51 protein-coding genes and 2 tRNA genes (2 of these 53 only partly in view) are annotated in these 56,871 nt (G+C 66.6%); 16 read left to right on the top strand and 37 right to left on the bottom strand.

All coding sequences use genetic code 11. From position 1 onward, the window contains the following. Positions 1 to 1,820, bottom strand: partial view of an ATP-dependent DNA helicase RecG gene (recG, locus tag EG799_RS13755; protein WP_123882444.1) — the 5' portion only. The gene continues 250 nt to the left of window position 1, outside the view; the window shows 1,820 of its 2,070 coding nt (coding positions 1-1,820); its start codon is at positions 1,818 to 1,820; the stop codon falls past the left edge of the window. 56 nt (positions 1,821 to 1,876) lie between these two features. Between recG and EG799_RS13750 the strand changes: the two genes are divergently transcribed. The 3 genes from EG799_RS13750 to EG799_RS13740 are packed head-to-tail and all read left to right on the top strand — an operon-like array spanning position 1,877 to position 6,688. Then, positions 1,877 to 2,146 (top strand): FAD assembly factor SdhE, encoded by a 270-nt coding sequence (locus tag EG799_RS13750; protein ID WP_123882441.1) that lies wholly within the window; start codon positions 1,877 to 1,879, stop codon positions 2,144 to 2,146. A gap of 40 nt (positions 2,147 to 2,186) precedes the next feature. After that, positions 2,187 to 5,684, top strand: coding sequence for a transcription-repair coupling factor (mfd, locus tag EG799_RS13745; protein ID WP_123882437.1), 3,498 nt, complete (start codon positions 2,187 to 2,189; stop codon positions 5,682 to 5,684). After that, positions 5,681 to 6,688, top strand: coding sequence for an NADP-dependent oxidoreductase (locus EG799_RS13740; RefSeq protein ID WP_123882420.1), 1,008 nt, complete (start codon positions 5,681 to 5,683; stop codon positions 6,686 to 6,688). Before mfd ends, EG799_RS13740 begins: the two co-directional genes overlap by 4 nt. Before the next feature lie 170 nt (positions 6,689 to 6,858). Here the strand turns inward: EG799_RS13740 and EG799_RS14055 are convergent, their stop codons facing one another. Together EG799_RS14055 and EG799_RS13735 are read right to left on the bottom strand one after the other, a co-directional pair. After that, positions 6,859 to 7,005, bottom strand: a complete 147-nt coding sequence (locus EG799_RS14055) for a hypothetical protein (protein ID WP_158611082.1) — start codon at positions 7,003 to 7,005, stop codon at positions 6,859 to 6,861. Positions 7,006 to 7,073: 68 nt separating this feature from the next. After that, a complete protein-coding gene (locus tag EG799_RS13735; RefSeq protein WP_158611081.1) occupies positions 7,074 to 7,886 on the bottom strand; it encodes an EAL domain-containing protein in 813 nt (270 codons plus the stop codon). 115 nt (positions 7,887 to 8,001) lie between these two features. Here EG799_RS13735 and EG799_RS13730 point away from each other — a divergent pair, with 115 nt between their 5' ends. Together EG799_RS13730 and EG799_RS13725 are read left to right on the top strand one after the other, a co-directional pair. Next, positions 8,002 to 8,796 (top strand): NAD kinase, encoded by a 795-nt coding sequence (locus EG799_RS13730; RefSeq protein ID WP_234029167.1) that lies wholly within the window; start codon positions 8,002 to 8,004, stop codon positions 8,794 to 8,796. 72 nt (positions 8,797 to 8,868) lie between these two features. Next, positions 8,869 to 8,943 (top strand) — tRNA-Asn (locus EG799_RS13725). A gap of 25 nt (positions 8,944 to 8,968) precedes the next feature. Here EG799_RS13725 and EG799_RS13720 read toward each other — a convergent pair. The 4 genes from EG799_RS13720 to EG799_RS13705 form a co-directional block, all read right to left on the bottom strand. After that, complete coding sequence (locus tag EG799_RS13720; protein ID WP_123882411.1) at positions 8,969 to 9,733, bottom strand: class I SAM-dependent methyltransferase; 765 nt, start codon at positions 9,731 to 9,733, stop codon at positions 8,969 to 8,971. Between the two features lie 66 nt (positions 9,734 to 9,799). Next, entirely contained in the window at positions 9,800 to 12,553 is a 2,754-nt protein-coding gene (gene secA / locus EG799_RS13715) for a preprotein translocase subunit SecA (protein ID WP_123882408.1), read from the bottom strand. A 92-nt stretch (positions 12,554 to 12,645) separates the two neighbouring features. Further along, complete coding sequence (locus EG799_RS13710) at positions 12,646 to 12,906, bottom strand: hypothetical protein (RefSeq protein WP_123882405.1); 261 nt, start codon at positions 12,904 to 12,906, stop codon at positions 12,646 to 12,648. A gap of 78 nt (positions 12,907 to 12,984) precedes the next feature. Then, complete coding sequence (locus tag EG799_RS13705; RefSeq protein ID WP_123882402.1) at positions 12,985 to 13,614, bottom strand: TonB family protein; 630 nt, start codon at positions 13,612 to 13,614, stop codon at positions 12,985 to 12,987. Between the two features lie 83 nt (positions 13,615 to 13,697). Here EG799_RS13705 and argJ point away from each other — a divergent pair, with 83 nt between their 5' ends. Both argJ and EG799_RS13695 read left to right on the top strand, forming a co-directional pair. Next, positions 13,698 to 14,924, top strand: a complete 1,227-nt coding sequence (gene argJ, locus EG799_RS13700) for a bifunctional glutamate N-acetyltransferase/amino-acid acetyltransferase ArgJ (RefSeq protein WP_123882399.1) — start codon at positions 13,698 to 13,700, stop codon at positions 14,922 to 14,924. A gap of 1 nt (position 14,925) precedes the next feature. Continuing rightward, on the top strand, positions 14,926 to 15,771 hold the full coding sequence (locus tag EG799_RS13695) for an inositol monophosphatase family protein (RefSeq protein ID WP_123882396.1): 846 nt from the start codon (positions 14,926 to 14,928) through the stop codon (positions 15,769 to 15,771). Here the strand turns inward: EG799_RS13695 and trxA are convergent. The 8 genes from trxA to ahcY all read right to left on the bottom strand — a co-directional run bounded on the left by trxA (position 15,743) and on the right by ahcY (position 28,568). Beyond that, positions 15,743 to 16,063, bottom strand: coding sequence for a thioredoxin (gene trxA / locus EG799_RS13690; protein ID WP_123882393.1), 321 nt, complete (start codon positions 16,061 to 16,063; stop codon positions 15,743 to 15,745). The two genes, EG799_RS13695 and trxA, sit on opposite strands and share 29 nt — an antisense overlap. 60 nt (positions 16,064 to 16,123) lie before the next feature. Continuing rightward, positions 16,124 to 19,588 carry a double-strand break repair helicase AddA gene (gene addA, locus EG799_RS13685; RefSeq protein ID WP_123882390.1) on the bottom strand — a complete coding sequence of 1,155 codons (3,465 nt, stop codon included), beginning with the start codon at positions 19,586 to 19,588 and terminating at the stop codon, positions 16,124 to 16,126. Further along, positions 19,585 to 22,554: a double-strand break repair protein AddB gene (gene addB / locus EG799_RS13680; RefSeq protein WP_123882387.1), complete on the bottom strand. Its 2,970-nt coding sequence runs from the start codon at positions 22,552 to 22,554 to the stop codon at positions 19,585 to 19,587. The genes addA and addB overlap by 4 nt, the downstream gene beginning before the upstream one ends. Further along, a complete protein-coding gene (locus tag EG799_RS13675) occupies positions 22,554 to 23,270 on the bottom strand; it encodes a nucleotidyltransferase family protein (RefSeq protein ID WP_123882384.1) in 717 nt (238 codons plus the stop codon). The genes addB and EG799_RS13675 overlap by 1 nt, the downstream gene beginning before the upstream one ends. Continuing rightward, positions 23,267 to 24,259 carry an aminoglycoside phosphotransferase family protein gene (locus tag EG799_RS13670; RefSeq protein ID WP_123882381.1) on the bottom strand — a complete coding sequence of 331 codons (993 nt, stop codon included), beginning with the start codon at positions 24,257 to 24,259 and terminating at the stop codon, positions 23,267 to 23,269. Before EG799_RS13670 ends, EG799_RS13675 begins: the two co-directional genes overlap by 4 nt. Next, on the bottom strand, positions 24,256 to 24,693 hold the full coding sequence (gene tsaE, locus EG799_RS13665) for a tRNA (adenosine(37)-N6)-threonylcarbamoyltransferase complex ATPase subunit type 1 TsaE (RefSeq protein ID WP_123883165.1): 438 nt from the start codon (positions 24,691 to 24,693) through the stop codon (positions 24,256 to 24,258). Before tsaE ends, EG799_RS13670 begins: the two co-directional genes overlap by 4 nt. 19 nt (positions 24,694 to 24,712) lie before the next feature. Beyond that, entirely contained in the window at positions 24,713 to 27,055 is a 2,343-nt protein-coding gene (locus tag EG799_RS13660; RefSeq protein WP_123882378.1) for a PAS domain-containing sensor histidine kinase, read from the bottom strand. Between the two features lie 97 nt (positions 27,056 to 27,152). Next, positions 27,153 to 28,568, bottom strand: coding sequence for an adenosylhomocysteinase (gene ahcY, locus EG799_RS13655; protein ID WP_123882375.1), 1,416 nt, complete (start codon positions 28,566 to 28,568; stop codon positions 27,153 to 27,155). A 187-nt stretch (positions 28,569 to 28,755) separates the two neighbouring features. On the opposite strand from ahcY, the gene EG799_RS13650 reads away from it, so the two are divergent. After that, complete coding sequence (locus EG799_RS13650; RefSeq protein ID WP_123882372.1) at positions 28,756 to 29,235, top strand: peroxiredoxin; 480 nt, start codon at positions 28,756 to 28,758, stop codon at positions 29,233 to 29,235. Positions 29,236 to 29,346: 111 nt separating this feature from the next. Here the strand turns inward: EG799_RS13650 and EG799_RS13645 are convergent, their stop codons facing one another. From EG799_RS13645 to EG799_RS13620, 6 genes are all read right to left on the bottom strand, one after another. Next, positions 29,347 to 30,639, bottom strand: a complete 1,293-nt coding sequence (locus EG799_RS13645; RefSeq protein WP_123882369.1) for a UDP-N-acetylglucosamine 1-carboxyvinyltransferase — start codon at positions 30,637 to 30,639, stop codon at positions 29,347 to 29,349. 52 nt (positions 30,640 to 30,691) lie between these two features. Next, complete coding sequence (gene folE, locus EG799_RS13640) at positions 30,692 to 31,300, bottom strand: GTP cyclohydrolase I FolE (RefSeq protein ID WP_123882366.1); 609 nt, start codon at positions 31,298 to 31,300, stop codon at positions 30,692 to 30,694. Then, on the bottom strand, positions 31,293 to 32,849 hold the full coding sequence (locus tag EG799_RS13635; RefSeq protein ID WP_181950904.1) for a phospholipase D-like domain-containing protein: 1,557 nt from the start codon (positions 32,847 to 32,849) through the stop codon (positions 31,293 to 31,295). Before EG799_RS13635 ends, folE begins: the two co-directional genes overlap by 8 nt. Positions 32,850 to 32,871: 22 nt before the next feature. Further along, entirely contained in the window at positions 32,872 to 33,357 is a 486-nt protein-coding gene (locus EG799_RS13630; protein WP_123882363.1) for a hemerythrin domain-containing protein, read from the bottom strand. 142 nt (positions 33,358 to 33,499) lie between these two features. Beyond that, positions 33,500 to 33,576 (bottom strand) — tRNA-Arg (locus EG799_RS13625). 56 nt (positions 33,577 to 33,632) lie between these two features. Continuing rightward, positions 33,633 to 34,034: an NUDIX domain-containing protein gene (locus EG799_RS13620; protein WP_123882360.1), complete on the bottom strand. Its 402-nt coding sequence runs from the start codon at positions 34,032 to 34,034 to the stop codon at positions 33,633 to 33,635. A 77-nt stretch (positions 34,035 to 34,111) separates the two neighbouring features. On the opposite strand from EG799_RS13620, the gene EG799_RS13615 reads away from it, so the two are divergent. Both EG799_RS13615 and EG799_RS13610 read left to right on the top strand, forming a co-directional pair. Then, positions 34,112 to 34,294, top strand: coding sequence for a Flp family type IVb pilin (locus tag EG799_RS13615; RefSeq protein ID WP_181950903.1), 183 nt, complete (start codon positions 34,112 to 34,114; stop codon positions 34,292 to 34,294). Between the two features lie 96 nt (positions 34,295 to 34,390). Beyond that, complete coding sequence (locus EG799_RS13610) at positions 34,391 to 34,576, top strand: Flp family type IVb pilin (protein WP_123882357.1); 186 nt, start codon at positions 34,391 to 34,393, stop codon at positions 34,574 to 34,576. 130 nt (positions 34,577 to 34,706) lie between these two features. Here the strand turns inward: EG799_RS13610 and EG799_RS13605 are convergent, their stop codons facing one another. The 5 genes from EG799_RS13605 to EG799_RS14050 all read right to left on the bottom strand — a co-directional run bounded on the left by EG799_RS13605 (position 34,707) and on the right by EG799_RS14050 (position 40,178). Continuing rightward, positions 34,707 to 36,200 (bottom strand): M48 family metalloprotease, encoded by a 1,494-nt coding sequence (locus EG799_RS13605; protein ID WP_123882354.1) that lies wholly within the window; start codon positions 36,198 to 36,200, stop codon positions 34,707 to 34,709. Positions 36,201 to 36,324: 124 nt separating this feature from the next. Further along, positions 36,325 to 37,284, bottom strand: a complete 960-nt coding sequence (locus EG799_RS13600) for an acetyl-CoA carboxylase carboxyltransferase subunit alpha (protein ID WP_123882351.1) — start codon at positions 37,282 to 37,284, stop codon at positions 36,325 to 36,327. An 11-nt stretch (positions 37,285 to 37,295) separates the two neighbouring features. Further along, a complete protein-coding gene (locus EG799_RS13595) occupies positions 37,296 to 38,174 on the bottom strand; it encodes a tyrosine recombinase (RefSeq protein ID WP_123882347.1) in 879 nt (292 codons plus the stop codon). Between the two features lie 10 nt (positions 38,175 to 38,184). After that, on the bottom strand, positions 38,185 to 40,038 hold the full coding sequence (locus tag EG799_RS13590; RefSeq protein ID WP_123882345.1) for a hypothetical protein: 1,854 nt from the start codon (positions 40,036 to 40,038) through the stop codon (positions 38,185 to 38,187). Then, positions 40,035 to 40,178, bottom strand: coding sequence for a hypothetical protein (locus tag EG799_RS14050; RefSeq protein ID WP_158611080.1), 144 nt, complete (start codon positions 40,176 to 40,178; stop codon positions 40,035 to 40,037). The genes EG799_RS13590 and EG799_RS14050 overlap by 4 nt, the downstream gene beginning before the upstream one ends. Before the next feature lie 104 nt (positions 40,179 to 40,282). Between EG799_RS14050 and EG799_RS13585 the strand changes: the two genes are divergently transcribed. Continuing rightward, entirely contained in the window at positions 40,283 to 40,855 is a 573-nt protein-coding gene (locus EG799_RS13585) for a shikimate kinase (RefSeq protein WP_123882342.1), read from the top strand. Next, positions 40,846 to 41,955: a 3-dehydroquinate synthase gene (aroB, locus tag EG799_RS13580; RefSeq protein WP_123882339.1), complete on the top strand. Its 1,110-nt coding sequence runs from the start codon at positions 40,846 to 40,848 to the stop codon at positions 41,953 to 41,955. The genes EG799_RS13585 and aroB overlap by 10 nt, the downstream gene beginning before the upstream one ends. Here the strand turns inward: aroB and EG799_RS13575 are convergent. From EG799_RS13575 to EG799_RS13545, 7 genes are all read right to left on the bottom strand, one after another. Continuing rightward, positions 41,952 to 42,503, bottom strand: a complete 552-nt coding sequence (locus tag EG799_RS13575; RefSeq protein WP_234029166.1) for a DUF421 domain-containing protein — start codon at positions 42,501 to 42,503, stop codon at positions 41,952 to 41,954. The genes aroB and EG799_RS13575 overlap by 4 nt on opposite strands. A gap of 18 nt (positions 42,504 to 42,521) precedes the next feature. Further along, on the bottom strand, positions 42,522 to 43,067 hold the full coding sequence (locus EG799_RS13570) for a DUF421 domain-containing protein (RefSeq protein ID WP_123882336.1): 546 nt from the start codon (positions 43,065 to 43,067) through the stop codon (positions 42,522 to 42,524). Positions 43,068 to 43,115: 48 nt separating this feature from the next. Next, the gene (locus EG799_RS13565; RefSeq protein ID WP_123882334.1) at positions 43,116 to 43,556 is read right to left on the bottom strand and encodes a DUF488 domain-containing protein; all 441 of its coding nucleotides are present in this window, start codon (positions 43,554 to 43,556) and stop codon (positions 43,116 to 43,118) included. A gap of 33 nt (positions 43,557 to 43,589) precedes the next feature. Further along, complete coding sequence (locus tag EG799_RS13560; protein ID WP_123882331.1) at positions 43,590 to 45,122, bottom strand: acyl-CoA carboxylase subunit beta; 1,533 nt, start codon at positions 45,120 to 45,122, stop codon at positions 43,590 to 43,592. A 78-nt stretch (positions 45,123 to 45,200) separates the two neighbouring features. Next, complete coding sequence (gorA, locus tag EG799_RS13555) at positions 45,201 to 46,556, bottom strand: glutathione-disulfide reductase (protein WP_123882328.1); 1,356 nt, start codon at positions 46,554 to 46,556, stop codon at positions 45,201 to 45,203. 64 nt (positions 46,557 to 46,620) lie between these two features. After that, the gene (locus EG799_RS13550; RefSeq protein ID WP_123882325.1) at positions 46,621 to 47,649 is read right to left on the bottom strand and encodes a hypothetical protein; all 1,029 of its coding nucleotides are present in this window, start codon (positions 47,647 to 47,649) and stop codon (positions 46,621 to 46,623) included. Positions 47,650 to 47,720: 71 nt separating this feature from the next. After that, on the bottom strand, positions 47,721 to 49,151 hold the full coding sequence (locus EG799_RS13545) for a DEAD/DEAH box helicase (RefSeq protein WP_123882322.1): 1,431 nt from the start codon (positions 49,149 to 49,151) through the stop codon (positions 47,721 to 47,723). A 304-nt stretch (positions 49,152 to 49,455) separates the two neighbouring features. On the opposite strand from EG799_RS13545, the gene EG799_RS13540 reads away from it, so the two are divergent. Next, positions 49,456 to 50,520 (top strand): mechanosensitive ion channel family protein, encoded by a 1,065-nt coding sequence (locus EG799_RS13540; protein WP_234029165.1) that lies wholly within the window; start codon positions 49,456 to 49,458, stop codon positions 50,518 to 50,520. Positions 50,521 to 50,581: 61 nt separating this feature from the next. Here the strand turns inward: EG799_RS13540 and EG799_RS13535 are convergent, their stop codons facing one another. From EG799_RS13535 to pgi, 3 genes are all read right to left on the bottom strand, one after another. After that, positions 50,582 to 51,304: a hypothetical protein gene (locus EG799_RS13535; protein ID WP_123882319.1), complete on the bottom strand. Its 723-nt coding sequence runs from the start codon at positions 51,302 to 51,304 to the stop codon at positions 50,582 to 50,584. A gap of 159 nt (positions 51,305 to 51,463) precedes the next feature. Beyond that, positions 51,464 to 52,276, bottom strand: a complete 813-nt coding sequence (locus EG799_RS13530; RefSeq protein ID WP_123882316.1) for a Crp/Fnr family transcriptional regulator — start codon at positions 52,274 to 52,276, stop codon at positions 51,464 to 51,466. Between the two features lie 112 nt (positions 52,277 to 52,388). Continuing rightward, a complete protein-coding gene (gene pgi, locus EG799_RS13525; protein ID WP_123882313.1) occupies positions 52,389 to 53,915 on the bottom strand; it encodes a glucose-6-phosphate isomerase in 1,527 nt (508 codons plus the stop codon). Positions 53,916 to 54,127: 212 nt separating this feature from the next. On the opposite strand from pgi, the gene lepB reads away from it, so the two are divergent. Genes lepB through era form a run of 3 tightly spaced genes read left to right on the top strand, consistent with a single transcriptional unit; the run spans position 54,128 to position 56,552 of the window. After that, complete coding sequence (gene lepB, locus EG799_RS13520; protein WP_123882310.1) at positions 54,128 to 54,982, top strand: signal peptidase I; 855 nt, start codon at positions 54,128 to 54,130, stop codon at positions 54,980 to 54,982. Continuing rightward, positions 54,979 to 55,650 (top strand): ribonuclease III, encoded by a 672-nt coding sequence (rnc, locus tag EG799_RS13515; protein WP_181950902.1) that lies wholly within the window; start codon positions 54,979 to 54,981, stop codon positions 55,648 to 55,650. The genes lepB and rnc overlap by 4 nt, the downstream gene beginning before the upstream one ends. Beyond that, entirely contained in the window at positions 55,647 to 56,552 is a 906-nt protein-coding gene (gene era / locus EG799_RS13510) for a GTPase Era (protein WP_123882304.1), read from the top strand. The genes rnc and era overlap by 4 nt, the downstream gene beginning before the upstream one ends. Positions 56,553 to 56,556: 4 nt before the next feature. Here era and EG799_RS13505 read toward each other — a convergent pair whose 3' ends face one another. After that, positions 56,557 to 56,871: the 3' portion of an MFS transporter gene (locus EG799_RS13505; protein WP_123882301.1), read on the bottom strand. The gene runs 1,104 nt beyond the window's last position; only the last 315 of its 1,419 coding nucleotides appear in the window; its start codon lies off the right edge, out of view; its stop codon occupies positions 56,557 to 56,559.

Below are 56,871 nucleotides of genomic sequence, written 5' to 3'. Positions count from 1 at the left end.
CTGAACCCATCCTGCGTCTCGCGCATCAGGGCGAGGCGCTGCTTGCCGGTTTCGGACAGTTCGTTGCCGCGCACAAGCAGGCAGGTGGACTTCTGCGCCCCGCGCCCCACCCGCCCACGCAGCTGGTGCAGCTGGGCGAGGCCGAAGCGTTCGGCCTGCTCGATCACCATCAGCGTGGCGGCGGGCACGTCGACGCCCACCTCGATCACCGTCGTTGCGATCAGCAGCTTCGCCAGCCCGCCCGCGAACTGCGCCATCGCGGCGTCCTTCGCCTCCGGAGCGAGCTGACCGTGGACGAGCACGACTTCATCGCCGAACCGCTCCTTCAGCGAAGCGAAGCGCGATTCGGCGGCGGCGAGATCGTCACCCTCGTTCTCCGACCCGCGAACCATCGGGCAGACCCAGTAGGCCTGCTGCCCCCCCTGCACATGCCGTTCCACCGCGCCGATCACGTCGGCCAGCCGGTCTATGCCGACGACGCGGGTGTCGATCGCCTGCCGCCCCGGCGGCAGTTCGTCGAGACGGCTGACCTCCATCTCGCCATACTGCGCCAGCGTCAGCGTGCGCGGGATCGGCGTCGCCGTCATCGCCAGGGTGTGCGGCGTCACCCTGCCCTTGCGCGTCAGCAACAGGCGCTGCGACACGCCGAAGCGATGCTGTTCGTCGATCACCACGAGCCCGAGATTGCGATAGGCGACGCTGTTCTGGAAGATCGCATGGGTGCCGACCACGATATCTATTCCGCCATCGAGCAGGCCCATGAGGATGCTCTCGCGCGCCCTCCCCTTGTCGCGGCCCGTCAGCAGGGCGACCTCCACCCCGGCGGGCCGCGCCATGCGTTGCAGGGTCTCGAAATGCTGGCGCGCGAGCAGTTCGGTCGGCGCCAGCATGGCCGCCTGGGCGCCTGCCTCCACCGCGATCAGCATGGCTTCGAGCGCGACCACCGTCTTGCCCGCACCGACATCGCCCTGAAGCAGGCGCAGCATCGGCGACGCCTGCGCCATGTCGCCGGCGATCTCCTCGATCGACCGCGTCTGCGCGCCGGTGAGGGGAAAGGGCAGGTCGAGCTTCTCGCGTAGCCGCCCGTCGCCGCTGAGCGCCTGCCCGCGCCGCTGGCGATTGGACTGTCGCACCAGCATCAGGGCAAGCGCGTTGGCGAACAGTTCGTCGTAGGCGAGCCGGTCGCGCGCCTGTCCCGCTTCCCCCTTGTGGGCCAGAACCAGCGCGTCCCGCCAGGCGGGCCAGCCTTCCCGGTCGAGCACGCCGCGCTCTATCCATTCGGGAAGGTCCGGCGCGCGCTCCAGCGCCTGCGTCACCAGCCCGGCGACCCTGGGCTGCGTCAGCCCCTCCGCCAGGCGATAGACCGGCTCCACCATCCGCCCCATCGCCCCCGCGCTCTCGGTCGCGACGTGATCGGGATGCACGATCTGGAGCATCTGATCGTACTGATCGAGGCGTCCGGCGATCCACCGCGTTTCGCCCACGGGCAACTGCTTCTTCGCGGTGTAGCTGGCCCGGCCGAAATAGGTGAGCGCGCAGACATTGCCCTTCGCATCGCTCGCCAGCACCCGGTACGGCCCGCGCGCGGAACGGCTGGCCCGGTGTTCGATGATAGTGAGCGGAATGATCACCTGCTCCCCCACCTGCGCCTCGTCCAGATCGCCGATCGAGCGGCGCACCACGAAGCGATCGGGCAGGTGGTAGAGCACGTCGCGGATGCGCTCGAGGCCGAGCCGGGCGAGCGGCTTTTTCAGTTTCGGGCCGACACCGTCGAGGCTTTCGGTTTCGGCGAACAGGGGGTTGAGGATGTCGGGACGCATTCCGATCCGCCTTAGCCTCTCGCGTCGGCGGCGTCAGCCTGTTACAGGCATCCGCCATGCTAGATACCGACCTCGACGCCCGCCGCAGCCGTGCCCGCTTCCGCGCCTGGCATCGCGGCACGCGCGAAGCGGATTACATGATCGGCGGCTTTTTCGACCGCTATCACGCACGCTGGGACGAAAGCGGCCTCGCCTGGTTCGAGGCGTTGCTGGAGCATGACGACGTGGACGTCATGGCGTGGGCTCTTGGCACGGCCAGCCCGCCCGCCCATATCGCCGGCGACCACCTGACCGCCATGCAGAAGCTCGATTACGTCGAGATCTAGGGCGGAACCGGCGGCGCTCCCCGCCTTTTAGTTCAGACCGATGCCAGATCTCCAGAAAATCCTGAAAGCGGCCGCGCCGCTTACGCTCGCTTCCGTCGCCCGCGGCGCCCAGCCGCTCGTCATGGCGGACCTCGCCCGCGCGGCGAAGGGGCGAGCCGTTTTCGTCGCGCCCGACGATGCCGCCATGCGCGCGATAACCGACGCCGCCCGCTGGTTCGCGCCGGAATTGCAGGTCATCGAGTTTCCGGCATGGGACTGCCTGCCCTACGACCGCGCCAGTCCGGCCATGTCGGTCAGTGCGAGACGGCTGTCCGCGCTGCATCAGTTGCAGGCCGGCAAGGCCGGCAAGCAACTGGTCGTCACCACGGTCAACGCCCTGCTGCAACGTGTGCTTACCCCGTTCCGCATTCGCGAGGCCGTGCGCGAACTGAAGGTGGGAACACAGATCGGCCACGACAGCCTGATCGCCCTGCTGCAACGGCAGGGCTATGCGCGCGCGGACACCGTGGTCGATACCGGCGAATTCGCCGTGCGCGGCTCGATCTTCGATATCTATCCGAGCGGCCTCGATGCCGGGCTTCGGCTCGATTTCTTCGGCGACGAGCTTGAATCGCTGCGGCTGTTCGATCCCTCCACCCAGCGCACCACGAAAACCATCGACGGCCACCTGCTGCTGCCGGCCAGCGAGGCGCTGCTCGACGACGACACGATCAAGCGCTTTCGCACCCGCTACCGGGAGACGTTCGGTGCCGACGCGACGCAGGATCCGCTCTACGAGGCCGTCAGCGAGGGTCGGCGCCTCGCCGGCATGGAACACTGGCTGCCAATGTTCGAGGACAAGATGGCGACGCTGTTCGATCATCTTGGCAAGGACGATGCCATCGTCATCGATTCGAGCGCCTTGCAGGCGGCAGAAGAACGACTGTCCGACATCGCCGACTACCACCGCCAGCGCCGCGAGATCGCCGGGCAGGCCAAGGGCAGCTATCGCCCGATCGACCCCGGCCTGCTGTATCTGACAGAGGGCGAACTGGGCGAGACAATCGATGGCTGGCCCGTTCACCGCACGACGATCTTCGCCGAGCCGGAAGGCGATGGCGTGGTGGACTTCGGCTTCCGCTCGGCGCGCGATTTCACCCCCGAACGCTCAGCCGGGCAGAACGTCTACGAGGCGGCCGCCGAACATTTGAAGACCGTCAGCAAGGACGGTCGCCGACCGCTGCTGGCTGCCTATTCGACCGGTTCGCGAAGCCGCATCGTTTCCATTATCGAAGAAGCCGGCACGCCGGTGAAGCTGGCCGACACCTGGCAGGAGGCGCTCGGCACTTCGGCAAGGGGCAAGGCGACGGCCATGGTGCTGCCGCTCGATACCGGCTTCGCCAACGACGAACTGGAACTCGTCACCGAGCAGGATCTGCTGGGCGACCGGCTGGTGCGCCGCCGCAAGAAGAAGAAGGATGCGGACGCCTTCCTCGCGGAACTGCAGGCGCTGGGCCGCGGCGACCTGGTGGTTCACGTCGATCACGGCATCGGCAAGTATCTCGGTCTCGAACCCATAGAAGTGGGCAAGAGCCAGCACGACTGCGTGATGCTGGAATATGCAGGGGGCGACAAGCTCTACATTCCGGTCGAGAATATCGACGTCCTTTCACGCTACGGTTCCTCGGAAGAAGGCGCCTCGCTGGACAAGCTGGGCGGCGAGGCATGGCAGCGACGCCGTGCCCGCCTGAAGGAGCGCATCCGCGAGATCGCCGGCGAACTGATGCGCACCGCCGCCGCGCGATCCCTGCGCAAGGCGCCGGTGCTGGAGCCGGAGGAATCGAGCTGGCTGCAATTCCTCGACCGCTTCCCGTGGGAAGAAACGGACGATCAGGAACAGGCTATCGCCGATGTCTTACGCGATCTCGAAAGCGGCAGGCCGATGGACCGCCTCGTGTGCGGCGATGTCGGTTTCGGCAAGACCGAGGTGGCCCTGCGCGCGGCCTTCGTCGCCGCGATGAACGGTCAGCAGGTGGCCATGGTCGCGCCCACGACCTTGCTCGCCCGCCAGCACTACCAGAATTTCTGCGATCGCTTCGCCGGTTTTCCGCTCAAGATCGGCCGTCTCAGCCGCCTCGTTCCGTCGGGCGAGATGAAGACCACGCGCGAGGGGCTGGCGGACGGCAAGGTCGATATCGTCATCGGCACGCATGCGATCCTGTCGAAGAACACGCAGTTCAAGGATCTCGGCCTGGTGATCGTGGACGAGGAACAGCGCTTCGGCGTGACTCACAAGGAGAAGCTGAAACAGCTTCGCGCCGACGTCCACGTTCTCACCCTTACCGCAACCCCCATTCCGCGGACGCTGCAGATGGCGATGACGGGCCTGCGAGAGCTGTCCACCATCAAGACCCCGCCGGTCGACCGCCTCGCGGTGCGAACATACGTCATGGAGTGGGACGACATGGTGGTGCGCGAGGCGCTGCTGCGCGAACACCATCGCGGCGGGCAGAGCTTCATCGTCGTGCCGCGCATTTCCGACATGGAGCCGCTCGAGGCGTGGCTGCGCGAAACCGTGCCAGAAGTGAAATTCGTCACCGCTCACGGACAGATGAGCGCGGGCGAGATCGAGGAACGGATGAGCGCCTTCTACGAGAAGAAGTACGAGGTGCTGCTGTCCACGACCATCGTGGAGAGCGGGCTGGACCTGCCTTCTGCCAACACCATCATCATCCACCGCGCCGACCGCTTCGGCCTGGCCCAGCTCTACCAGCTGCGCGGGCGCGTGGGCCGGGCCAAGATCCGCGCATACGCCTATCTGACGACGGAGGCGAACACGGCGCTGTCGGAAGTGGCGGAAAAGCGGCTGAAGGTGCTTGGCGATCTCGACAGCCTGGGCGCCGGCTTCCAGCTCGCCAGCCACGATCTCGACATTCGCGGCGCCGGCAACCTTCTGGGCGACGAGCAGTCGGGCCATATCAAGGAGGTCGGGTTCGAACTCTACCAGTCCATGCTGGAGGACGCGATCCTGGCGGTGAAGGCCGGCGATGCCGGTCTCGAGCGCGACAGCCGGGAAGGGTTGTCGCCGCAGATCACGGTCGATGCGCCGATCATGATTCCCGAAGACTACGTGCCCGATCTTGCCGTGCGCATGGCGCTCTATCGCCGCCTGAACGATGCCCAGAGCAAGCAGGAGATCGAGTCGATGGCGGCGGAGATGATCGACCGCTTCGGCGAACTGCCGCAACCGACGCAAAATCTCGTCAGGCTGATCGAGATCAAGCACCAGGCCATTGCCGCCCACATCGCCAAGATCGACGTGGGCGCGCGCGGCACCCTGGTCACGTTCCACAATGACAGCTTCCCCGATCCCGAGGGGTTGCTCGCCTATGTCGAGAAGCGTCAGCAGGTGGCCAAGCTGCGACCCGACATGAAGCTGGTCATCAACCGCGCCTGGGGCGATCCCGAAAGCCGCCTGAACGGGCTGCTCAGCCTGACGCGCGGCTTGTCGGGTATCCTCAGGAAGACCGCGAAGGCGAAGGAGAAGCAACCGGCATGAAGGCATGGACCCTGACCCGCTACGGCGGACCCGACGCCAGCGCGATGCGCGAGGTGAAGCGCCCCGCCCCCGGCCCCAGCGAGGTTCTGGTCAGAGTGAAGGCCGCCGGGCTGAACCCCGTCGACTTCAAGATCCGCAACGGCGACCTCAAGCCCGTGCTGCGTTTCGATCTGCCGGTCACGATGGGCAACGAACTGGCGGGCATCGTCGAGGAATGTGGCACCGCCGTATCCCGCTTCGCCCGCGGCGACCGCGTATTCGCGCGCACCGGCAAGATGGCGATGGGCGCCTTCGCCGAATATGCGGCGGTCCATCAGGATTATCTCGCGAAGATACCCGGCACGCTCGATTTTCGCCAGGCCGCGGCCATTCCGCTCGCCGGCCTGACCGCGTTGCAGGCCCTGCGCGACGAGTTGAAGATCGGACCGGGATCGCGCGTCTTCATCTCGGCGGGCGCCGGCGGCGTAGGCACCTTCGCCGTCCGCATCGCCAAGTGGCTGGGGGCGCAGGTCGCCACCACCGCCTCGCCCCGCGGACACGACCTGGTGAAGGATCTGGGAGCGGACACCGTCATCGACTACACCTCCGACGATTTCGAGGATGTGCTGTCGGACATGGACGGGGCCTTCGACCTGATCGGCGGCGAGACCCTGTCGCGCACCTTCGGCATTGTGAAGAAGGGCGGCCGCGTCGTATCGATCGCAGGCACTCCTGAACCGCGCACCGCGCGCCAGGATATCGGCGCTGGCAAGGGGATGGCCGCCCTGTTCTGGGTGGCGAGCGCGAAGCTGCGATGGCAGGCGTGGCGCCACGGCGTCGATTACCGCTTCCTGTTGATGCACCCGAGCGGGGCGGAACTGCACGAACTCGCGCTGCTCGCGGCCGATGGAACGCTCGAACCGGTCATCGACCGGACCTTCCCGTTCGACGAGATCGCCGATGCCATGGCCTATCTCGAAAAAGGACATGCGAAGGGCAAGGTCGTCGTCGAGATGACCGACTGAACCTGCCGGCGATTGCGCCGCGTCGTGGTTCGCGGGATACCCCGCCCGGTGAGCGTGACGTCCGTCACCCGCCTCCGCCTTCGCCGCGGGAGACATTTGCCGGCCTTTCTCCGGATCACCGGTTCCGCCGCCGTCCGGGCCCGCCAGACAGAGGGGTTCGAGGCCGGCTATCACGTCCCTGGATTGGCCGTTGGCTTCTGGACGGTCACGCAGCTGGGGTCGTCGCGCTCGAACATTCCGCGAATGATCGCCTTGCCGGTGAATGTGTCGCCCGGTCCCTCAACTTCGTCCTGTTGCTCGCGGCGGATGATGGACATCGCGGGCGCTCCGGTCCTCTTTTCGAAGGTCTCCGATTCGAACGGTCGCCCCGACCCGCAGGTTCCGCTCAGCAAGCGGAGATGTGATCGGCAAAGGCGGCTGACGTCATGGGCCGGCCCCCGAGGAAACCCTGCCACAGATCGCAACCCTCGCGCGCGGCGACGTCGCGCTGCGCCGGCGTTTCGATACCCTCCGCGATGATCCGGAGCTCCAGCGTTCGCGCCATGGCCACTATCGCACGCAGGATGGCGAGATCGCGCCGGTCGTGCGCCACCCCCTGCACCATCGACCGGTCGAGCTTGAGCGCATCGAGCGGCAACACCTTGAGATAGTGGAAATTGCAGAAACCCGCGCCGAAATCGTCAAGCGCAATGCGGATCCCCGCCTCTGCCAGAAGCGCCAGGCGTTCAGCCGACCTGTCGAGATCGGCGACCAGCGCATGCTCGGTGATTTCAAGCGTCAGGCGTTCGGCGGCAACACCGCTGTCCGCCACGAGTGCCAGCAGGTCGTCGACATAGGTGCGATCCAGCAGGTCGGCGGCGGTGACGTTGAGCGACAGGCGAAGATGCGCGGGCCAGTCCGCCGCCACCCCCAGCGCGCCCCGCACGATATGCCGGGTGAGCCGGCGCGCCAGCCCGCTCGATTGCGCGATGGCGACAAGGGCGTCGCCTGCCAGCGATCCGTGCACCGGATGGTGCCAGCGCGCCAGCGCCTCGGCCCCGGACAAGGCATTGCCGGCGGCCGCGTATTGCGGCTGAAAGAGCAGGTCGATGGCGTCCGCCGTGATCGCCTGGCCGAGATCGCTGGCAACGGGGTGCGGTTCGGACTGGCGGCGATCGCCACGCAGGCGGCGGTCGATCTGATGGACGGGAAGCGACATGACAGCCCTTTGCCAGCAAACCTGCCGGCGGTCTGCCCGATGCACAGCCGCGTTGCAAATCGGGACGCCGCTCCATAGGGTCGCGCATCGTTCGGCGAGGGGAGACGCGCACACCGTGAATGAGGCCATCCACCAACCGCGCCGCAAGCTCGCCCTGCTGCATTCACAGGGCGACGCGGCCGAAGGGGCGGCACGCGATCTGCGCGGCTGCGTCGATTTCGTGGAGCCGGACAGGGCCGATGCGCTGGTGGTGATCGGCGGCGACGGCTTCATGCTCGATACGCTGCACGGTATGCTCGCCGGGGAGCGCATGGTGCCCGTGTTCGGGCTCAACCTGGGCACGGTCGGCTTCCTGATGAACCGCTATCGCGGAGCCAGCGGCCTCGCCTACCGGATCGACAAGGCGAAGCCGGTTTCGGTGTCCCCGCTGCGCATGGAGGCGGTGACGCAGGGCGGCGAAAGGGAGGTATCCTGCGCCATCAACGAGGTCAGCCTGCTGCGCGAAACCCGCCAGACCGCGAAGATCGAGATTTCGGTGAACGACCGCGTCCGCATTCCGGAACTGGCGGGCGACGGGGTGCTGCTGGCGACGCCCGTCGGTTCCACCGCCTACAACCTCTCCGCCCACGGACCGATCCTGCCGCTGGGCTCGCAGATGCTGGCACTCACCCCCATCAGTCCGTTTCGCCCCCGCCGCTGGCGCGGCGCGATCCTGCCCGATACGAGCCGTATCTCGTTTCGCGTGCGCGAACCGCACAAGCGGCCCGTCGCCGTCGTCGCCGACCAGAAGGAGGTGCGCGACGTGGCCGAGGTGCATGTCGAGATCGCCCGGGACATCCGCATGGAGCTGCTGTTCGATCCGGGTCACGCACTGGACGAGCGCATCGTCGCCGAACAGTTCATTACCTGACCCGGCATGCCGAAGGCTTCGGGGCTTGCCAAAGCGAATCCGCCCCCATATAGGCGCTCACCTGTTGGCTGTTCCCCGATAGCTCAGCGGTAGAGTAGGTGACTGTTAATCACTTGGTCGTTGGTTCGAATCCAACTCGGGGAGCCACTTTTTCACTCTCTGGCGCTGACGATCAGCCCGGCTTGCGGAACCGCAGGGCGAACTTGTCGGTCGTGCCTTCGTAGTCGAACACGCGCGCCGTATGCGGATCGGCGGGATTGGCGAGAAGGTCGCTCTCGGCCTCCAGCGCGAACCCGGCGGCCGACACCTGGTTGCGTACGGCTTCAGGGTCGATCCGGTGGAGCGTGGCGGTCGCGTCCGTTCCGGTTCCGGGTGCGGCGTGGTCCTCCACGAAATAGAGGCCGCCCGGCTTCAACGCCGCAAACACCGCGCGGTTGGCGCCGGCGATGTCGCCATTGGCGAGGTCGTGGTAGTTTTCCGTCGTCCAGACAAGGTCGACAGGCCGCGGCAGGGACATGCCCGCATAGCTGTCCACCACGACCACCTCGACATTGCCGTATTGCTCGGCAATCGCGTCGATCGCGTCGCGTCCGCCCGGACGGTTGGCGCGGTCTGCAGTGAGGATCGCATAGACGCGGCCTTCGGGTCCGACGACCTGTGACAGGATGCGCGTGTAATAGCCCCCGCCCGGCGCGATCTCGGCGACGGTATCGCCGCGTCGGAGACCCGAGAAGGCAACGATCTCGGCCGGTTTCCTCGCCGCGTCGCGCGCCGTATCCTCGGCCGGACGGGCCGGGCTGACGACGGCGGCGAGAATGTAGTCCTGCCGTTGCAGATCGACGTCGGCGAAGGGATCTCCCGCCTCGACCGATACGCATCCCGGCAGGAGAGCGAGCGAAAGGGCGGCGGCGGCGGTGGTCAGGGCTTTGCGGGGCATCGGCTTCTCCAGTTACGAGGGCCACGCTACCTCGTTCGCGCGACCTTGCAAGCGCGGTGCGCCCCGTCAGGCGTGGGCACCGTGGCAGTGCTTGTACTTGTTGCCGGACCCGCACGGGCACGGCGCATTGCGGCTGATGATCTTGTCGGCGAACGGATCGTCCGTCTGCGAACCGCCCGAGCCGGTGGAGGCGACGGGCGATCCCGCCAGCGTGCCGAACAGGCCGGCCTGCCGCGAAGACCCGTCGCCGTCATTCGAATCGTCCTCGCCGGTGAACGGGTCGATATGGCCGGTCAGGAATTCGGGCAGGTCGGGCAGCGCGCGCGGCGGCGGGGGCGGAGCGGCGGCGCGGAACTGCGAGGTCAGCAGCACCCGCGTGACATCCTCGCGCAGCGTATCGAGCATCGCCTGGAACAGCCCGAACGCCTCCTGCTTGTACTCGTTGATCGGCTGCTTCTGCGCGTAGGCGCGCAGGAACACCACCTGGCGCAGCGCGTCGAGCGTCGCGAGGTGCTCCTTCCAGTGATGATCGAGCCGTTCGAGCAGGATGCTCTTTTCCACGCGGCGCCAGATCGGCTCGTCGATATTGGCGGACTTTTCGGCGAGCACTCGCTCCGCCTGCTCCTGCAGGCGCTCCTCGATGATTTCCGGCTCGACCTGGTCTTCTTCCATCCACGCATCGAGATCGGGTGCGAGGCCGAGCACTTCCTCGACCCGCTCCTTCAGGCCCGCGACGTTCCACTGTTCGGGATAGGATCCGGGCGGACAGGCCTCGGCGACGATGGCGTTGATGGCGTCGCGGCGCATTTCCTCCACCACGTCGTCGACACGCTCGGAATCCATGATCTCGGCGCGCTGCTCGTAGATCACCTTGCGCTGGTCGTTCATCACGTCATCATATTCGACGACCTGCTTGCGGGCCTCGTAATTGCGTGCCTCGACCTTCTTCTGCGCGGTTTCGATGGCCTTGGAGAGCCACTTCGAACCAATCGCCTCGCCGTCTTCCAGATTGGCGTTCATCATCTTGGCGAACAACGTGTCGGGGCCGAAGATGCGCAGCAAATCGTCCTCCAGGCACAGATAGAATCGCGACAGCCCCGGGTCGCCCTGGCGGCCGGAGCGACCGCGCAGCTGGTTGTCGATACGGCGGCTTTCGTGGCGTTCGGTGCCGAGCACGAACAGGCCGCCGGCATCCTTCACCCGCTGGCGTTCGGCGGCGGCCTCGGCCTTTATGCGCTCGATCTCCCTGTCCTTTGCGGGACCGTCCTCCATGTCGCCCAGCTCGTCGTCGATGCGGAAGTCGACATTGCCGCCCAGCTGGATGTCGGTCCCGCGGCCGGCCATGTTGGTGGCGATGGTGACGGCCCCGATCCGGCCCGCCTGCGCCACGATATGCGCCTCCTGCTCGTGCATCCGGGCGTTGAGCACGGCGTGCTTCACGCCCTCCTTGTCGAGGAAGTTGCTGAGCAGTTCGGATTTCTCGATCGACACCGTGCCCACCAGCACCGGCTGGCCGGTCTGGTTCTTTTCCTTGATGGCCCGGGCGATGGCGGCGAACTTGTCCATCGTGTTCTTGTAGAACTCGTCATCCTCGTCCACGCGCTGCACGGGGACGTTGGTCGGAATTTCCACGACGTTCAGCTTGTAGATGTCCCAGAATTCCGCCGCCTCGGTCGCCGCGGTTCCGGTCATTCCGGAAAGCTTGGGATACATGCGGAAATAGTTCTGGAAGGTGATCGAGGCCATGGTCTGGTTCTCGGGCTGGATTTCCACGCCCTCCTTCGCCTCGGCCGCCTGGTGCAGACCGTTCGACCAGCGACGCCCGTCCATCATGCGTCCGGTGAACTCGTCGATGATGACGACCTTGTCATCCTTGACGATGTAATCGGTGTCCTTCTTGAACATGACGACCGCGCGCAGCGCCTGGTCGAGATGGTGGACGACCTGCGTGTTCTCGATGTCGTAGAGGTTGTCCGTTTCCAGCAGACCGGCGGCGATGAGGCGCTTTTCCACCTCCTCCACCCCGTCCTCGGTCAGCTGGACGCTCTTCGCCTTTTCGTCCGTCTCGTAATATTCCGGCTCCAGCTTCTTCACGATCTCGTCGAGCGCGATGTAGAGCTCGGACTTGTCCTCGGTCGGGCCCGAGATGATCAGCGGTGTGCGCGCCTCGTCGATCAGGATCGAATCGACCTCGTCGACGATGGCGAAGTTGAAGGGCCGCTGCACCATCTGGCGGCGTTCCTGCTTCATGTTGTCGCGCAGGTAGTCGAAACCGAACTCGTTGTTGGTGCCGTAGGTGATGTCGGCGGCGTAGGCCTCGCGCCGTTGCTGCTCGCCCAGATTGGGCACGATCACGCCGATGGTCAGGCCGAGGAACTTGTGCAGCTGCCCCATCCATTCCGCGTCGCGGGCGGCGAGGTAGTCGTTCACGGTCACGACGTGCACGCCCTTGCCCTCGATGGCGTTGAGATAGGTGGCAAGGGTCGCCACCAGCGTCTTGCCCTCGCCCGTCCGCATCTCCGCGATCTCGCCGCGGTGGAGGACGATGCCGCCGACCATCTGGACATCGAAATGGCGCATCCCGAGCACGCGCTTCGACGCCTCACGCACCGTGGCGAAGGCTTCGGGCAGAATATCGTCGAGCGTCTCGCCCGCTTCCAGTTTCTGCCGGAACTTGGCGGTCTGCGCCTTCAGTTCATCGTCCGAGAAGTCCTCGAGCTGTTCCTCCAGCCCGTTGATGCGGGCGACCAGCTTGTCGAGCGAGCGGACGTAGCGATCATTGGCGGAGCCGAAGAGCGATTTGGCGAGGTTCTGCCACATGGGGAAATCCAGTCTGCGATATATGGAAAAAGCGGCCCCGCACGCGGTTGCGGGGGCCGGCAGGTATCAGCGGTGCAAAAGGGGGCGGCGCGCTATTCGTGCGCGCGGTCGGCCCGCAGCATCACCGTGGGCACGCGCCCGTTGGGCACGCGCTGGCGACAGCGCCGACCATCGTCACGCCGGGTCGCCGGTTCGCGGCTGACCTGCAAGGTCGGTACGGTGACCGGCTTGCAAGCGTCGGTTTCTGCCGAAGTGGCGATGCTGATGACGCTGGCCTGTGCTGGTCCAACCGGTTCCGCAGCAAGCGTGAGGCCCGATATCACGGCCAGCAGGGTGAGCAATTGGCGAAGCATCGCCGACCTACATACGCCTATTCGCGCCAAAGTCTATCCGTCATGCCTTTTCAGCCGAACCAAATCCGTCAACGGCCGTCATGGCTGAAAATCCTCGTAGGTCGTTTCGAACCGAAAGCGCACGCGCTTGGCGACCCGATTGCCCTGGGCGTCTTCGAACGGAAAGTATTGCTGCGGCGCTGCGCACGGGCTTTCGGCAGGGGCACCCCGCGGCAGTTCCATGGACACGATCTCGCAATCGGCGATGTTGCCGTCGGCGTCGATATCCATCACGAATTCCACCCGGGCGCGGCCGGGAAACGGCATCCGCTTGTCCTCTGGCATCTGCCATACCACGCGGGTCGACCAGCTTCCGCCGATCCGCTCTCCCGCCGCGTTTCGTGCCGGCTCGAAAACGCCGCGCTGTCGCAGACGCAGGCACGCCGTCTCGTCGAGTACTGCGAATCCGCTGCTCGAGGTGACGGTGCACTTGCGCACCAGTCCGTCGGCGTCGATCTCGAGCCTCGCCTCGGTCACGCCTTCGGCGCTCTCCAGAATGGCCTGCTGCGGATAATCTTCCGGATCGAGCCATTCGGCGGGCGAGCCGATCGGGCGGGCGGAGTTCGCCCGTGCCGGTTGCTGCGCCGCCGCCGGGGCGGGCAGGCTCGCGGCGAGCGAAGCCATGACGAGGATGGCCGCCCTAAGGCGACTCGATAGAAGCGCGGTCATGACCTTGGTGATGATCCACCCGTCTCCGCCGTGCAATGGCTAGCGATTGTCCACAAGTCGCAGGCGGACTATGCGCGGCGGTCATGGACCTTGCCCGCTCTCCGCTTGCCCGCCCCTTCCCCGACATGCCCGCCATCGCCGGCGTGACGCTGCGCGTGGCGCGGGCGGGGTACAAGGCGTGGGACCGGGCCGACCTGACCTTCGCCGAACTGGCGCAGGGAACGGCGCTGGCGGGCGTGTTCACGAAGAACCGGTGCTGCTCCACCGAAGTCGAGGTGGGACGCGAGGCGGTGAAAACCGGCCGCGCGCGGGCGCTGATCGTGAATGCGGGCAACTCGAACGCGTTCACCGGTCATCGCGGGCGCGAGGCGGTGGACCAGATCATGCGCCACGTATCCGGGCGGCTCGGGTGCCCGCCTGCACAGGTGCTGGTTTCCTCAACAGGGGTGATCGGCGTGCCGCTGCCGCTGGACAAAGCGAAAACCGGAATCGCCGCGGTGCTCGATTCCCCGCCCTGCGGCTGGCGGGAGGCGACGGACGCGATCGGCACCACCGATACCTTCGCCAAGGGAGCCACTGCCAGCGCCATGATCGGCGGGACGAAGGTGCATCTCAACGGCATCATCAAGGGCAGCGGAATGATCGCGCCCGACATGGCGACGATGCTGGGCTACGTCTTCACCGATGCGGCGGTCGAACCGGCCTTTCTCCAGCAGTGCCTCGTCGCCGCCAATGCGCGGACCTTCAGCTGCATCACCGTGGACAGCGACACTTCCACCAGCGACACCGTACTGGCCTTCGCTACCGGACGGGCCGGCAACGCCCCGCTGGCCGGAATCGAGGATGCGGGAGCCGATGCGTTCATGGCGGCGCTCGGCGACCTGTGCCGCCAGCTCGCGCACCTGGTCGTTCGCGACGGCGAAGGCGCTTCGAAGTTCATCGCCGTCCACGTCACAGGCGCGGTGGCGGACGACAGCGCGCGGCGCATCGGCCTCGCCATTGCCAACTCGCCACTGGTCAAGACCGCCATCGCGGGCGGCGATGCGAATTGGGGCCGGGTCGTGATGGCGGTGGGCAAGGCTGGCGAGCCGGCCGACCGCGACCGCCTCTCCATCGCGTTCGGCGGCATCTGGACGGCGCGCGAGGGGCTGCCGGTGGAAGGGTACGACGAAGCGCCGGTGGCCGAGCATCTGCGGGGGGAGGAAATCGACATCGCCGTCGACCTGGGCCTTGGCGACGGACGGGCGACGGTGTGGACCTGCGACCTGACGCATGGATACATTTCGATCAACGCGGATTACCGCTCCTGACATGAGCATCATCGACCGCGAAATCCTCAGCCTGCTGCGCGACGTTACCGAGCGCATCATCCTGCCGCGCTACCAGAACCTCGATGCCGGCGAGATAGAGGACAAGGGCGGCAACGACCCCGTCACCATCGCCGATCGGGAAAGCGAAGCTGCGCTGCGCGAGGGGCTGGAAAAGCTCGCCCCGGGCCTTGCGGTGGTCGGCGAGGAAGCGGCCCATGCGGATCCTGCCGTGCTGGAGCGGTTGCAGGGCGCATGCTGGATAGTCGATCCAATCGACGGCACGCGCAACTTTGCGGCAGGCAAGCCGCCCTTCGGCATCCTTATCGCGCAGGCGGACGAGGGGCTGGCGCAGAGCGGGTGGATCTACGACTGCCTGACCGGTCGTTTCTGTGCCGCCCACCGCGGCAAGGGGGCGTTCGTCGGCGGAGAACGCATCGAAGCGCGCGAAACCGGCGAAACGCCGCCCGTGGCCGCCATATCGCTCTTGTTCATGGACGATGCGAAGCGCGAGGCCATGAAGGCCCACATCTGTCCGCATTACCGGCTGGTCGACATTCCCTATTGCGCCGCCGAGCAGTATCCGCGCCTTGCCCTGGGTGAGAACGACGTCTCGATCTTCGAGCGCACGCTGGCCTGGGACCATGCCGCCGCCGCCCTCTGGCTGGAGGAAGCGGGCGGCAAGGTCGCGCGGCCCGACGACGGATCGCCCTACCGCGTGGACGAAGTCGGGCGTACCGGCCTCGTCGGTGCCGCCTCCCCGCGGCTGTGGGACGACATGGCGAAACGGCTGGCAGCGCTCCGCGCGCCGGCGGCTGGCGTCAGAGCGAACCCTGCAACCAGTCCTTGAGGGCGTTCTTCGGCGCCGCGCCCATCTGCTGGGCGACCGGCTCGCCATTCTTGAACAGCACCAGGAACGGGATCGACTGAACGCCCATCTTTCCCGGCACGTCGGGGTTTTCCATGATGTCCATCTTCGCGATGGTGACCTGATCGCTCATCTCGTCGGAAAGCTCTTCCAGCGCGGGCGCGATCATCTTGCACGGTCCGCACCAGTCGGCCCAGAAATCGACGAGCACCGGCTTGTCTGCGTCGAGTACGTCGGCCTGGAAGCTGCTGTCGGTCACGGTCTTGGTCGCCATCGTCAAATCTCCTCGTATCTTGGCCTTCTACGTAAGGGCGCGCGTGCCAAGGACAATGCCTCAGGCGCGATAGCTTTCCTGCGCGGGGGAATGGCCGGGCTTGTACCGGTCGAGACAATCGGCGGGAATGGCGATCAATTGCGGGGTCTGCGTGTACAGCACCGCCGCCTCCACCGTCCTGCCGGGATAGATAACCCGCAGCGCCGCGACGTAGGCTGCCATCTGTCGCAACGTCGAACCGGGGACGTGCCCCAGATCGGCGGGAGGGCGGCGCGCGGTCTTGAAATCGGCCACCAGCACGCGCCCGGGTTCGATCAGGAGGCGGTCGGCGGTGCCGGCGATCACCTGCCCGGCGACCGTCGCCGCCAGCGGAACCTCGGCCAGCGCGGCAGGCCCGAACAGATCGCGCCATTCCGGCGTGGCGAGAACCGCCAGCGCTTGGTCCAGCATGTCCTCGCGCTCTTCCGGGTCGAGATCGGGCGCGTGCCGTTCGAGCCAGGCCCGCCCGCCGCCTGCGCGCCGTTCCGCCGGGACGTCGGGCAGCCGTTCGAGCAGCGCGTGGATCAGCACGCCACGCCGCGCGGCAATGGCGGCCTGCGCTGGCGGCAGCGGCGGGTCCGCACCCGTTTCCTCCGCCCCCGCGGAGGGCGCCAGGGGCCGGGGCGGGCGCGGTTCCGGGCCGACGGGGGCAAGCGCCCAGTCGGGCAGCACCGGCGGAATGGGCAGATCGGCCTGCGATCGATCCGCAACCTCGTCGGCCCGTTCGCCCAGTTCCTTTCGCGCAGTCCAGTCAGGGTCGTCGAGCCAGTCGCCGCCGAACAGCGGGGCGAGGCGGGCATACCAGCTGTCGGCGGCGGGTTCCTTCTCCCGCTTGCCCAGCGCTCCGCCGATGAACAGCGCCTCCTCCGCCCGCGTCATGGCGACGTAGAGCAAGCGCCAGTGTTCCTGCCGCTCGGCCGCCCTTGCCGCTTCTTCCGCCTCGGCGACGCGGCCAACACGCTCGTCCTTCGACAGGGGCGGCAGCGGAAGGAGCCGCCCTTCCCCGTCGGCCAGCCGTTCCCGCAATTCCAGACCGGTCGTGCGGGAGGCGTCGGGGTTGCCGCACGCATCGGCCAGGATGACGATGGGTGCCTGCAATCCCTTCGATCCGTGGACCGTCATGACCCGCACCAGATCGCCGCCGCCTTCCGCCTCGCGCTTGAGTTCGCCCTCGCCGGCGTCGAACCAGCGAATGAAGCCCTGCACGCTCGGCGTATTATTGGCGGAGAATTGCAGCGCCGCGTTGAGCAACTCGTCGATGGGATCGTTCGCCTCGCGCCCCAGGCGGGCGACGAGCTTGCGGCGGGCCTGCCACGGACCGACCAGCAGCCAGTGAAGCAGCGCCTGGGGAGGCTCGAAATCGGCGCGGGCAAGAAGATCGCGCAGCGACGCGACCGTCTCCACCACCTGCGCCGCCCGGGAATCGCGCAGATGATCCCACAGACCCCTGCCCTTCTCGCGCCAGCCGTGGTCGAGCAGATCCTGCTGGCTCCATCCGAACACCGGCGACACCAGCAGGCAGGCGAGGCTCAGATCGTCGCTCGGCTGTGCGGCGAAGCGCAGGGCTGCCATCAGATCCCTCACCGCGAGCGGCGCCCCCAGACGCAGACGGTCCACGCCGGCCACCGGCACGCCGGCAGCATGCAGCCGCGCGACAATCAGACCGGCCAGGTCCTTGCGCTTGCGCACCAGCACCATGACGTCGCCCGGCGTGGCGTTGCGCGCGCGCCCCTTCACCAGCGGAAAACCGCGATCCATCCAGCGGCGTATCTGCGCGGCGATGCGATCGGCCATAATTCGCTCGGGTTCGGAGACACGCAGTTCCGGCCCCTCGCCCTCGCTTTCGGAGTCGTCGGCCTGGCCGGAAACGGGTTGCCACAAGGTGACGAGACCCGGGCGTTCGTCGCCCCTGTGCGGCTCGGGTTGCCGGTCCAGGCCGAAGGCGTCGTGGCCGATGGCCGCAATGGCCCGGTCGACGAAGCCAAGAATGCTCTGCGCCGTGCGGTAGGAGCGGCCCAGGCCCAGGTCACGCAGTTCGCGCGCCGTCAGCTCCCGCCTCAGCCCGAGCTGGTTTTCCACCCGCACACGCATCAGTTCCGCATAGCGATTGCGCGCGGCGGCGAAGTTTTCCGGGCTCGTGCCCTGGAAGCCGAAGATCGCCTGCTTGTAGTCGCCGACGACGAAAATGGTGCGCTCGCGGCCGTCCTTCTGGCCAAGTCCGGCAAAGAAATCGTCGGTCAGCGCATCGATGATTCGCCATTGCGCCGCGTTGGTGTCCTGCGCCTCGTCCACCAGGATATGATCGAACTGGCGGTCCAGCTTGTAGCGGATCCACGCGGACATGTCCGACTTGCCGAGCAATGCGGCGGCACGGCGGATGAGGTCGTCGAAATCGACCAGTCCCTCGCGCGCCTTGGCCTCGTCCCATGCGATCGCGAATTTGCGCCCGACTTCCAGCGCCGGCGTGACCACGTCGACCAGCGCCAGCAGGGCTGCCTTCTCCGCGACGCCGTGCAGGAATTCGCGCGCCCGTTCCGCCAGCCCGGTGACGGTCTCGTCCTGTTTTTCCAGGTTGGTCTGGTGCTTCAGCAATCCCTTGTCGTTGTAGAGCTGCCCGAGAAGGTCCGCGCTGCCCTCGAACCGATCCGCTGGTGCGCGGGTAAGCCACTCGCCGGTCAGCTCGGCGAACTTTCGTCCGCTCTTCGCTCCCCAGCCGTCATATGCCCACATGACCTGCCGCACGAGGTCGATTCCCGCCTGGTCGTCGGCGCAAAGCGCGCACAGGCTGTCGCGGGTCACGCTCGCCTCCAGCCCGAGAAGCCGTTCCACCCGTTCGCGCATCGGCGGTTGCCAGGAGCCTGCGCCAAACCACGCCTCGCGCGCCTGAGCGCAGCGCATCAGCCAGCCCCTCGCCCCGTCCGGCCCCATCCGCAGGGAAAGCATCTCGAGCGCCTCCACCGCGTCACGGTCGGCCGACTGCCACTTGACCAGCAGATCGCGCAGCACCCGGTCGGCCAGCAGGTCCCGGTCGCGATCCTCCATCGGGCGCGTGCCGGGGACGAGGCCCGCCTCCTGCGGGAAAGCCGCGAGCAGCCACTGCGCGAAGGCGTGGATGGTGTCGATGCGCAGGCCGCCGCCGGGGCAGTCGAGAACACTCGCGAAAAGCGTCCGCGCCCGCTCCTGCGTCTGGTCGTCCACCGCCGCGCTGATGGCGGAGAGGTCGGCGGCGAGCGCCTCGGGCTTCATCCGCACCCAGTTCGCGAGCACCTCGTTCACGCGGGTCGCCATTTCCGCCGCACCGGCCTTGGTAAAGGTGAGGCAGAGGATCTGTTCGGGCTTCACGCCCGGCGTCAGCAGCAGGCGCAGCACGCGCGCCGAAAGCACCTGCGTCTTGCCCGTTCCTGCCGATGCGGACAGCCACACGCTATCGGCAGGTTCGACCGCGTAGCGTTGATTGTCCTTCAATGGAAAAACCCGGCCGCTCATGCCACGTCCCCTTCGCGGCCCTGCCATTCGCCGAGCCGCATGAGCTGGTCGTAGGTGTCGTATCCCGGCGCATCGGGGTTGAGACGCGCGGTGAAGGGCGCATTGCCGAGAATCCATTTCTCGAGCGCGTCGTGCAGGAACTCGCGGGTCTGGGGCAGGAATTCTCCCGGCGGGATGCCGCTGCGCTTGCCATCTTCGAGGATCGGCGTCGCGACGTAGCCGAACCCGGTTTCGGACTTCGCATCGCGGCCCAGCGACCAGTATTCGAACTTCGCCGGATCGCCCGACAGCCCCTCGAACCCTCCCGCCTTCGCGATCAGGCCGATCGTGCCGAGCTGAAGTGCGTAACCCGCCTCGACCGCGCGCCCCGAAGGCGGCGAACCGGTCTTGTAATCGACCACCGCGAGCGATCCGTCGGCCGCGCGATCTATCCGGTCCGCCTTGCCGAAGATGCGGATCCCGCGCACCTCCATTTCGCCCCACTGTTCGATGGCCGCCGGAGTGCGCGCCGGATCGGCCTCGATCCGCAGGGCAATCCATTCGAGCGCCTTCAGCAGCCGCGGTCGCCACATGGCGCGCAGCAGCGGGTGGGCGGACAATTCGCGCAAGTGCCTGTCCGCCATTTCTTCCAGCGATCCCTCGCCCTTGTGCCATCCTTCCAGGATCGCATGCGCCAGGCTGCCCTGCCACGCCGGGCCAGGTTCGGCGTCGAGCGGATCGAGTTCGCCCAGGCGCAGGATCTTCGCGGCGTAGAACTGATACGGATCGGATCGCAGACGGTCGAGCGCGGTGACGCTGATCGGCATGGCCCGCTGATCCGCGCCGGGCATGGGTTGTGGACGCGGATGATGCGGCACGGGGCGTCCGTCATCGAGCGCCCGGGCGAGTGTCACCACGTCCGCATCTTCGTGGCGTTGCACCAGATCGGCGCCCAGCAGGGCGCGGACCCGCAACACGAAGCGCGAGGCGATGGCCGGTCCGGCGACATCGCGGCGCGCCCGGGTGAGCACGACGTCGGGCGCCCCCATCGCTCCGGCGAGGTCGTGCGCGGCGAGCCCGATGCGAAACTCCGCCCCCGGCACGCCCAGTGCGCGCAGCACGGCGGGGGCCAGCAGCGGATCGGAAGCGGGCGTGGGCGGCCAGGTCCCCTCGTTCAACCCGGCGCAGATCACCAGATCGGCGCGGGTCATCCGCGCTTCGAGCAGACCGTAGATCGCGACGCGAGGATGGCCGCCATAGGGCGGGCGCACTGCCACCCTGTCCATCGCGTCGCGCAGCGCCGCGGGCAGGTCAGCAGGTTCGAGCGCGATCGGGGTATCGCGCGCCGGCAGGCGCAGGTCATCGACGAATGCGGATAGCGACCGCCCGTCCTCGCGTGCCCAGACCGCATCGCCGCACAGCGATTCGGCCGCTTCCGCCAGCAGATCCAGCCAGACGGCGAGATCGCGCGCACTCTCGCCCATCAGGGGGGAAAGCGTGGGTTCGACCATCTCCCACCATTCGGCCGCCTTCGCCTGCCGGGCGAGCGTTCGCAACGGTTCGAGGCCCGGCTGCTTGCGCGGACCGCGCAGGGCAAGTTCGAACCGGCGCACGGCGGCGAGCCATCGCGCCCGGCCCTCCCCCGCCGCGACCAGCGGATGTTCGAGCAGGGCGACGAGGGGAACAGGCGCCGCCGCCTGCGCCGCAACCTCTGCCAGCAACAGCAGCACCCTTCCCGCCGCGGTCTGCGACAGGGGCCGGCCAGCGGAATCGTCCGCTTCGACATTCCAGCGCCGCAAGTGATGGACCACGCGCCCCGCCAGGCCACGATCGGGTGTGACGACGGCGACGCGCCGCTCGGGCGTTTCCAAGGCCTCGCGCACCATCAACGCGACGGTTTGCGCCTCTTCCTCAGGATTGGCCGTCTCGACCAGCCGCACCCCCGCCATGCGCCGGCGAGCGGGGGGCAGATCGACCCACGCCTTGCTCGCCTGCGGCGGCAGGAACAGGCTGGAGATCGCGTGGCTGCGCTCGGGCGGCCCCTTGGTCATGCCTGCGCGGTGCCAGTGCTGGACCTCCGCCCGCGCTATGCCCATGCGGTTGAGCAGCAATTTCAGGTGATATTGCGGATGGGTGACGGCGTCGCCGCGTCCGAACGGGGTTTCGGCGGATGTCTCGCCCGCCGCGCCCAGTTCGTCCCAAACGGCATCATCCATCGACAGGTCCAGATCGGGCAGCACCACCGCCCCCTGCGGCAGTTCGGCCACCGTCCTGAGCAGCCGGGCGAGCGCGGGCGCGGCGCTCGTCACCCCGGCCGCGACGAAGGGCGTTGCGGGCGGATCTGCGCGCATGCGTCTTGCCGCTTCGCGGAACAGCAGGTTGCGCCGGGCCGCCGCGTCGAGTTCCCCGCGTTCCGCCAGTTCGGCGAGCCATCGCCGCTGGACCGTGGCGAACAGGTGCAGGTACTCGCGCCAGTGATCCGAGAGGTCGCCGACCAGATCGAGCACCTGGTCGGACAGCAGATCCTCGGGCGCGATTTCCTCGACCAGCAGCCGGTCCATCACCTGCCCCGTCTCGAAGGCCAGCCGCAGCAGGGCATTTCCCTTCGGCGCATTCTCGCCATGCTGCTCGCGGATCATCTGCGCCAGTCGCAACCAGCGGCGGGTGGGATCGGCAGCGGGCGGGATGGCGGCGCCCGCGCCGAGCGAATCGAACACCGGACCGAGCGCCTCGTCGAGATCGAGATCCCCCACCAGCACCATTCGCGGCATCAGCAAGCCTTCGCGGCCAGTGTCACCAGCATGGCGCACGAAGGCGTCCAACATCGTGCGCGCCGCGCGGGCGGACGGGAGCAGCAGGGTCAGCCGCGCCAGTCCGGTATCGCCATCGGCATACCGCGGAACCAGCCCCGCAACGAGCGCGTCGGCGAACCCGCGATGGGCGGCGATGGAATAGACCTGTGGTGCCGGCGGCCTTGCGACGTTCATCAATGGCCCGCCAGCGCCTCTTCGGTGGGGCGAATGGCGCCGGGCGTACCCACTTCGAACCATTGGCCGGTAAAGGCCGTACCGAAAAGCCGCCCCTCCTCGATGGCGCGGTCCCACAGGATATTGGTCGAGAACTTGCCCTGCGGCGCGTCGCGCATCAGCCGTTTGGCGATAAGCTGTATGCCGGTGAAAACGAAGGGCGCCACCCGGCTCGCGGAGCGACGCGAGACGCGGCCTTGCGGGTCCATGTAGAAATCGCCGCGCCCGCTGAAATTGCGCGCGCCCTTGTGCGGCACCAGCAACAAGAGCGCGTCCATCCTGTCCGCATCCCAGGCGGCCGACAGGTCGGCGAAGCAATCGCGCGGTCCGTCGAGCCAGATATTGTCCGAGTTCAGGCAGAAGAACGGATCGGGCAGGTGCGGTTCGGCCAGTACGATGCCGCCGCCTGTTTCCAGAAGTTCCTCCCGTTCGTCCGAAATGGTAATCGCAGGTTTCGTCCGCTCCTTCAGATGCGCTTCGACCGTATCGGCGAGGTAATGGACGTTGACGACGGCGCGCGCGATGCCGGCATCGGCCAGCCGGTCCAGCGCATGATCGAGCAGCGGCTTGCCGGCCACGCGAACCATCGGCTTGGGCTGCGTCGCGGTGAGCGGCCGCATCCGCTTGCCCAGACCGGCGGCGAGCACCATCGCGGTATCGCTGGCGAGTTCGGTCATCCGAGCACCCCTCCCCTGTGTTCGCGCACCTCGTCCGGAATGTTCGCATCGAACCAGCGGGCGACAGGCTCGAGCGCCGGATGCGCAAGGTCGCGCTCCATCGCGTCCCACACGCGCGGAATCATCGGCAGGTAGCGCGGCTTGCCGTCGCGCTTCCACAAGCGCGCGAAGATGCCGACGATCTTGGCGTTGCGCTGCGCGCCGAGGCGGGCGTAATCGGCATCGAAGTCGCGGTCGCAATCGACGCGCGCGCGGTAATGCTCGAGCATCGCCGCCTCCAGGTCCGGGGCGACGTCGCGGCGCGCATCCTGCAACAGGGAGACGATGTCGTAGGCCGGATGCCCGACCAGCGCATCCTGGAAGTCGATCAGCCCCTGTTCCCCCGTATAGGTTCCGTCCGCGCCCAGCAGCATGATGTTCTCGGCGTGATAATCGCGCAGCACCGTGACGCCCGGTTGCTGGCGTTCGAGAAGCGGTTCGAGCACCTCGCGCCAGGCCGCCTCGAACCCCATTGCGTCGACGCCGAGATCCGCCGCGCGGCAGAACCAGTCGGGAAACAGCGAGACTTCGCGCAGATAGGTTTCCAGCGAGTAGGCATCGAACGGACCGGGCGGACGAGCATGCAGTTCGACCAGCGCGTCTATTGCTCTGGTGTAGATTTCGCGTTCCGCGTCCGGGTTGTCGTCGAGGAAATCGCGCATCCGGTCGTCGCCGAAATCCTCGATCAGCACGAGGCCGCGCTGCGGCGCTTCGGCGTAGATGCGCGGAGCGCGCAGGCCATGCTCGGTCAGCCACTTGCCGACCAGCAGGAAGGGCCTAGGATCCTCGTGCGGGGGCGGCGCGTCCATCAGCATCGCCCGGTCTTCCCCCCGCCGTACCCGGTAGTAGCGGCGGAAACTGGCATCGCCGGGCAGCGGGTCGATCGCCGCGCCCTGCCACCCCGCGTCGGTGAGGAATTTTTCTACGCCGTCGGGAATTGTCTCGCTCATGGCATACGCCCTAGCCAAGCCTGCCCCCCTTCGACAATCGCCCTGCGCCCCTCTTCCGCAGTTTCCAGCTCAACCGAAAGGCAGGTGCACTCGTGCGCGAAGCCGCCGGCATGGTCGGGCCACTCGGCCAGCAGCGCGGCCCCGTCGCGGTAGTCGTCGAGGCCGATCTGGCCGACTTCCCGGGGATCGGCGAGCCGGTAGAAATCGGCGTGAACGACGGGGAGGCGCAGATTTTCGTAGATTTCCACGATGGTAAAGGTCGGTGACGGCACCTCGCCCTCGTGACCAAGGGCATGCAGGATCGCCCGCGCGAGCGTGGTCTTTCCGGCGCCCAGGCCGCCGGAAAGGGCCACCACGTCACCTGCCTCCAGCCGCCCGGCGATCCGCGCGCCGAAAGCCTGCATCGCGGCCAGATCGGGCAGGTCGAGTGTCATCACGGCGCGCACCGATCGGTCATGGCAGCAAGACCGTCGCGGTCGTGCCGGCGCCTTTCTCGCTCTGGATTTCCAGTCGCCCGCCATGCGCCTCGATAAGCTGCCGGGCGAGCGGCAGGCCGAGCCCGCGCTTGCCTTCGCTTTCTCCCGCCTCGCCCCCCAGGCGGTAGCCGTCCATGGCGCGGGCGAGTTCACTCGGCTTCATCCCCTCCCCGTTATCCGAGATGACGATGCGCGCACCCGACTTGCGGCGGGTCAGCGCGACGAGGATCCGGCCCCCGTCAGGCGTGGCGTCGATGGCGTTGTCGAGCAGGTTGCCCAGGGCGCGGCCGAGCTGCCGGGCGTCGGCCATGACCGATCCCGCGCCGCGATCCCCGCGCAGGTCGAGCGTCAGGTTCTTCGCCTCGATGGCATCCTCCCTGGCACGCACCACCTGCGTGGTGAACGTGAACAGATCCACCTCCTCGGTCGCCATCGGCAGCAGTCCGGCTTCGCTCTGGGTCAGATCCAGCACGCTTTCGATCTGCTTCGACAGGCGCGCGACCGACGTGACGATGGCCCCTGCATATTCCTTGCCCTGCTCACTCAGTTCGCCCGCCACGCCCGATTGCAGCAATTCGGCAAAGCCGCCGATGGAAGTGAGCGGCGTGCGGAATTCGTAGGACATGTTGGCGAGGAAGCGGGTCTTTACCGCGTCCGCTTCCTCCAGCGCACTGGCACGTTCGCGCAGCGCTTCCTCGGCCTTGGTCGAATCGGTGACGTCCATGACCGTCAGCAGGCCGTTGCCGTCGGGCAGCGGTACGCCCGCAAATTCCAGCGTGCGCCCGTCCGAGAGCATGACCTGCCCGCCCATCTGCCGCCGGTCGAGCGTGGCGGCGCGCACGACCTCGCCGATCGCCTTGCGCTGGCCGGGGCGGGCAAGCCGGTTGGAAATGCGGTCGAGCAGCTTGTCGACATGCGGATGTTCGTCGAAAAACTCCTCGGGAATACCCCAGATCGCCGGAAAGCTGCGGTTCCACAATTGCATCCGGCCGTCGGGAGCAAAAACGCCCAGCGATTCGAACAGCGAATCGAAGGTCGCCGTGCGCGTTCGCAGGAGCGTATCGCGCGTCGCCGAGAGCGCCAGCTGCTCCGAGCGGTCCTCCGCCACCAGGACCAGCCCGCCATCCGGCATTGGCTGGGCGACGATGCGAAGATGGGTGCCGTCCGACAACGTCCAGGCATCCTCGTGCGGCGCATCCCGTGTGAACCAGTGGGCGAGTTCGCTGCGGAATTCGGGAAAGTCGCGGACCTCGGGCAAGCGGCCCTTGTCGCGCGCCAGATCCAGAAACCGTTCGAATTGCGGCGGATCGATCCGGGTGGAGGCGGGCAGCGCGAAGATGCGCTGGAATGGCTGATTGGAAAAGGCCAGCCGCCGGTCGGCATCGAACTGCGCGACCCCCACGCTGAGCAGATCGAGCATGGAGCGCTGCGCGGCCCGGAAGGCCCGGAACTCGCGCCCCTGCTCTTCCATTTCCTCGATATCGACGGCGTAACCGGCGACGCCCTCCTCCCCCAGCGGCAGGTCGCTGACGCGCAGCGAGCGGCGCTGGCTGCCGACGGTCGCCTGCACGATGCGCTCCACCGGCAGGTCGCGCTCATGCGCCTGGGCCGCCACCTGCGCAGCCGTCAGTCCGTCGACCGTCTCCACCAGTTCCACCTGTTCGTCGACGACCGTCTGCGCGTTCCTGGCTCCGACCGCCTCGACATAGGCGCTGTTGACGAGGCGCAGCGCCATGTCCGGGCCACGAAACCACATGGGCATCGGGGCGGCCTCGATCAGGCCCACGAGCGCCGCGAAGTCGTTGCGCGCCCGTGCGGTTTCGGCGCGCAGCCGCGCCAGCTCCCCTTGGCTTTCCGAGAAGTCGAACCACCAGACCAGCGCCGCCCCGCCGGTGCTGACCGCGGTATCGGCGAGTTGCCCGCGCAAGGCGAGGCTCTTCTCGGAACCACGCGGGGTCACGACCATGCGAAACGGCGCGGCTGTCTTCTGCGTCCGCCGCACTGCGTCGCGCAGCTGTTCGAGGTCGAACTCCGTCAGCCCGGTGTCGCCGCCATCCAGTTCGCTCAGGTAGCCGGGCAGCCGGGCGAGGCCGAGCCAGGCGGCCAGGCGGTCCGGGCCCTCGATCTTGCCGTCGGTCTTCACCAGCAGCGGAATTGCCGGAGAATCCTCTATCATGCGGGACAGGCGGCGTACCGTCGAACGCGCGGCGCGGGCGGCGCGGGCGCGTTGCAGTGATCCGATCACCAGCCACACCGCGCCGGCCGTCCAGGCGGCCAGCAGAAGGCCCAGCAGGGCAAGCGCGGTGGGGGTGAGTTCCATCGCCGTTGCAGCTATTCGGGGCGGAGCCTTAGTGCAACGGGATTAACGCTGGAAAAGCAGCCCCCTCCCGCGCGTGCGGGAGGGGGCGTGCGCCACATCAATAGCGATAGTGCGCGGGCTTGAACGGCCCGTCGACCGGAACGCCGATATAGTCGGCCTGCTTCTGGCTCAGCTTCGTCAGTTGCACGCCGAGCTTGTCGAGGTGCAGGGCGGCGACCTTCTCGTCCAGATGCTTGGGCAGGACATAGACATCGTTGCCGTACTTCTCGCCGCTCTTGTAAAGCTCGATCTGCGCCAGCACCTGATTGGTGAAGGAACAGCTCATCACGAAGCTGGGGTGGCCGGTGGCGCAGGCCAGGTTCACCAGGCGGCCCTTGGCCAGCACGATGATCTCCTTGCCATCGGGGAACTTCACCAGGTCGGTTCCGGGCTTCAGCTCCGTCCAGTCGTAATTGTCGAGCGCGCCGATCTGGATCTCGGAATCGAAATGGCCGATATTGCACACGATGCTCATTGGCTTCATCGCCTTCATGTGCTCTGCGGTGATGACATCCTCGTTGCCGGTGGTGGTGACGAAGATGTCGGCGCGCTTGACGCCCTCCTCCATCGTCACGACCTCGTATCCTTCCATCGCCGCCTGCAACGCGCAGATCGGATCGATCTCCGTCACGAGAACGCGCGCGCCGCCATTGCGCAGCGACTGGGCGGACCCCTTGCCGACATCGCCGTAGCCGGCGACCAGCGCGACCTTGCCCGACAGCATGACGTCGGTGGCACGGCGGATGGCGTCGACCAGGGATTCGCGGCAGCCGTAGAGGTTGTCGAACTTCGACTTGGTCACGCTGTCGTTCACGTTGATCGCCGGGAACGGCAACTTGCCCTGCTTGGCGAGGCTGTAGAGGCGGTGAACGCCGGTGGTCGTCTCTTCCGAAACGCCCATGATGTTCTGCACCGACTTCGTCAGATAGCCGGGCTTCTTCTTGAGAAACGCCTTGAGCGAGCGCTGGAACTCGACTTCCTCGGCGTTGCCGGGTTCGGGCAGGTCCTCGCCCGCCTCGACCCGCGCGCCCCACAGCGCGAACATCGTGGCATCGCCGCCATCGTCGAGGATGAGGTTTGCGGTGCGGTCGGCGTCGTCGTCGCTCGACCAGTCGAAGATGTTGCCGACGTAATCCCAGTATTCGGCCAGACTTTCACCCTTCACCGCGAATACGGGAATATCCTGCGCGGCGATCGCGGCGGCGGCGTGGTCCTGGGTGGAGAAGATGTTGCAGGTCGCCCAGCGCACCTCGGCACCCAGCGCCACCAGCGTCTCGATCAGCACGGCGGTCTGGATCGTCATGTGCAGCGAGCCGGTGATGCGGGCGCCCTTCAGCGGCTTGGCCTCGCCGTATTCCTCACGCGTCGCCATCAGCCCGGGCATTTCGGTTTCGGCAATGGCGATCTCGGCGCGGCCATAGTCGGCGAGCGCAACGTCCTTGACGATATAATCGGTAAAAGCGGCGTCGGCCACGGGCACTGCTCCTGTTCGTTTCTGGTGGAAACGCCGCCGGGGCTCCGCGCGACGCCTGTATCTCGATGCCGCGCGCCATAGAAGCGGGCGGCACCGGCGGCAACCCCCGCGCGCGCGGCCCGATCGCACCTTGCCTGCGCCCGCCTGCGCCCTATCTGGAAGCGCGAACCAGACAGGAGAATAGCTGATGACGATTTCCAAAGGCGACAAGCTGCCCGACGTGAAACTGGTGAAGGCCACGCCCGACGGCCCTGAACAAGTCCGGTCGAGCGACTTCTTCGCCGGTCGCAAGGTCGCGCTCTTCGCCGTCCCGGGGGCCTTCACGCCGACCTGCTCTGCCAAGCACCTGCCCGGCTATATCGACAAGGCCGACGACTTGAAGGCCAGGGGTATCGACGAGATCGCCTGCACCAGCGTCAACGACGCGTTCGTCATGCATGCCTGGAAGGATGCCAACTCCGCCGACGAGATCACGATGCTGGCCGACGGCAGCGGCGATTTCGCCGAGGCGCTGGGGTTGACCGCCGACATGAGCGGATACGGCATGGGCACCCGGTCCAACCGGTATTCCATGATCGTGGAGGACGGCGTGGTGACCGAGATCAACGTCGAGGAACCCGGCGACTTCAAGGTTTCCAGCGCCGAACACATGCTCGGCCAGCTCTGATCCCGGCACGACCGGAAGAATGCAGGGGGCGCCCGCTGTGGCGCCCCTTTGCTTTCGGATGCGACCTAGCCGGCCCGGTGCCCGGCGTCGGCTCGCCGGGCATGGCGGACCCTAGTCGTCCCAGCTCACATCGACGCCGAGGCTGTCGATGTTGGCCACGAAATCGGGGTGCGCGCGGCGGATCGGGTCGGCGTCGAGTATCGTCGATTCCCCGTCGATGCTGGAGGCGACCATCAGCATCGCGATGGCAACGCGGATGATGTAGGGGCTGGTCACGGTTGCCGGCACCAGCTTGTCGCCGCCGAAGGTGATGAGCCGGTGCGGATCGCACAGCAGCGTGTGCGCGCCGAACAGCGACAGTTCGGTATGCCAGGTCAGCCCGCCTTCGTAGACCTTGTTCCAGAACATCGTCTGCCCCTTCGCCTTCACGCCAAGGGCGATGAAGATCGGCAGAAGGTCCGCGGGAATATAGGGCCACGGCGCGGCCTCGACCTTGGTGGTCAGGTGACTGGTGAAGTTCTGCTGCACTTCCAGCTGCGCAGGCGCGTTCAACCGCGACCACCCGTCTTCGTGACTGACCTTCGCGCCGAACTTCTCGAACGTCTGGTCTATCAGCATGAAATCCCCGGGCCGGGTATTGCGGACCGAAATGTCCCCGCCGGTTACCGCCGCCAGTGCGAGGAAGGTGGTGATCTCGTGAAAATCCTCGACGAAGGTGTAATCGACGCTGGTGAACTCGCTCGCCCCCTCGACCGAAACCATCGACGTGCCCTTCCCCTCGATCCGCGCGCCCATCTTTTCGAGGAAGCTGCACAATTCCTGCACGTGCGGTTCGCAGGCGGCGTTGACGATCTGGCTGGTGCCCCTCGCGGTCAGCGCGCTGATGATGAAGTTCTCTGTCGTGGTGACGGAGGCGTATTCCAGCCACATCCGCGCGCCATCGGCCTTGCCCTTGTTGCGGAAGACGATGTCCTTCTTTTCGTGGCTGACTTCCGCGCCGAACGCCTTGAACACGGCGACGTGGGGATCGATCTCGCGCGCGCCGAGCGTGCAGCCTTTCACCTCGTGCTCGAGCCGGGCTTCGCCGAGCCGGGCGAGGAGCCCGGGTATCATCATGATCGAGGCGCGCATTGCCTGGGGCAGCTTGGCCTTCGCGTCCGGGGAGATGGAGGAATGGTCGATCGCCAGCGTCTTGGCGTCGCGGTTCCAGTCGACGGTGCTGCCCAGATCGGCGAAGAAGGCGTGGATGCGCTGAACGTCGGTGATTTCGGGCACGTTGCGAAGCATGATCGGCGCATCGCTGAGAAGCGTCGCGCACAATACCGGCAACACCGCATTCTTGTTCGCCGAAGGTTCGATCTGTCCCTTCAGCCGTTGCCCGCCCCTTACGCGCAAAGCCGTCATCGCAATCCTTTCAAGTCATGTATCTACCGCGCATCGCAGGTTACGCGCGCGGTCAGTATCCCATCAGTTTGAGCACTTCCTCGCGACTGCGGTGATCCTCGCGGAACGTGCCCATGACCCGGCTGGTGACCATCGTCACGCCCGGCGTGCGAACTCCGCGAGCGGTCATGCAGGCGTGGCTCGCCTCGATCACCACCGCCACGCCCTGCGGTTGCAGCGCGTCCCAGATGCACTGCGCGACCTCGGCCGTCAGCCGTTCCTGGATCTGCAGGCGTCTCGCGTAGCCGTGCAGCACCCGGGCAAGCTTCGAGATGCCGACGACGTGATTGGTCGGGAGATAGGCGATGGCCGCCTTGCCGATGATTGGCGCCATGTGATGCTCGCAGTGGCTCTGGAACGGAATGTCCTTCAGCAGGACGATCTCGTCATACCCACCCACTTCCTCGAACACGCGGGACAGGTGATAGCCGGGATCCTCCTGGTATCCCTGGCAGTATTCCTTCCACGCACGCGCGACGCGGGAAGGCGTGTCGAGAAGACCCTCGCGCTCCGGGTCGTCGCCCGTCCACCTGATCAGCGTCCGGATGGCTTCCTGCACCTCCTCGGGCACAGGGGGCTTTCCGCGCGGATCGTCCTCGTCCGGGCCTACCAGGCTACTCATCTGTCTTTCCCATCAAGCGGCGACGCTGGCGCCGGAACCTGGCGCGCGCCTTCGCCAATAGGGTGCCCTTGCGGAAAAGGCCACTTTTGCGATCGCGCATTTCGAACATCTCTTCCGGCTCCTCCGGATCGAACACTTCGCGCAGGGCAAGGTCGGTAGCGACCTCGCTCGATTCGTCGGGATGAAAAGGCCGCAGGTGACGCCGCTTGCGATTGCCCTCCGCCGCGATCAGCGCCGCCATCGAACCGTGGCGATCCAGCAGCAGGCCAATGTCCTGCTCGTACAGCCCCAGATGCTCAGCCAGCATGGAATGGCGAATGCGGCGGATGGTCGGGCCGCAATGCCCGTTTCCCGGCCGGGCGCAATCGATGAAGACATCGCATTCGCTGTCCAGCCCCATCGAACGGTTGTTGATGTTGGCCGATCCCACCCGCAGGATCCGGTCGTCGACGATGGTGAGCTTGGCGTGCACGTAGATCGGCGTCTCGCCCGTGTAGGGGACGTAGATATGGAACCGGTCATGCGTGTCGAGTGCGCGCAGCGCGTTGACCAGTTGTGCCCGGGCCGGGTCCATCGCCTGCGATTCGAGCCATCCGTCGGCACTGATCGGGTGGACGATCACGAATTCCGGCGGATCGTCCTCCTCCAGGCGCGCCGCGATCGCCTCGCAGATCGAGCGCGAGGCGAAATACTGGCTTTCGGCATAGACGAAGCGCTCGGCGCCGGCGATATGCCTGAGAAACAGATCCTCGATCTCGTCGACCTTGTCGTCGCCGTCATAGGCGGCCCGCGTGCGGGCGATGCCGATCTCGACATCCTCGAAATGCGGCACCAGCTTTTCTGGCCAGGCGCTGTGATCGGTCTGCGCCGAAGGGGTCAGCGGATCGCCCCCGGCGCGCACCCACCGGGCCCTGCCGAGGCTTTCGAGTTCACCGGCGACATCGCCTTCCATCATCATCGTGACGTCGTGCCAGGGCTGATAAAGGTTGCCGTTCGGACCGCGGCGGCGGTCGTCATGCTCGATATGCTCGCGCGTGTCCCAGCGCCGCGCGGTCATGTCGATGCCGCCGCAAACCGCGAAATTGTCGTCGATGATCACGATCTTCTGGTGATGGCTGCATCCCATCGGATGCGCGGTATCGAACTTGAAATCGATACGGCGATGCGGCCACCAGCGCAGCAGATCGGCGGCCATCGAGCCGCGCGCTGCCAGCGAGAACATCCCGAACCCCCATTTCAGGATGCGAATCTCCAGATCGGGGCGATGGTTGGTCAACCAGACGATGAAACTGCCGAGCCTGGAAGGATATTCACGCCGCCACGCCTTCTGCCACCAGCGCCGCCCGCGCTTGAGATGGATTCGCGTGTCGAAATCCCATCCTATCAGGAGAATGCGCTGACGGGCCTTGAGCATCGCCTGCTGGATGAGATCGAAGTAATCGGCCCCGTCGATTACCAGGCGCGCCCGGCGCGCATGGGCATAGCGCCACACGCCCTTTGCGGCGGAGGCATCGGTAAACCCCTCCACCCTGTGATCGATATCCTCCAACGGCCCCCGTCCCTGTTCGGTCCTATTCCTTGGCGTCTTCCATCTTTTCGGGCGTTACCTCGGCCTGCGCCTTTTCCTCTTCCTTCCGGCGATCGAACACCTCGCGCATATGCTCCTCGTCCTCCTGCGTCAGGTAGTTCTCGAAGTCGGGGAAGTGGTCTTCCTCTTCCTCGTTGATGTGATGGCGGTAATCGTGGTCGAGCTTGTCGAACTTCGTCTTCCACGCGCTGGAGGACATGTCGGTCGCCGCCAGATCGTTCAGCATCTCGTCGATCTCGTGATGCTCGGCGACGGAATGGCGCGTCTCGTCGGTGGTTTCGGGCTTGCGCAGCATCGTCGAATACAGCGCCTGCTCCTCGGCCGCGGCATGGCTCTTCACGTCCTTGGTGAACTGTTCCAGCAGCGACTTGCGCTCCTCGCTCTCGCCGCTGGTGTCGGCCAGCCGGTCGAGCAGCTTGCGGTGATCTTCGTGGTCCTGCTTGAGGCGCGCGAAAATGTCTTCGGACATAGTCGGGAATCTCCTGTCTGTTCGTCCGATGAACGGAGACGCCCACGCGCGGTTCCATGCGCAGGCGAAGCCGGCGGTAACGCCGCAGCCTCCTCCAGACGCACAAAAGGCCGCGCCTCCGAACGGAGAAGCGGCCTTTTGATGGCGCGCCCGGAAGGATTCGAACCTCCGACCACCTGATTCGTAGTCAGGTACTCTATCCAGCTGAGCTACGGGCGCGCTTGGGAAGTGGGCGGATAGGAGCATCGCCTTCGCTTGGCAAGGGCGAAGGTGCGCTATTTCGCCAAACCGCTCAACAACACCCTGTCGAGCGGCGCCAGATCGCGTTCGCCGGCCTCGTCAGGCGTCAGCCATGCCCATTCCTGCCCCTCGAGGGATGCGGGCCGACCGACGGCCTGGTTCGAGGTGTAAAGGAACAGGACAAGCGGACGCGCGCCCTGGTCATCGGCGAAGTGCGCGGGTGCGAGCGCCGACGCATCGAGCGACAGACCCAGTTCCTCCGCGATCTCGCGCACCAGCGCTTCGCGTGGAGTTTCAAGCGCTTCGACCTTGCCGCCGGGAAATTCCCAGCAACCGGCATGATGTCTTCCCGCCGGACGGCGCTGCATCAGCATCCTCCCGCGCGAATCGAACAGGGCCAGTGCGACCACCGGCAGCCATGTCGGAATATTTGCCATGTCGTGGGCGCCTCTCAAGGTTTTGTTAGCATTTGGCTGCGAAACCGGTCCCGTCGCAAGCTTCAGGAGACCTGCGAATGAATACCATCCGACTGATGCTGGCCCTGATCCGCGACACACGGGGCGCGACTGCCGTCGAGTACGGACTGATCGCCGCCCTTATCGTCATCGCCATGATCACCGCCATGCAGGCGCTGGCGACCGAGACGAACGCGATGTGGGGAGGCGTGCAGACCAAGGTTCAGGCGGCAACGCCTTAAACCTTTTTCAACACCTGCCGCCTAAAACGCAAAACTGCACGGTCGGCGTATTACCGATCGAGCCGGGTACCGAAGACCAAAACCAGGAGACTACGAATGACCTTCTTCAAGAACATGATCCGCGACGAGCAGGGCGCCACCGCCATCGAATACGGCCTGATCGCCGCCCTGATCGCCGTCGCCGCCATCACAGCGATGCAGAGCCTCGGCAACGAGCTGAGCACGACCTTCAACAACGTCGGCACCGAACTGAAGGATGCCAATACCGCAAATGCCGGATAAGAGCTGACGGCCTCGGCCACAGCGAGGGGCGGCGGGGAAACCTGCCGCCCCTTTCTTTTGCTCGCGATCGAAGCCGGATAAAGGCGGCGGCCGCGATCGGTCCGCCGCCCCTGCCTGTCTGCGACCCTTCCTAGTTCGAGCGGACGACGATCTTGTATTGCTGACCCGGAACGACCTCGGCGTTGCCGAACAGTCCGTTCAGTACGCGAAAGCGCTCTACCTGTGCGTCGGGATAGGCCATCCGGCGCGCCAGCGACGCGATCGAATCGCCCCCGCCCGCCGTCACCACGTCCACGCGCCGCGGAACCACGTTCTGCGCTTCCGTTGCCGAGATGCGCCGCATCGAATTGTACAGCGAATTGAACGTGCCCGATTGGCCCGCCGGCGTGATCGAGATGAAATGGTAGGCCTGGCTGGGCGAGAATTCGTAGGCGAACACCGTCACGTCCACTTGCTGCTGACCGTTGTTGACGCGCGCCGTGCCGTATGCGGCGGGCAGGCCGTTCACCGTGGTACGCTGCACGCCCTGCGGCTGGATCTGCTGCTGATCGCTGAGCGAGGCGAAGACCTGGCGCACATAGGTATCGAGGTTGTTCTGGTAGGGTGCCGTCGTCAGCTGCGCCCGGCCGCCATCGCCATTGACCGATACGGCGCGCGTGCTGTTGACCATGTAATAGCCTTGCGGGGCGGTGAAGGTAAAGCCGAGTTCGGGATGGATGAATTGCCGCCCCTCGATTACGCCCTGCTCCGGATCGTCACCGTAGATCATGCCGTCGATGCGGCTCATGAACGTCTCGCGGTTGACCACGCCGGTCGTGCTGCCGGCCAGCTGAAGCGCGTTCTGGATACGGCTTGCCGGATCGGGGTGGGTCGAAGCCCATTCGGGAATCGTCGCGTCGTCGCGTCCCTGCAACTGCGCGTCGAGCTGGTTCTGCGCGGCGAGACTTTGCAGCAACGTCGCCATCGCATGGGGGTCGTAGCCGGCGCTCTTGAGGTACTGCACGCCGAGCCCGTCCGCTTCCAGTTCCTGATCGCGCGAATAGCTGAGCGTGAGCGCCTGCGCACCTTGCAGCGCGCCCCGCGACAGCAGGTTGCCGGCGGTCGAATCGCCCAGCAGGATATTGGAGAGGATGGCAATGGCCGCCCCGCCCAGCTGGTTGCGCTGCGCCGCCGCCTGCCGCCGGGCCGAATGGCGCGCCGCGACATGGCCGACCTCGTGGCCGAGAACGGCGGCGAGCTCCGCCTCGTTGTTCATCAGGTTCACCAGCTGCCGCGTGGCGTAGACATAGCCACCCGGGACGGCGAAGGCGTTGTTCACGCTCGAATTCAGCAGCGTCACGTCGAACGCGTTGCGGTTCTGCGCCAATCCCGACTGGACGGCGATGTTCTGGCCGATCTGCTGCACGTATTGCGCGTGCGGCCCGGTCATCTCGCCGCCGAATTCCTGCACGAACTGCTGGTGGTATTCGGCCCCCTGCTGCGCTTCGGCCTGGGTGATCGGCGATCCGGGCGGGATATTCGCGCCCGGTACGCTGGCGCACGCGGCGAGCGACAGGGAAGCGACGCCGGCAAGCGCAAGGGTGCGTATCCGGGCGGTGATCGTGGCGGAGGGGGAATGCGACATCGACGGGTTCCTCATGTGCGAAGCCGGGCGGTTGGCCCGCCCGCAGGTTGGTCGAGAAAACCGTCGATTGCTGGCAATGTTCCCATAGCCCAAACCCGGTGCGGGCCGGGGCGGGCGGCGCTCGCTACCTGTTCAGGTTGCGACCGATGGCGAGGAAGCGATCCTCGCGAAGCCGGCGCAGCTGTTCGGGCGTGCGGTCGGCAAGACCGTCCAGCTCTTCCGAAATGGCGCTTGCGAGCGACCCGATCGCCGTCGCCGGATCGCGGTGCGCGCCGCCGGTGGGTTCGGGCACGATGCGGTCGATGACGTTGATCGCTTCGAGATCCTGCGCGGTCATCTTCATCGCCTCGGCCGCCTGGGGTGCCTTTTCCGCCGTGCGCCACAGGATCGAGGCACAGCCCTCGGGCGAGATCACCGAATATACCGCGTGTTCGAACATCAACACCCGTTCGGCGCTGGCCAGCGCGACCGCGCCCCCCGATCCGCCCTCGCCCACGATCGCGGCGACCATCGGCATGCCGAGCGCAAGGCACGCCTCGGTCGAGCGGGCGATCGCCTCGGCCTGGCCACGCTCTTCCGCCTCTATGCCGGGGAAGGCGCCCGAGGTGTCGACCAGCGTGACGACGGGCAGACCGAAGCGATCGGCCAGTTCCATCAGGCGGATCGCCTTGCGATAGCCCTCGGGCTTGCCCATGCCGAAATTGTGCGCGATGCGACTTTCGGTATCGTGGCCCTTCTCGTGCCCGATCAGCATCACCTTGCGATCGTTCAGCGTGGCGAGCCCGCCCATGATGGCGAGATCGTCGCCGTACAGGCGGTCGCCGCCGAGCGGAATGAAGTTCTCGAACCCGTGCTCGACATAGTCGCGGAAATGCGGGCGCTGCGGATGGCGCGCGACCTGCGTCTTCTGCCACGGCGACAGGCTGGCATAGGTCGACACGAGCAGGTCGGCGCTCTTGGCCTCCAGCCGCCGCAACTCGTTGGAGATGTCGATGTCGTCGTCCTCGCCCGCGGCGCTGCGCAGTTCGGCGATCTTGTTTTCCAGCTGGGCTACCGGCTTCTCGAATTCGAGATAGGATGTCATGGGCAGGCTCGCTAGCCCGCCCGCGTGCGCCCCGCAAGAGGATGCCGCTCGTTGACCAGCGCTACCAACCGCGCCGAATCGACGTGCGTATAGATCTGCGTGGTGGCGATATCGGCATGGCCGAGCAGCGTCTGCAAGACGCGCAGATCCGCCCCGCCCTCCAGCAGATGGGTGGCAAAGGCATGGCGTAGGACATGGGGGGAAAGGCGCGCCGGATCGATGCCCGCCCGGCCCGCCAGCGCCTTGACAAGCTGATGCAGACGAACCCGCGTCAGGTGCGTCCTGCGCGAGGGAAACAGGTAGCGCGAGCCGCCGGGACGCACCGCCAGCCAGCGCGAGAGAGCCATCTGCGCCCTCCGCGATACCGGCACCATGCGTTGCTGGCCGCCCTTGCCGGTGATCGTCAGGAAGGGCACATCGCGCGGCACCGCGGCCACCGGCAGCGATACCAGTTCCGTCGCGCGCAGGCCCGAGCCGTAGAGCAGTTCGAGCAGCGCCAGCATTCGCAGCGCGGGCGGACGGTCGCCGTGCGCCTCTTCCTCGGCGCGGGCGAACAGCGCCTCGATCTCGGAATGGCCGAGCACCTTGGGTAGCGGCCGGCGCGCGCGCGGGCGCGGCAGGGCAGCGGAAGGATCGTCGCGGCGCCAGTCCTCGTCAAGACAGAAGCCGTAGAACTGGCGCAGAGCGGAGACGCGGCGCGCGACGGTGGACGCGGCGAGATCGCCCCACGCCCCGCCCAGCCCGGCGAGATCGTCACGATCGGCCGCGACCAGGTCGCCGACGATAGCCTCGCACCCTTCCAGATCGCGGCGATAGGCGGCAAGGGTATTGGCGGCGGCGCCGCGCTCGGTGGCGAGCATCGCGAGGAATTCGTCCACCGCCACGCTCATGCTGGCCCCCTCACCCGCGCGCGACCGCCTCCGCGGCGATCATCCTGGCTTCTGCGGAGAGGCCGGCATCGTTCAGCGAGCGCACGATGGCGTAGAGCTGGCGCGCGGTCATCCGCTCCCAGCCCGTGCCCTGCATTCCCACCCCTGCCAGCAGCGCGACCAGCGCCTGATTGCGAAGCTGACCGGCGCGCATGATCTTGTCGCTCCAGGGGCTGCTGCGCGAGAGGCCCACGCCCAGCCGCCCTGCGAAATCGGTCGCATCGTCGGGGGCGAGACGGCCCAGCCCGGCAAGGCCGGCGACCAGGAATTGCGACTTGCGCGATTGCGGGCTGGAGTCGTCGTCGATGAAGTCGTCGACATCGCCGGTGTCGACCGTCCCGCTGGCATCGGGGTTCGCCAGCGCCAGCAGGGCCCACGCCTCGCTGCCGTCGGAAACCGCGCCCGACCAGCGCATCGCGTTGCGGTCCAGTCCGGCAGCGAGCATCGAGGCGATGAGGTCGGCGGCGTCGGCGTCCATGTCTTCACCGACCGGATAGCGCGCGGCGGCATAGGCGGTCAGAACGCGGCGACCGTAATCGCCGTTATCGCCCCACAGCGCCTTCATCGCCGCCAGGCGTTCCGCCGGCTGGGGCGCGACATAGGCCTGACGAAGCTGGCCCGCCTGCTCCTTGTCCGCGTCCTCGTAGGCATCGCTCGCCCAGAGCTGGGAATAGAGATCGACCATCGCCGCCGAGGACAGCACGCCGCGCTCCCCCGCCCGGTCCGCCGAGCGCACCCGCTGCAACAGCGGCGTCGCCGGAATGAGCACGTCGGCGATGGCAAAGCGCGAGGACGAGGCCTCGATCAGCGGCTCGGGAATGTCCTGCCCCACAGCCCGCGCGAGCGCGAAGCGCCACGGTGTCAGGTCGTCGACCCCGTCCCACTCGACATTCACGGCCCGGTTGGATTCGCCCGCCGCGCCGGCATAGCGCTGCGCCAGGCGGACATCGATCTCCGGTGCCTCGCCCCGGCCGAGCGCGCGCTGCAACCGCCGGTCGGCACTGCGTACGTCACCCAGATAGGCGGAGCACAACGCCTGCAAGAGCGTCCAGTCGCCGTCGTCGCGAAACTCGCTGTGCAGCCGGGCGGCGGGGCACATGCCAAGGATGTCGCCGGTTGCGAGATAGGCGTCGAATGCGGCGTCGGTCAGGGCGCGGTTGTAATTCGACCCGTCCACGTCCTGCACCAATTCACGCGCGACCGCGCCCTCCCCCATGGCCTCGAGCGCGCGGGCACGCATGGCGGCGAAATCGACCGGGTCGAACCCTTCCGGCGCGTCGAGCCTGCTCGCGAGGGCGCGGCGCAGCATGATGTGGCCCCAGCGCGACACGACCGCGCCACTGGTGGCCCGCAGCGCGGCGCGAACCAGCGCGGCGGGCTGGCCGGCGAGCGATCCGGCCGGAAAGCCCCCTTCGCCATCGGCGACCACGCCGACCTCGGCCACGGCCCGGCGCGCCCCCGGCGGAATGTCGAATTTCGGTCGCAGGCCCAGCGCGGCATCGATCTCGTCCGGCTCCATCCGTTCAAGCTCGCTGAGCGAGGGAAAGCCGGGCGGCAGGCTGAACCCGCTCGGCCCGCCGCCGTCGGAAGGGGAGGACGACGAGGAACCCGGCCGCGGCACCTGCTGCACCACGGCAGAGGAAGTCGCGCGCGGCGTGGGCGAAGGGCTTGGCACGGCGGTCTGCGCAGGCGTGGGCGAAGGGGTCGGCGTGGCGGGGGGATCGCGGAAGCTGGGCGGCAGGAGATCTTCCGGCCCCCGCGCCAGGGCGAGCGAGGAGGATAGCGCCAGCACCGCGGCCCCGGTGGCGAGCACGATGCGCCTCACGACGCGCGCCCCGGCAGGTGCGCGCCGGCGGGAAGCTCCACCGGCTGCACGATAAGCCGCTGTTCCTCGCGTCCGCCATCGTACCAGGCGACCGCGAGAATTACGAAAACAATCAATCCCAGGATTATCAGACCCGTCATCCGGCGCTTCGACACCTCGTCACTCGATCCTTGCCACCAGCAGGGACCATCGACGCCCCCGCAACCTTGCCAGCGCGGTTAGCGCATATATAGCCGTGCGGGCAATGACCATCGGCGCGCCCCTTCCCAAGGACGACACGATCCGCAGCGTACAGGCGCGCCTGCGCCGACCGCTGGTGCTGGTCGGGATGATGGGCGTGGGCAAGTCGACCGTCGGGCGCAAGCTGGCCGCAACGCTGGAAATCCCCTTCGCCGATGCCGATGACGAGATCGTCGAGGCGGCGAACATGACGATTCCGGAAATCTTCGACCGGTTCGGAGAGGACTATTTCCGCGATGGCGAACGGCGCGTGATCGCGCGCATGATGGACAGCAGGCGACCGCGCGTGATCGCGACGGGCGGAGGCGCGTTCGTGACGCAGGAAACCCGCGCCCTCATCCTGGAAAGCGCCATCGCCATCTGGCTCGACAGCGATTGCGACACGCTGGTGGAGCGGGTCAGCCGGAACGACCGTCGCCCCCTCCTGAAGGATGGCGACACCCGTGAGATCGTCCGCCGGATGAAATCCGACCGCGAGCCCGCCTATGCCGAGGCGCAGCTTCACGTCGAAAGCGGCACCGGACCGCACGCCGATACCGTGCAGCGCATTGTCGAGGCCCTCGATCTGTGGCTGTGATCGATGTCGACCTGGCCGGGCGCTCCTACGCCGTGCATGTCGGGCGCGGCCTGCTGGCCGACGTAGCCGACCATTGCGGAGCGCTGCTGCGCAAGACGCGCGTGCCCATCGTGACCGATGCGAACGTCGCGGCCTTCTGGCGCGAGCCGGTCGAGGATTCGCTGCGCAGCGCGGGATACGAACCGCGGGTGCTGGTGCTGGAGCCGGGCGAGGCGAGCAAGAGCTGGCGGGTGCTGGAACGCGTGGTGGACTGGCTGCTGGCCGAGGAAGTCGAGCGTGGCGATCATGTCCTCGCCCTGGGCGGCGGCGTCATCGGAGACCTGACGGGCTTTGCCGCCGCGATCCTCAAGCGCGGCTGCGGCTTCATCCAGCTACCCACGAGCCTGCTGGCACAGGTCGACAGTTCGGTCGGGGGCAAGACCGCGATCAATGCGCGCGCGGGCAAGAACCTTGTCGGTGCATTCCATCAGCCGGCACTGGTGCTGGCGGATACCGGAACGCTCGACACCCTGCCCGACCGCGAAATGCGCGCGGGCTATGCCGAAGTCGTGAAATATGGCGTTCTGGGCGATGCGGACTTCTTCGCCTGGTGCGAGGCGAACGGGCCGCGCGTCCTGTCCCGGGACGAAGACGCCGCCCGATACGCGGTCGAACGAAGCGTGGCCGCGAAGGCGCGCATCGTCGCACAGGACGAACGCGAGACGGGCGGGCGGCGGGCGCTGCTGAACCTGGGCCATACGTTCGGCCACGCCCTGGAGGCGGAGACGGGTTTTTCGGATCGGCTTCTGCACGGCGAGGCAGTGGCGCTGGGGATGGTATTGGCGGCGCGCTATTCCGCGCGCATCGGTCATCTCCCGCCGAACGATGCTGAGCGTGTCACCGCCGCCGTGGACGCTGCCGGCCTGCCCGGTGAAATCGCCGCGCTCGGTCTCGATTGCTCGGGCGACATCCTCGCCGCGCACATGCTTCATGACAAGAAGATGGATGCGGGCGTGCTACCCTTCATCCTGCTTCGCGCGATCGGGGACGCCTTTCTGGACCGCAACGTGGCGATCGACGATGTCGCCGCATTTCTGACGGCACAGTTGCAGGCGCACTAGTTCCTTTCGGATTCGGCCATGTCATCGCCGCGCAGCATGGGTTCGAGCGTGCTGTACTGGCTGGCGGGGGGATCCTCGATCACGCTGAAGCTGCCGTCGGTTTCCAGCACCACGGCGGCGATCCGCTTCATCTCGCCGTGACCCTGCTTGCGAATGGCGGCCCTTATCTCGTCATGCGTGACCCGCTCCTCCTTCATCTGCTGTTCCAGGAATTCGCCGTCCTTCACCAGCATCCGCGCGTCGGAGCGGATGACCTGCTTGAACCAGCCGAGCCGCACGGAGAGCCAGGCGACCAGCCATTGCAGGAATGCAAGAACGATGAACGCCGCCAGCCCGTCCGCGATGGACAGGCTTCTGGTCAGCATGACCGATGCCAGGATGGAGCCGAGAGCGACCGTCACGACGAGGTCGAAGATGTTGAGCTTGGCGATGCTGCGCTTGCCGGCGAACTGGAGGATCGCGATCAGCCCGAAATAGACGACGAGCGTCACCACCGCGATACGTCCGATGCCGGACCAGTTGTCGAACCACATGCTGCCCATACGCATCGGCCGGCAAATCGTGCCCTAGCGGGCGGGCCGGGCCTCGCTGTCAGGCGTGTAGTCCTCGCCCGGTATCGTTTCGAGCGCGCTGCGCGTGGACGCGTTCGATCTGGGGATGACGCTGAAATCCCCGTCGGTCTCCAGCACGACCGCGGCGATGTCCTCCAGATCGGCGTAGCCCTGCTTGCGGATGACCGACATGACCTCGATCCGCATGATCCGCTCGTCGCGCATGGCGCGGTCGAGAAACTTGCCGTCGTGCAGCAGCATCCGGGGGTCCGAACGGATCAGGCGCTTGAACCAGGTCACGCGCAGCGATGCCCAGGCGACGAGCCATTGCAATCCGCACAGCGCGATGAACGCGACCGCGCCTTCGGTCACGGATATATCCTTGTTGAGCATGATCGAGGCGAGCGTGGAGCCGAGCGCCACGGTCACGACGAGATCGAAGATGTTGAGCTTGGACAGGCTGCGCTTGCCCACCACGCGCAGGATCAGCACGAGGGTGACGTAGATCGCCCCGGTGGAGGCCGCTACGCGGACGATATCGTTCCAGTCGTCGAACCACATGCCCCACCTACGCACAAAGGCAGGCGGCGGGTCCGAGATCGCGGCGGATCAGCCTGCGTGAAGGTGGGTTATCGCTGTATCGGCGAAGGCCTGTTCGATCAGCAGCGAGCGGTGGCACCGTTCGGCCTCCTCGCAGTAGCACAGCAGGCAGACGCGCTGTTCCCTGGCCAGCGCCTGTATCTCGGCCATCTGCGCCAGCGCTTCGGGCAGTTCGAGCTGCCCTTCGTAGACCCGGCGCAGGGTGGGGTAATCGCCGCGGCGCGCGGCATCGCGGCCTTCCTTGGGGGTGCCGAGATGCTTGAAATGGCGATACTCCATCCCCGCCTCGTGCGCCGCTGCCCGTAGCGAGGACTTGGAAAATCCCGCCCGGCGCGAATTGGGCAGCGCGCGGATGTCGGCCAGAACCTCGACGCCGGCCTCTTTCAACGCCTCGATCAGCGAGGCCTGTGTCGCCCGCGCGTAGCCGATGGTGGTGAGGGCAAGGGCCATGACGTTACGCCAGATGGTGCGCGAGCGGAGCGGCTACAACGGCAGGTTGTCGTGCTTCTTCCACGGGTTTTCGAGATGCTTGCCCCGCAGCTTGCGCAGGCCGGTGGCGATGCGCCGGCGGGTCGAGCGCGGGTAGATCACCTCGTCGATATAGCCACGCTGCGCCGCGACGAAGGGGTTGGCGAAGCGGTCTTCGTATTCCTTCGTCTTCTCGGCGATCTTGTCCGGGTTGTCGCGGTCCTGGCGGAAGATGATCTCCACCGCGCCCTTCGCGCCCATCACCGCGATCTCGGCAGTGGGCCAGGCGTAGTTGAGGTCGCCGCGCAGATGCTTCGACGCCATCACGTCATACGCGCCGCCATAGGCCTTGCGGGTTATGACGGTGATCTTGGGCACGGTCGCCTCGGCATAGGCGAACAGCAGCTTGGCGCCGTGCTTGATGATGCCGTTGTGCTCCTGCGCGGTGCCGGGAAGGAAGCCGGGCACGTCGACGAAGGTGACGATGGGGATCGAGAACGCATCGCAGAAGCGCACGAAGCGCGCGGCCTTGCGGCTGGCGTCGATATCCAGCACGCCCGCCAGCACCATCGGCTGATTGGCGACGATGCCCACGGGGCGCCCCTCCACCCGGCCGAAACCGGTGATGATGTTTGCCCCGTGGGCCGGCTGGATCTCGAAGAAGTTCGCATCGTCGACGACCTTCTCGATCAGTTCGCGCATGTCGTAGGGCTGGTTGGCATTGGCGGGGATCAGCATGTCGAGGCTTTCGTCGACCCGGTCCCACGGATCGTCGGTCGGCAGCACGGGCAGATCGTCGCGATTGCTTTCGGGCAGGAAGCCCATCAGCTCGCGCGCGGCGAGCAGCGTCTCGATATCGTTCTCCAGCGCCAGATCGGCAACGCTGGTCTTGGTCGTGTGCGTGACGGCGCCGCCCAGCTCCTCCTGCGTGACGACCTCGTTGGTGACGGTCTTGACCACGTCCGGCCCGGTCACGAACATGTAGCTGGAATCCTTCACCATGAAGATGAAGTCCGTCATCGCCGGGGAATAGACCGCCCCGCCGGCGCACGGCCCCATGATGAGGCTGAGCTGCGGCACCACGCCCGATGCCAGCACGTTGCGCTGGAACACCTCGGCATAGCCGCCCAGGCTCGCGACCCCTTCCTGGATGCGTGCACCGCCCGAATCGTTGAGCCCGATGACGGGCGCGCCGACCTTCATCGCCATGTCCATCACCTTGCAGATCTTTTCCGCGTGGCGCCTGGACAGGGAGCCGCCGAACACGGTGAAGTCCTGGCTGAAGACGAACACCAGCCGCCCGTTGATCGTGCCGCTGCCGGTGACGACGCCGTCGCCCGGAATACGCTGTTCGTCCATGCCGAAATCGGTGCAGTCGTGCTCGACATAGGTGTCGAGCTCCTCGAAACTGCCCTCGTCGAGCAGCACGTCGAGCCGTTCGCGCGCGGTCAGCTTGCCCTTGGCGTGCTGGGCGTCGATGCGCCTCTGCCCGCCGCCCATCCGGGCGGCTTCGCGGCGACGTTCCATTTCGGCGATGTTTGCGGACATGCGTTTCCCCTTGGTGTGGCCGGCGCGTTGCACGAAGCGGGCGGAGGGGTCAATCGGGCGCCCGGCGCGCCGCGCAACCTATCGCATCAGCACCAGTTCTTCGGCCATCGTCGGGTGGATCGCCACCGTCGCGTCGAAATCGGCCTTGGTCAGGCCGGCCTTTACCGCGATCGCTGCGGCCTGCATCATCTCCGGTGCGTCGGGGGCGATCATGTGGATGCCCACGATCCTGTCGTTCTCGCCGTCGCAGATCATCTTCATCAGGCTGCGTTCGTCCCGGCCTGCCAGGACGTTCTTCATCGGACGGAAATCGGACTGATAGACCTTGACCGAGCCGAGCGTGTTCTTGGCCTCGCCCTCCGTCATGCCGACCGCCGCGATGGGCGGGTGGCTGAACACCGCGCTCGGGACGCAGGCGTGATCGACCGCCACGGGGTCTCCGTTACCGAACACCGTATCCGCGAAGGCCTGCCCCTCGCGGATAGCGACGGGGGTCAGTTGCACGCGGTCGGTCACGTCGCCCACGGCGTAGATGTGGTCGACATTGGTCTTGCTGAAGCGGTCGACCATCACCTCGCCGTTGGCGCCAAGCTCCACACCCGCCCTGTCGAGGCCCAGCCCTTCGGTATTGGGGATGCGGCCCACGGCGAACATCACGCAGTCGGCCCTTTCCTCCTCGCAATCGGACAGCTTCACGAAATAGCCGCCTTCATCGCAAGGCTTGATGTATTCGAACGTCGTGTTGAAGCGGAACTGGATACCCTTCATGATCGAGATCTGAAGCAGCCGGTCGCGCACCCCCTCGTCGTAATGGCGCAGCAGCGTGCTGCCGCGATTGACTATGTGCACCTCGCACCCGAACTCGTTGAAGATACCGGCAAACTCGTTGGCGATGTAGCCGCCGCCGGCGATGATGATCTTCTTCGGCAGCTCGTCGAGATGGAACGCCTCGTTCGAACTTATCGCATGTTCCACACCCTCGCATACCGGCATCCGCGGACGCGCGCCGGTGGCAATGAGGATCGTGCGCGCCGTCACGGTCCGCCCGCCGGCCAGCGTGATCTCGTGCGCGCCGGTCAGTTCGGCACGCTCGTGAAAGATGGTGACGTCGTGGCTTTCCAGCGTATCGGTGTAAGCCGCGTTCAGCCGGTCGACATCGTCGAGCACGTTGTCGCGCAGCGTCCGCCAGTCGAACCTCTTGCCCTCGACTTCCCAGCCGAAGCGCTTGCAGTCCTCCAGATCCTCGGCGAAATGCGCTCCGTAGACGAGCATCTTCTTGGGCACGCAGCCCCGGATGACGCAGGTGCCGCCGACCCTGTGCTCCTCCGCGATGGCGACCCGCGCGCCGTGGGCCGCGGCCACCCTGCTGGCGCGAACGCCGCCCGATCCCGCGCCGATGGTGAAGAGATCGTAATCGTACTGGTCGTCGGCCATGAAGCGCTCCTGCTGAAGTGACCGCCATATGGCGGCGCGCGGGCGCTATCTCAACCGGAACGGCTCAGCTTTCCAGGAACAGGGCGAAGTCGCGCAGCAATTGCCAGGCGCGAAGATCCTGCACCCGCAGCGCGGCCTCGTCCTTCACCCCGGTATGGCGCCGCAGCAGCCGCGAGATGGCGAGGCGCGTCTGGTCCTCGATATTGGTGAGCCCCACCAGCAGATCGGGGGCGACGTCGGCGTTGCGATCGAACAGCATTGCGGTATCGCGCGGATCGAAGCCGAAACCGGCGAACACGATGCGTTTCGATGCCGCCACCTCGCCCAGAATCAGATTGTTGAAGGTGCGATCGTTCAGGCGTTCCGCGCGGGTATGAATCCCCTCCGCCAGGGCGAAGATTTCCGCCGCGTCGGCTTCGCCCCAATCGGCATGCGCGCCCTCGCCCGCCTGCCATTCCAGCCGGCCGGCGCAGCCATAGGGGCGGATGATCTTCAGTTTTGCGTCCACCAGCTCGCGCGCCTCGCCCAGCCCCATGCCGAAGGCCATGTGCATGGCGTAGGGCAGGAAATGCTCGATCGCGCGATCGTAGCCGAAATAGACGACGGTCAGCTTGTCGAGGCAGGTATCGACCTTGCTGCGCGCAACCCCGTTCACGATCACGCGGCCGAGCTGGAACAGCCAGTTCTCGCTGCCCCTGATCGGCAGGTCGCCCGGATCGCGCGGATCTGCGGCGAGCGGAGACTTCGCCTCCGCACGCAGCGTGTAGTGAACGATGGCGAGCTTGCCGACCGCCTGCACCAGCGGATCGTCGCCCAATTGCTCCAGCACCGAATCGAGCGATGTCGAAATACGCGAGGCGGTGCGGATCGATTGCGCTGCCGCCTTCAACTTGGCGACCGGAGCGCCGACCTCTTTTTCCAGCTGCGCGAAAAGCTGCGCGAAGACGACCATGTCGTCCGTCTGCAAGTCGCTTCCGAGCCGGCGAAAATCGAAGCTTTGCGCGATGCGGGTGAGCATCTCGCCGCCCTCGGGCAGGCCCAGCTCCTCCGACGCGCCCGCGCCCACCACCAGCGTGGTCTTGGTCCGGATCATGGCTGGCTGGCGTCCCCGCGCTGAAAGGAAATCATGGCGGGGACACTAGGGTTCAGGTGGTTAAGATCGAATTATCCGTCGTTCGAGGACCGCCGGTTGCGCCGGCGATTGCCGCCGCGGTTCGCGCCGCCCTGGTTGCCGCCACCCTGGCCGCCGCCGCCGCGGGCCTGCTGCCCTTGCGGCTTGCCGCCGCCGGGCCGCCCCTGGCCGCCGCCCGAACGACGACCACGGCCGCCCTGCCCGCCGCCCTGCTTGGCGCCGGACTGCTGCCCGTCGCGCCGCTTGGGCTGGACGCGCTGGCGCTGCTGCTTGGGTGCCGGCTTGGTCGGCCCGACCCCTTCGACGACCGCGCGGAAATTGTCGGGAAGCGGCAGCCGCTCGAACTCGGCATCGGTCTGCTTGCGAATATCCTTCAGATAGGCGCGCTCGTCTTCGGCACAGAAGGCGATGGCCACCCCGTCGGCCCCGGCGCGGGCGGTGCGGCCGATCCGGTGGACGTATTGCTCGGGCACGTTGGGCAGTTCGTAATTGATGACGTGGGACACGCCGGGAATGTCGATGCCCCGCGCGGCCACGTCGGTCGCCACCAGGATCGGCGTTGTCCCGCGCTTGAACTCGTCCAGCGCGCGCACGCGCTGCGGCTGGCTCTTGTTCCCGTGGATCGCGTTGGCGGCGATGCCCCGCTGGGCCAGCTTCTTGACGACCCGGTCCGCCCCGTGCTTCGTCCGGGTGAAGACGAGAACGCGTTCGAACTTGCCGGGAACCTCGTGCTTGCCGGCCAGGATCAGGTCGAGCAGCGACTGCTTCTCGTCCGCCTGCACCATGAACAGGTACTGGTCGATCCGCTCCGCCGTGGTGGCTGCGGGCGTGACGGACACGGTGACGGGGTCGTTGCAGTACTTGCCCACCAGCTCCTTGATCTGGCCGGGCATCGTGGCGGAGAAGAACAGCGTCTGCCGCTCCGCCGGCACCAGCTGGCTGATCCGCCGCAGCGCGTGGATGAAGCCGAGGTCGAGCATCTGGTCGGCCTCGTCCAGCACCAGGATCTCGACGCCCGAGAGGTTGAACGCCTTCTGGTCGATCAGGTCGAGCAGCCGGCCCGGCGTCGCCACCAGGATATCGGTGCCGCGATGCAGCTTGTTGCGATCCTTGTTGACGGAGGTTCCGCCGACGATCGAATGAACCTTCATCCCGGCGAGCGCGCCGTAATCCTTGGCGCTCTGCGCGATCTGACCGGCGAGTTCGCGCGTCGGGGCGAGCACCAGCATGCGGCAGGACTTGAAGGGGATCTGCTTGTCGGCGGCGCGCAGCCGGTCGATGCCGGGGAGCATGAAGGCCGCGGTCTTGCCGGTGCCGGTCTGCGCGATGCCGAGCAGGTCGCGTCCGCCCAGCACGGGCCCGATGGCCTGTGCCTGGATCGGTGTGGGTTCCTTGTAGCCCTTCATGTCGAGGGCCTGCATGATCGGCTGCGACAGGCCGAGATCGGAAAACTGAATGGTCATGGGTGTGTATCGAACTCGCAATATATGCGGCGCGCACGACCGACGGCCTGCGCGGCGCGGGTGTCAAAACGACCCGCGTGAAATGGGAAGTCTTTGAAAAAAGGACCGAAGCGCTGCCGGAGCGGGCGTTGTCTGTCCCGCCGCTTCACGCTGGCGCTGGGCTTCGATGGGCGGCATCTGGGGGACGCGGCATGCAATGTCAATGGCAGCGATTTGCGCGCGCGCCCACGATCGGTCATGACAGCGGCAAACGACAACAGCGCAGGAGAGGTGCCGCGCCAGTGAGAGCCCAGGAGCACCCGACTTGACCGAACCTATCACCGCCCTGCTCGCCGCCGCCATCGCGGTGGCCGTAGCGCTGATGCTGCATTTCCTCGTCTTCCTGCTGCTGCGACGCGTCGCGCGGCGGTCCGACAGCGCAAGCGACAACGTCCTGATCGCCCGCATCTGCGGCCCGGTGCGCGTGGCGCTGGTGGCGCTGGCGCTGGTGCTCGTCGCCCAGCGTGTGACGATACTGGAGGAATGGTGGGCCGTGGTCGCCCGCTTCGTCATGCCAGTCATCGCCGGATGGATCGCCATCGCGGTGCTGCATGCCCTGGTCGAGACGATGAAGATCCGCGCCGATATCACCGTTGCGGACAACCTCGCCGCCCGCCGCAAGCGCACGCGTCTGTCGCTGTTCAGCCGCATCGCTACCTTCGTCATCGTGTTCGTGACCGTTGGCCTGGTGCTGCTGGCGATCCCCGGCGTGCGTGACATCGGCGTGGCGCTCGTCGCATCCGCCGGGCTGGCCGGGCTGGCCGTCGGGGCCGCGGCGCAGCCCGCCCTGAAATCGCTGATCGCCGGCGTGCAGATGGCGCTGACCGAGCCGATCAACATCGACGATGCCGTGGTGATCGAGGGCGAGTGGGGCTGGATCGAGGATATTCGCACCACCTATGTCGTGGTAAAGATATGGGACGAGCGCCGCCTGGTGGTGCCGACCGCGCATTTCCTCGATTCCGCGTTCCAGAACTGGACGAAGAAGACCGCCAACCTGCTCGGCACCGCCCTGCTCTACCTCGATCCCGCCACCCGCATCGGCCCGATCCGCGAGGAATTCGAACGCCAGATCGCGGGCAACAGGCGGTGGGACGGGCGGGTCAAGGTCGTGCAGGTGACCGAAACCATGCGCGACGCGATAGAGGTACGGCTGCTGATGAGCGCGACGGATTCGCCCACCCTGTTCGATCTCAGATGCGACATTCGCGAAGGCATGCTCGAATGGCTCGCCGACAACCAGCCCGAAGCCTTCGCCGCGACGCGGGTGATGACCCCGGCCCACGCGGCGCTTGCCCTCTCGGACCGGGCAGAACCGAAGGGCGCATGAAGAAGGCCGGCGAACGCGTGTCCGCCGGCCCTTTTCCTAGCAAGGTCAGATCACGGGCGCGTCAGGCAGTTCGGCCCGAATTGCGCGCGGCCTGGAATTCGCCGGGCGAGAGATACGTATCGCCGTCCTCGTCGAAGTAGAAGAACGTCTGCCCCGCCTGGTTGATCTGATCCTGCGTCAGATGCGGAGCGAGAGCATCGTTGGGGGCGGGCGGATTGGGATTGGTGGGCAAGGCCCAGATCGCATATTCCGCGACCGAAAGCTGACCGTCGTCATTGCGGTCGAGATAGGCGAAATCCATCTGGTTACGCGCCGGCATGGAATTGCCCGAAGCGGAACCGGACATCGACGAACCGCCATTCGCGCCCGCCATCGAGGAACCGCCGTTCGATCCCGACGCCGCACTGTCCGAACCATCGTCGGTCATGCTGCCGCCGCCGGTCGAACCGGAGGTGCCGGAATTGCCGGAACCGGTGGACATCGAATCGTTCGAGCCGGCGCTCGTCGCTCCGTCGGCCATGCCGCCGCCCGCATTCGTCGCGGATTGCATGTCGGCCATGTTCGCATCGTATTCGTCGCTCACGGCCTGACGGTCCATTGCATCGTAATTGGCCTGCTGATCGGCGTTGAGATCGCCGGCAACCGGATAGGCATCGTCGTTCACGTCGTTATCGACGATCTCGTCGACGTCATCGACCGGGGTGTTTTCCACGTCCTCGCTGTCGCAGGCCGCCAGGCTGAGAGCGGCGGCGGATACGAACAGTGTGGCGATGATCTTCTTCATTCGGAGTCTCCTCTTTCGTTCGGGTCGTTGGTCCTCAAATCCATCGGACGGGCAGAAGGTCCGACGCGGGCCAATATCCTCCGGGCGAAGCGAAGGGCCGGTGTTTCGAGCGATCGGGGCCGGCCCTGTCCGATATGGCGTCCCGACGGTTGCTGCCGTTCACCTCGTCGACGCGCCGTATTGATGGTCCGCCCGATCTAGGCCGGCTCGGTGTCGCGCGCCCCCAAGATAGAGGTAGTCGGGATCGAACCCGGCGAAGCTCGCCAACTCCCCGATATCGGCCACTGTTGCCGAATGGCTGCGATATTCCAGCAGGTTGGCGGCGCGCAATTCCTGCAGAAGCCGGTTCGTATGGACCGGGGTAAAGCCCAGGGCCTCACCAAGCTGGCCCTGCGTCAGCGGGAGAAAGAATGTTCCGTCGCGCACCATGTCCACGACCTCCAGCCGATAATACATCTCGCAGAAGAAGTGGGCCATGCGTTTCGCGCCCTTGCGCGACCCCAGGTTGACGATCCATTCGCGGTGGATCGAGGCATCGACCATCGTCGCGAACCACAGGATGCGCGCGAGACGCGGCCGCTCCTGAATGATGGCGTCGATATCCTCGTGATAGAGGCGCACGGTGCGGCAATCGGTCAGGGCGGTGATCGAGTGATCGAGACGCCCCAGCGGATAGGAATGCAGGTCGATGAAGTCGCCCGGCACCGTCACCTCGGCAATCTGCCGGTGCCCGGAATCGGTCATCTTCTCGCGGCATACGAAACCGTCCGAAAGGAGCGAGGAGAAGGTGACGGGACTACCTTCGGATACGAGTACGTCACCGGCCGAAAACCGGGTCGTGCCGCTCATGCGTTCGAGGAGCATCCTTTCCTCGGCATCGGAGAAGGCGAAGCGCTTGCGCACGGCCTTCACGAACTTGTCGACCGATCCCGTCGGTGCGACCCGGCGCCCGTTTGCGAAATCGCCAGCCACCTAGAAACTCCCCGTCAGATGCCCATTGCAGGGAAGGGTCGCATGATCCTGCAGTCGGCATGGAGCGGGTGCCAGCAATAAGATTACGCGCCAATAACAAAAGTTGGCATCATCACCCCACCCCCGCGGCTTTCAGCAAAGCCTCCGTGCTCGGATCGAACTTTTCGCCGCCCCTTTCGATCTTCTTGGCGATTTCCTTGCCCAGTTCCACGCCGAACTGGTCGAACGGATTGATGCCGAGCATCACCGCGTTGGCGAAAGTGCGATGTTCGTGAAAGGCGATCAGCGCGCCGAACGTGGCGGGGTCGAGATCGTCGCACAGTATCGTCGCGCTGGGCCGGTCGCCCGGATAGCGGCGCGCCGGATCGTCGCTGCCCCTGCCGGCCATCAGCGCCGCCCCTTGCGCGAAGCAGTTCATCAGCAGGATCGTATGATGCGCCGGGTCGAGCGTGTCGCCCGCCTCCACGCTGGCGATGAAGTCGACGGGCACGAGATGCGTGCCCTGGTGAAGAAGCTGGAACACCGCGTGCTGCGCGTCGGTGCCCACCCCGCCCCATGTGATCGGCGCGGTCGGACCAACCGGCTCTCCATCGACCCCCACACTCTTGCCGTTCGATTCCATTTCGAGCTGCTGAAGGTAGTCCGGCAGCAGGCGCAGCCGTTCGTCGTAGGCGAAGACGGCACGGGTCTGACAACCGCGCAGGCGGGTGTAGAACAGGTCGGCAAAGGCGGCGCGCAGCGGCAGGTTGCCGCGCCCGTCGGCCTCGCGAAAATGCCGGTCCATCGCTGCGGCCCCATCCAGCATGGCCTGGAAATCTTCCCACCCGGTCGCCACCGCGACGGGAAAGCCGATGGAGGACCACAGCGAATAGCGCCCGCCCACGCTTTCGGCGAAGGGCAGTATGCGCGTTTCGTCCACGCCCCATTCCACGGCCTTTTCCGGGGACGCGGTCAGCGCGACGACGCGCCCGGTCGGGTCGGCCACACCGCTGTCGGCCAGCCATTTCAGCACCGAGTGGGCGTTGGTCATCGTCTCTATGGTGGTGAACGTCTTGGAAGCGACGGCGAGCAGGGTGGTCGCCGGATCGCAGGCCGCGAACGCCTCCTCCAGCGCGACGCCGTCGACGTTGGAGACGACGTGAACGTCGACCAGCGGCTCGTCGCGGCCGAGCGCATCGACCGCCAGCGCCGGGCCGAGAGCGCTGCCGCCGATACCGACATGGATCAGGTGTCTGACCTCTCCCAGCGCACCTTCGTGGATGGCCCCGACCAGCAGTTTCATCCGTTCGCGCAGCGCCTCGGCCTCCTCGACGCTGGTATCGCGGCCGACACCGCGCAGGGCGGCGTGTTCCGCGGCGCGCTGCTCGGTCGGGTTGACGACTTCGCCGGCAAACATCCGGCGGCGCATCTCCGGGAAGTTGGCGGCCTCGGCCAGTCCTTCGAAATCGGCGAGCAGATCGTCGGTAAGGTGCGTCTTGGACCAGTCGAACACGATACCGAAGCGCTCGGCCCCGTTGCCGAGGTCGAGCCGGGTGGAGAGCTTGTCCACCCTGTCGCGGTCGGCATCGAACAGTTCCTGCAGCGTGGGGTCGGGGTGCAGGGCCAGCCGCTTCCAGGCCTCGTCGCGCGTCAGGGTCAAAGCTGCTATCCTTTCCTACAGTGACACCCCTTCGCTAGGCGTTCGCACCATGAATGAAAACCCGCAAACGCCGCCGTTTTCCGCCCCGCCCGCCAACCTTTCGCGCGGCCGGGCCGTTTCGCGTCAGGACATTGTCACACCTGTCACACCTTGCCCCTTTCACCATTGTCGCGCTTGACGCGCACGCCCGCTGGCAACATGACCCGATGCCGATGACCGACCCGAACATCAGAGAGATCGACGATCCCGCCGCGCGCCCGGCCGGCCCGCCCGCCGAACGCCAGGAAGGCGAGGACTGGAAGAGCTACCTGTGGTTCCTCGCCAAGCTGGTGATCGTCGTGCTGCTGTTCCGGACCTTCGTGTTCACCAGCTTCAACATCCCCAGCGAAAGCATGATGCCCCGCCTGCTGGTCGGCGACTACCTGTTCGCCGCCAAGTGGCCCTACGGCTATTCGCGCTACTCGCTGCCGGGGGACATCGACGTGGGCGATGGCCGCCTCTTCAACACGCTCCCGGAACGCGGCGACGTGGTCATCTTCAAGCATCCCATCGACCACACCGACTACATCAAGCGCGTGATCGGCCTGCCGGGCGACAAGGTGCAGATGATCAACGGCGTTCTCAACATCAACGATCAGCCCGTCGGCATGGAGCGGGTCGAGGATTTCGTGCTGCCGCTGCGCGAGGACGGACGGTGCTTCTCCGGTCGCTTCGTCGAGGCCGCCGCCAATGGTGGCTATGCGTGCCGTTATCCCCAGTTCCGCGAGACGCTGCCCAACGGGGTCGAACACAACATCCTCGATCTTGTCCCCGATGGCGATGTGGACGACACCGCCCCCGTCATCGTGCCCGACGGGTACCTGTTCATGATGGGCGACAATCGCGACAATTCGCAAGACAGTCGCCGCCCCTCCGTCGCGGGCGGCTGGGTCGGCCTGGTCCCGCAGGAGAACCTCGTGGCGCGCGCCAGCTTCATGTACTGGTCGACCGACGGCAGTGCCGAATGGCTGCTCCCCTGGACCTGGTTCACCGCCGCGAGGTGGAGCCGCATCGGGCGCGGCATTTGAGCGATCTGCCCTCCGAAACGCGCAGCTGGCTGGAGAATGCCGGCTTCACGGTGCGCGATGCAGCGCTCTGGAAAGAAGCGCTGACCCACGGCAGCACCGGCGACCCGCGCGATTACGAGCGGCTCGAGTTCCTCGGCGACCGCGTGCTCGGCCTGTCCATCGCCGACTGGCTCTACGACCGCAGCCAGAGCGCCGAAGGCCAGCTCGCCCAGCGCCTGAACGCGCTCGTCAGTCGTCAGACCTGCGCCGCGCGTGCTCGAGCGATCGGGGCGGCCGAGCATGTCCGGATGGGCAAGCAGGCGCGCGACGACGGTGCGGCGGATAGTGATAACGTGCTGGGCGACATCATGGAATCGCTGCTGGGCGCGAACTTCCTCGAAACCGGTTTTGATGCCACCAGAGATCTCGTCCGCCGGATCTGGAAGGACGCGGTTGCCGGCAAGACGGGGCGTTCGAAGCATCCCAAGAGCGCCTTGCAGGAATGGGCGGCGGGCAATCAGCGCCGTCCGCCGGAATACGAGGTGACGGGCACGTCCGGTCCCGACCACGCGCGGCGGTTCACCGTCCGGGTCCGCGTGCAAAAGGTCGGCGAGGTCGAGGCCAGCGCCGGCGGCAAGCAGGAAGCCGAAACGGAGGCCGCCAGGTTGTTCATGGAGAAATACGGGTGAGCGGAACGGACCAGACACGGTGCGGCGTCGTCGCCGTCATCGGTGCGCCGAATGCGGGCAAGTCGACGCTGGTCAACCAGCTCGTCGGGCAGAAGGTCGCGATCACCAGCGCAAAGGCCCAGACCACGCGCGCGCGCTTGCTGGGCATCGCGCTTGAGAGCGAGACGCAGATGATCCTGGTCGACACCCCCGGCATCTTCGCTCCGCGCCGAAGGCTCGACCGGGCAATGGTGAGCGCAGCGTGGGAAGGCGCCGTGGCGGCGGACGCAGTGCTGCTGGTCGTCGATCCGGTGAAGCAGCGGCGGCACGAACTGATGCCGCTTCTCGACCAGTTGAAGCACCGCTCGGAGCGCAAGATCCTGGTTCTGAACAAGGTCGACGTCAGCAAGAAGGAACCGCTACTCGAACTGGCGCAGGAGCTTGGCCAGGCGGTCGATTTCGCAGAGGTGTTCTTCGTCTCGGCACTGACCGGTGATGGCGTCCCCGAACTGAAGACCGCCCTCTCCGCGCTCATGCCCGAAGGCCCGTGGCACTATCCCGAGGATCAGGTGTCCGACGCTAGCGAACGCCTGCTCGCGAGCGAAGTTACGCGCGAACAGGTCTATCGCCAACTGCATGAAGAGCTGCCCTACGACGCCGCCGTGCGTCCCGAAAGCTACGAACAGCGCGAGGACGGCAGTGTCGAGATACGGCAGCAGATCGTCATCGCGCGGGCCAGTCAGAAGCCCATCGTGCTGGGCAAGAACGGGCGGCGCATAAAGGAGATTGGCGAGGCGGCGCGCAAGGAACTGTCGGACATGCTAGGGCAGAAGGTTCACCTGTTCCTCCACGTCAAGGTGGACGAGAACTGGGCCGAGAGCCGAGAAATCTACGAAGAGATCGGGCTGGACTGGGTGCGCTGAGGAATCAGGCGTTGGCCGGATTGTCGCGTTGGGCGAAGCGCGCCAGACTGCATGCCGCCGCTACCACCGCAAGCGCACAGGCAACGTAGAGCGGGGCCGGGCCGGTGCCGAGACCGCCGGCGAGCAGGATTCCCAGAACCACCGCGCCCAGCGCCTGCCCTACCAGTCGCGATGTCGACAGCAGTCCGCCTGCGGCAGCCGCCCGGGCCTTGGGCGCCCGTCCGATCAGCAGGCGGGAATTGGGAGCGAAGAACAGGCCGAACCCGATTGCCGCCAGCGCCAGGCGCCAGGCGATGCCCGTCTCGCCCGCGCTGGTCGG

It is taken from the genome of Aurantiacibacter spongiae, assembly GCF_003815535.1.
Taxonomy (GTDB): Bacteria; Pseudomonadota; Alphaproteobacteria; order Sphingomonadales; family Sphingomonadaceae; genus Alteraurantiacibacter; species Alteraurantiacibacter spongiae.
This window is presented reverse-complemented; position numbering and strand designations above follow the sequence as displayed.

Excerpts from the sequence above, each read along its gene's own strand:
- EG799_RS13750 (WP_123882441.1), top strand. The coding sequence starts at position 1,877 with ATGCTAGATACCGACCTCGACGCCCGCCGCAGCCGTGCCCGCTTCCGC.
- mfd (WP_123882437.1), top strand. The coding sequence starts at position 2,187 with ATGCCAGATCTCCAGAAAATCCTGAAAGCGGCCGCGCCGCTTACGCTC.
- EG799_RS13740 (WP_123882420.1), top strand. The coding sequence starts at position 5,681 with ATGAAGGCATGGACCCTGACCCGCTACGGCGGACCCGACGCCAGCGCG.
- EG799_RS14055 (WP_158611082.1), bottom strand. The coding sequence starts at position 7,005 with ATGTCCATCATCCGCCGCGAGCAACAGGACGAAGTTGAGGGACCGGGC.
- EG799_RS13735 (WP_158611081.1), bottom strand. The coding sequence starts at position 7,886 with ATGTCGCTTCCCGTCCATCAGATCGACCGCCGCCTGCGTGGCGATCGC.
- EG799_RS13720 (WP_123882411.1), bottom strand. The coding sequence starts at position 9,733 with ATGCCCCGCAAAGCCCTGACCACCGCCGCCGCCGCCCTTTCGCTCGCT.
- secA (WP_123882408.1), bottom strand. The coding sequence starts at position 12,553 with ATGTGGCAGAACCTCGCCAAATCGCTCTTCGGCTCCGCCAATGATCGC.
- EG799_RS13710 (WP_123882405.1), bottom strand. The coding sequence starts at position 12,906 with ATGCTTCGCCAATTGCTCACCCTGCTGGCCGTGATATCGGGCCTCACG.
- EG799_RS13705 (WP_123882402.1), bottom strand. The coding sequence starts at position 13,614 with ATGACCGCGCTTCTATCGAGTCGCCTTAGGGCGGCCATCCTCGTCATG.
- argJ (WP_123882399.1), top strand. The coding sequence starts at position 13,698 with ATGGACCTTGCCCGCTCTCCGCTTGCCCGCCCCTTCCCCGACATGCCC.
- EG799_RS13695 (WP_123882396.1), top strand. The coding sequence starts at position 14,926 with ATGAGCATCATCGACCGCGAAATCCTCAGCCTGCTGCGCGACGTTACC.
- trxA (WP_123882393.1), bottom strand. The coding sequence starts at position 16,063 with ATGGCGACCAAGACCGTGACCGACAGCAGCTTCCAGGCCGACGTACTC.
- addA (WP_123882390.1), bottom strand. The coding sequence starts at position 19,588 with ATGAGCGGCCGGGTTTTTCCATTGAAGGACAATCAACGCTACGCGGTC.
- addB (WP_123882387.1), bottom strand. The coding sequence starts at position 22,554 with ATGAACGTCGCAAGGCCGCCGGCACCACAGGTCTATTCCATCGCCGCC.
- EG799_RS13675 (WP_123882384.1), bottom strand. The coding sequence starts at position 23,270 with ATGACCGAACTCGCCAGCGATACCGCGATGGTGCTCGCCGCCGGTCTG.
- EG799_RS13670 (WP_123882381.1), bottom strand. The coding sequence starts at position 24,259 with ATGAGCGAGACAATTCCCGACGGCGTAGAAAAATTCCTCACCGACGCG.
- tsaE (WP_123883165.1), bottom strand. The coding sequence starts at position 24,693 with ATGACACTCGACCTGCCCGATCTGGCCGCGATGCAGGCTTTCGGCGCG.
- EG799_RS13660 (WP_123882378.1), bottom strand. The coding sequence starts at position 27,055 with ATGGAACTCACCCCCACCGCGCTTGCCCTGCTGGGCCTTCTGCTGGCC.
- EG799_RS13650 (WP_123882372.1), top strand. The coding sequence starts at position 28,756 with ATGACGATTTCCAAAGGCGACAAGCTGCCCGACGTGAAACTGGTGAAG.
- EG799_RS13645 (WP_123882369.1), bottom strand. The coding sequence starts at position 30,639 with ATGACGGCTTTGCGCGTAAGGGGCGGGCAACGGCTGAAGGGACAGATC.
- folE (WP_123882366.1), bottom strand. The coding sequence starts at position 31,300 with ATGAGTAGCCTGGTAGGCCCGGACGAGGACGATCCGCGCGGAAAGCCC.
- EG799_RS13630 (WP_123882363.1), bottom strand. The coding sequence starts at position 33,357 with ATGTCCGAAGACATTTTCGCGCGCCTCAAGCAGGACCACGAAGATCAC.
- EG799_RS13620 (WP_123882360.1), bottom strand. The coding sequence starts at position 34,034 with ATGGCAAATATTCCGACATGGCTGCCGGTGGTCGCACTGGCCCTGTTC.
- EG799_RS13615 (WP_181950903.1), top strand. The coding sequence starts at position 34,112 with ATGAATACCATCCGACTGATGCTGGCCCTGATCCGCGACACACGGGGC.
- EG799_RS13610 (WP_123882357.1), top strand. The coding sequence starts at position 34,391 with ATGACCTTCTTCAAGAACATGATCCGCGACGAGCAGGGCGCCACCGCC.
- EG799_RS13605 (WP_123882354.1), bottom strand. The coding sequence starts at position 36,200 with ATGTCGCATTCCCCCTCCGCCACGATCACCGCCCGGATACGCACCCTT.
- EG799_RS13600 (WP_123882351.1), bottom strand. The coding sequence starts at position 37,284 with ATGACATCCTATCTCGAATTCGAGAAGCCGGTAGCCCAGCTGGAAAAC.
- EG799_RS13595 (WP_123882347.1), bottom strand. The coding sequence starts at position 38,174 with ATGAGCGTGGCGGTGGACGAATTCCTCGCGATGCTCGCCACCGAGCGC.
- EG799_RS14050 (WP_158611080.1), bottom strand. The coding sequence starts at position 40,178 with ATGACGGGTCTGATAATCCTGGGATTGATTGTTTTCGTAATTCTCGCG.
- EG799_RS13585 (WP_123882342.1), top strand. The coding sequence starts at position 40,283 with ATGACCATCGGCGCGCCCCTTCCCAAGGACGACACGATCCGCAGCGTA.
- EG799_RS13575 (WP_234029166.1), bottom strand. The coding sequence starts at position 42,503 with ATGCGTATGGGCAGCATGTGGTTCGACAACTGGTCCGGCATCGGACGT.
- EG799_RS13570 (WP_123882336.1), bottom strand. The coding sequence starts at position 43,067 with ATGTGGTTCGACGACTGGAACGATATCGTCCGCGTAGCGGCCTCCACC.
- EG799_RS13565 (WP_123882334.1), bottom strand. The coding sequence starts at position 43,556 with ATGGCCCTTGCCCTCACCACCATCGGCTACGCGCGGGCGACACAGGCC.
- EG799_RS13560 (WP_123882331.1), bottom strand. The coding sequence starts at position 45,122 with ATGTCCGCAAACATCGCCGAAATGGAACGTCGCCGCGAAGCCGCCCGG.
- gorA (WP_123882328.1), bottom strand. The coding sequence starts at position 46,556 with ATGGCCGACGACCAGTACGATTACGATCTCTTCACCATCGGCGCGGGA.
- EG799_RS13550 (WP_123882325.1), bottom strand. The coding sequence starts at position 47,649 with ATGATCCGGACCAAGACCACGCTGGTGGTGGGCGCGGGCGCGTCGGAG.
- EG799_RS13545 (WP_123882322.1), bottom strand. The coding sequence starts at position 49,151 with ATGACCATTCAGTTTTCCGATCTCGGCCTGTCGCAGCCGATCATGCAG.
- EG799_RS13535 (WP_123882319.1), bottom strand. The coding sequence starts at position 51,304 with ATGAAGAAGATCATCGCCACACTGTTCGTATCCGCCGCCGCTCTCAGC.
- lepB (WP_123882310.1), top strand. The coding sequence starts at position 54,128 with ATGACCGACCCGAACATCAGAGAGATCGACGATCCCGCCGCGCGCCCG.